The sequence below is a fragment of the Micromonospora sp. Llam0 genome, from assembly GCF_003751085.1.
Taxonomy (GTDB): Bacteria; Actinomycetota; Actinomycetes; order Mycobacteriales; family Micromonosporaceae; genus Micromonospora_E.
The window spans coordinates 2,047,487-2,104,710 of sequence record NZ_RJJY01000002.1 but is presented as its reverse complement, the minus strand read 5'-3'; the positions used below and the strand labels follow the sequence as shown (position 1 = coordinate 2,104,710).

General features: G+C 71.7%; 54 protein-coding genes (2 of these 54 running past the window's edge). 25 read left to right on the top strand and 29 right to left on the bottom strand.

Features of this window, described 5'->3' with window-relative positions; translation table 11 throughout:
- On the top strand, positions 1-1,497 hold the 3' portion of the coding sequence (locus EDC02_RS36840; protein WP_123606706.1) for a class I adenylate-forming enzyme family protein. Its footprint begins 54 nt before the window's first position; the window shows 1,497 of its 1,551 coding nt (coding positions 55-1,551); the start codon falls outside the window, past its left edge; the stop codon is at positions 1,495-1,497.
- Positions 1,498-1,547: 50 nt separating this feature from the next.
- On the opposite strand, the gene EDC02_RS36835 is transcribed toward EDC02_RS36840, so the two are convergent.
- Genes EDC02_RS36835 through EDC02_RS36780 form a run of 12 tightly spaced genes read right to left on the bottom strand, consistent with a single transcriptional unit; the run spans position 1,548 to position 10,988 of the window.
- Positions 1,548-2,732 (bottom strand): LysM peptidoglycan-binding domain-containing protein, encoded by a 1,185-nt coding sequence (locus tag EDC02_RS36835; RefSeq protein WP_123606705.1) that lies wholly within the window; start codon positions 2,730-2,732, stop codon positions 1,548-1,550.
- Between the two features lie 30 nt (positions 2,733-2,762).
- Entirely contained in the window at positions 2,763-3,233 is a 471-nt protein-coding gene (locus tag EDC02_RS36830; RefSeq protein ID WP_123606704.1) for a pilus assembly protein TadG-related protein, read from the bottom strand.
- Positions 3,230-3,703 carry a TadE/TadG family type IV pilus assembly protein gene (locus EDC02_RS36825; RefSeq protein ID WP_123606703.1) on the bottom strand — a complete coding sequence of 158 codons (474 nt, stop codon included), beginning with the start codon at positions 3,701-3,703 and terminating at the stop codon, positions 3,230-3,232. Before EDC02_RS36825 ends, EDC02_RS36830 begins: the two co-directional genes overlap by 4 nt.
- A 2-nt stretch (positions 3,704-3,705) precedes the next feature.
- Positions 3,706-4,191 carry a TadE/TadG family type IV pilus assembly protein gene (locus tag EDC02_RS36820; protein ID WP_123606702.1) on the bottom strand — a complete coding sequence of 162 codons (486 nt, stop codon included), beginning with the start codon at positions 4,189-4,191 and terminating at the stop codon, positions 3,706-3,708.
- 8 nt (positions 4,192-4,199) lie between these two features.
- Complete coding sequence (locus EDC02_RS36815; protein ID WP_123606701.1) at positions 4,200-4,442, bottom strand: hypothetical protein; 243 nt, start codon at positions 4,440-4,442, stop codon at positions 4,200-4,202.
- Between the two features lie 57 nt (positions 4,443-4,499).
- Positions 4,500-5,366 carry a type II secretion system F family protein gene (locus tag EDC02_RS36810; RefSeq protein WP_123607442.1) on the bottom strand — a complete coding sequence of 289 codons (867 nt, stop codon included), beginning with the start codon at positions 5,364-5,366 and terminating at the stop codon, positions 4,500-4,502.
- The gene (locus tag EDC02_RS36805) at positions 5,366-6,268 is read right to left on the bottom strand and encodes a type II secretion system F family protein (RefSeq protein ID WP_370461629.1); all 903 of its coding nucleotides are present in this window, start codon (positions 6,266-6,268) and stop codon (positions 5,366-5,368) included. The genes EDC02_RS36810 and EDC02_RS36805 overlap by 1 nt, the downstream gene beginning before the upstream one ends.
- Before the next feature lie 2 nt (positions 6,269-6,270).
- Positions 6,271-8,088 carry a CpaF family protein gene (locus EDC02_RS36800; protein ID WP_233606626.1) on the bottom strand — a complete coding sequence of 606 codons (1,818 nt, stop codon included), beginning with the start codon at positions 8,086-8,088 and terminating at the stop codon, positions 6,271-6,273.
- Entirely contained in the window at positions 8,078-8,878 is an 801-nt protein-coding gene (locus tag EDC02_RS36795) for a ParA family protein (protein WP_123606699.1), read from the bottom strand. Before EDC02_RS36795 ends, EDC02_RS36800 begins: the two co-directional genes overlap by 11 nt.
- A 3-nt stretch (positions 8,879-8,881) precedes the next feature.
- Positions 8,882-9,535 carry an SAF domain-containing protein gene (locus EDC02_RS36790; RefSeq protein WP_123606698.1) on the bottom strand — a complete coding sequence of 218 codons (654 nt, stop codon included), beginning with the start codon at positions 9,533-9,535 and terminating at the stop codon, positions 8,882-8,884.
- On the bottom strand, positions 9,532-10,467 hold the full coding sequence (locus EDC02_RS36785; RefSeq protein ID WP_123606697.1) for a hypothetical protein: 936 nt from the start codon (positions 10,465-10,467) through the stop codon (positions 9,532-9,534). The genes EDC02_RS36790 and EDC02_RS36785 overlap by 4 nt, the downstream gene beginning before the upstream one ends.
- The gene (locus EDC02_RS36780; protein WP_123607440.1) at positions 10,461-10,988 is read right to left on the bottom strand and encodes a hypothetical protein; all 528 of its coding nucleotides are present in this window, start codon (positions 10,986-10,988) and stop codon (positions 10,461-10,463) included. Before EDC02_RS36780 ends, EDC02_RS36785 begins: the two co-directional genes overlap by 7 nt.
- A 619-nt stretch (positions 10,989-11,607) precedes the next feature.
- On the opposite strand from EDC02_RS36780, the gene EDC02_RS36775 reads away from it, so the two are divergent.
- Positions 11,608-12,432, top strand: a complete 825-nt coding sequence (locus EDC02_RS36775; RefSeq protein ID WP_123606696.1) for an A24 family peptidase — start codon at positions 11,608-11,610, stop codon at positions 12,430-12,432.
- Positions 12,433-12,450: 18 nt separating this feature from the next.
- Here the strand turns inward: EDC02_RS36775 and EDC02_RS36770 are convergent, their stop codons facing one another.
- From EDC02_RS36770 to EDC02_RS36755, 4 genes are all read right to left on the bottom strand, one after another.
- Positions 12,451-12,819 carry a hypothetical protein gene (locus tag EDC02_RS36770; RefSeq protein ID WP_123606695.1) on the bottom strand — a complete coding sequence of 123 codons (369 nt, stop codon included), beginning with the start codon at positions 12,817-12,819 and terminating at the stop codon, positions 12,451-12,453.
- Positions 12,820-12,864: 45 nt separating this feature from the next.
- Entirely contained in the window at positions 12,865-14,172 is a 1,308-nt protein-coding gene (locus EDC02_RS36765) for a helix-turn-helix transcriptional regulator (protein ID WP_123606694.1), read from the bottom strand.
- Between the two features lie 129 nt (positions 14,173-14,301).
- Complete coding sequence (locus EDC02_RS36760; protein WP_199758053.1) at positions 14,302-14,607, bottom strand: type II toxin-antitoxin system VapC family toxin; 306 nt, start codon at positions 14,605-14,607, stop codon at positions 14,302-14,304.
- A gap of 82 nt (positions 14,608-14,689) precedes the next feature.
- Entirely contained in the window at positions 14,690-14,872 is a 183-nt protein-coding gene (locus tag EDC02_RS36755) for a hypothetical protein (protein ID WP_199758052.1), read from the bottom strand.
- Positions 14,873-15,050: 178 nt separating this feature from the next.
- Between EDC02_RS36755 and fdhD the strand changes: the two genes are divergently transcribed.
- The gene (gene fdhD, locus EDC02_RS36750) at positions 15,051-15,905 is read left to right on the top strand and encodes a formate dehydrogenase accessory sulfurtransferase FdhD (protein ID WP_123606693.1); all 855 of its coding nucleotides are present in this window, start codon (positions 15,051-15,053) and stop codon (positions 15,903-15,905) included.
- Positions 15,906-16,571: 666 nt separating this feature from the next.
- Complete coding sequence (locus tag EDC02_RS36745) at positions 16,572-17,090, top strand: hypothetical protein (RefSeq protein WP_123606692.1); 519 nt, start codon at positions 16,572-16,574, stop codon at positions 17,088-17,090.
- Between the two features lie 159 nt (positions 17,091-17,249).
- Here EDC02_RS36745 and EDC02_RS36740 read toward each other — a convergent pair whose 3' ends face one another.
- The gene (locus EDC02_RS36740) at positions 17,250-18,416 is read right to left on the bottom strand and encodes a DUF4192 domain-containing protein (protein ID WP_123606691.1); all 1,167 of its coding nucleotides are present in this window, start codon (positions 18,414-18,416) and stop codon (positions 17,250-17,252) included.
- Between the two features lie 202 nt (positions 18,417-18,618).
- On the opposite strand from EDC02_RS36740, the gene EDC02_RS36735 reads away from it, so the two are divergent.
- The 11 genes from EDC02_RS36735 (at position 18,619) to EDC02_RS36680 (ending at position 32,823) form a co-directional block, all read left to right on the top strand.
- Positions 18,619-19,512 (top strand): fructosamine kinase family protein, encoded by an 894-nt coding sequence (locus tag EDC02_RS36735; RefSeq protein ID WP_123607439.1) that lies wholly within the window; start codon positions 18,619-18,621, stop codon positions 19,510-19,512.
- A gap of 55 nt (positions 19,513-19,567) precedes the next feature.
- Positions 19,568-20,602 (top strand): GTP 3',8-cyclase MoaA, encoded by a 1,035-nt coding sequence (moaA, locus tag EDC02_RS36730; protein WP_123606690.1) that lies wholly within the window; start codon positions 19,568-19,570, stop codon positions 20,600-20,602.
- A gap of 80 nt (positions 20,603-20,682) precedes the next feature.
- Positions 20,683-20,922 carry a MoaD/ThiS family protein gene (locus EDC02_RS36725; RefSeq protein WP_233606734.1) on the top strand — a complete coding sequence of 80 codons (240 nt, stop codon included), beginning with the start codon at positions 20,683-20,685 and terminating at the stop codon, positions 20,920-20,922.
- Between the two features lie 15 nt (positions 20,923-20,937).
- Entirely contained in the window at positions 20,938-22,221 is a 1,284-nt protein-coding gene (locus EDC02_RS36720) for a metallophosphoesterase (protein ID WP_123606688.1), read from the top strand.
- 94 nt (positions 22,222-22,315) lie between these two features.
- Positions 22,316-25,618 carry a UvrD-helicase domain-containing protein gene (locus EDC02_RS36715; RefSeq protein WP_123606687.1) on the top strand — a complete coding sequence of 1,101 codons (3,303 nt, stop codon included), beginning with the start codon at positions 22,316-22,318 and terminating at the stop codon, positions 25,616-25,618.
- A 199-nt stretch (positions 25,619-25,817) separates the two neighbouring features.
- Entirely contained in the window at positions 25,818-26,870 is a 1,053-nt protein-coding gene (locus EDC02_RS36710) for a hypothetical protein (protein WP_148083778.1), read from the top strand.
- A gap of 156 nt (positions 26,871-27,026) precedes the next feature.
- On the top strand, positions 27,027-27,962 hold the full coding sequence (locus EDC02_RS42155; protein WP_233606625.1) for a hypothetical protein: 936 nt from the start codon (positions 27,027-27,029) through the stop codon (positions 27,960-27,962).
- 145 nt (positions 27,963-28,107) lie between these two features.
- Positions 28,108-28,893: a hypothetical protein gene (locus EDC02_RS41140; protein WP_199758051.1), complete on the top strand. Its 786-nt coding sequence runs from the start codon at positions 28,108-28,110 to the stop codon at positions 28,891-28,893.
- 190 nt (positions 28,894-29,083) lie between these two features.
- The gene (locus tag EDC02_RS36690; protein ID WP_123606685.1) at positions 29,084-30,388 is read left to right on the top strand and encodes an ATP-binding protein; all 1,305 of its coding nucleotides are present in this window, start codon (positions 29,084-29,086) and stop codon (positions 30,386-30,388) included.
- A gap of 92 nt (positions 30,389-30,480) precedes the next feature.
- On the top strand, positions 30,481-31,047 hold the full coding sequence (locus EDC02_RS36685) for a DoxX family membrane protein (protein WP_123606684.1): 567 nt from the start codon (positions 30,481-30,483) through the stop codon (positions 31,045-31,047).
- A 234-nt stretch (positions 31,048-31,281) separates the two neighbouring features.
- On the top strand, positions 31,282-32,823 hold the full coding sequence (locus tag EDC02_RS36680) for a glycosyltransferase 87 family protein (RefSeq protein ID WP_123606683.1): 1,542 nt from the start codon (positions 31,282-31,284) through the stop codon (positions 32,821-32,823).
- Here EDC02_RS36680 and EDC02_RS36675 read toward each other — a convergent pair.
- The 4 genes from EDC02_RS36675 to moaC all read right to left on the bottom strand — a co-directional run bounded on the left by EDC02_RS36675 (position 32,810) and on the right by moaC (position 35,554).
- Positions 32,810-33,217, bottom strand: a complete 408-nt coding sequence (locus tag EDC02_RS36675; RefSeq protein ID WP_305036238.1) for a molybdenum cofactor biosynthesis protein MoaE — start codon at positions 33,215-33,217, stop codon at positions 32,810-32,812. The two genes, EDC02_RS36680 and EDC02_RS36675, sit on opposite strands and share 14 nt — an antisense overlap.
- 26 nt (positions 33,218-33,243) lie before the next feature.
- The gene (locus tag EDC02_RS36670) at positions 33,244-34,506 is read right to left on the bottom strand and encodes a molybdopterin molybdotransferase MoeA (protein ID WP_123606681.1); all 1,263 of its coding nucleotides are present in this window, start codon (positions 34,504-34,506) and stop codon (positions 33,244-33,246) included.
- Positions 34,507-34,583: 77 nt separating this feature from the next.
- Positions 34,584-35,090, bottom strand: coding sequence for a molybdenum cofactor biosynthesis protein B (locus EDC02_RS36665; protein WP_123606680.1), 507 nt, complete (start codon positions 35,088-35,090; stop codon positions 34,584-34,586).
- A complete protein-coding gene (gene moaC / locus EDC02_RS36660; protein ID WP_123606679.1) occupies positions 35,063-35,554 on the bottom strand; it encodes a cyclic pyranopterin monophosphate synthase MoaC in 492 nt (163 codons plus the stop codon). Before moaC ends, EDC02_RS36665 begins: the two co-directional genes overlap by 28 nt.
- Positions 35,555-36,040: 486 nt before the next feature.
- Here moaC and EDC02_RS36655 point away from each other — a divergent pair, with 486 nt between their 5' ends.
- The 6 genes from EDC02_RS36655 to EDC02_RS36630 all read left to right on the top strand — a co-directional run bounded on the left by EDC02_RS36655 (position 36,041) and on the right by EDC02_RS36630 (position 41,900).
- Positions 36,041-38,575 carry a bifunctional diguanylate cyclase/phosphodiesterase gene (locus tag EDC02_RS36655; RefSeq protein WP_123606678.1) on the top strand — a complete coding sequence of 845 codons (2,535 nt, stop codon included), beginning with the start codon at positions 36,041-36,043 and terminating at the stop codon, positions 38,573-38,575.
- Positions 38,576-38,693: 118 nt separating this feature from the next.
- On the top strand, positions 38,694-39,977 hold the full coding sequence (locus tag EDC02_RS36650) for a glycosyltransferase 87 family protein (protein WP_233606733.1): 1,284 nt from the start codon (positions 38,694-38,696) through the stop codon (positions 39,975-39,977).
- The gene (locus EDC02_RS36645) at positions 39,977-40,399 is read left to right on the top strand and encodes a CrcB family protein (protein ID WP_123606676.1); all 423 of its coding nucleotides are present in this window, start codon (positions 39,977-39,979) and stop codon (positions 40,397-40,399) included. The genes EDC02_RS36650 and EDC02_RS36645 overlap by 1 nt, the downstream gene beginning before the upstream one ends.
- Before the next feature lie 28 nt (positions 40,400-40,427).
- Positions 40,428-40,799, top strand: coding sequence for a CrcB family protein (locus EDC02_RS36640; RefSeq protein ID WP_123606675.1), 372 nt, complete (start codon positions 40,428-40,430; stop codon positions 40,797-40,799).
- A 71-nt stretch (positions 40,800-40,870) separates the two neighbouring features.
- The gene (locus tag EDC02_RS36635) at positions 40,871-41,503 is read left to right on the top strand and encodes a phosphoribosyltransferase (protein ID WP_123607437.1); all 633 of its coding nucleotides are present in this window, start codon (positions 40,871-40,873) and stop codon (positions 41,501-41,503) included.
- A 25-nt stretch (positions 41,504-41,528) separates the two neighbouring features.
- Positions 41,529-41,900 carry a zf-TFIIB domain-containing protein gene (locus tag EDC02_RS36630; RefSeq protein ID WP_123606674.1) on the top strand — a complete coding sequence of 124 codons (372 nt, stop codon included), beginning with the start codon at positions 41,529-41,531 and terminating at the stop codon, positions 41,898-41,900.
- Positions 41,901-41,984: 84 nt separating this feature from the next.
- Here the strand turns inward: EDC02_RS36630 and dnaB are convergent, their stop codons facing one another.
- On the bottom strand, positions 41,985-44,321 hold the full coding sequence (gene dnaB, locus EDC02_RS36625) for a replicative DNA helicase (protein ID WP_123606673.1): 2,337 nt from the start codon (positions 44,319-44,321) through the stop codon (positions 41,985-41,987).
- Between the two features lie 432 nt (positions 44,322-44,753).
- Here dnaB and EDC02_RS36620 point away from each other — a divergent pair, with 432 nt between their 5' ends.
- The gene (locus EDC02_RS36620; RefSeq protein ID WP_123606672.1) at positions 44,754-46,700 is read left to right on the top strand and encodes a hypothetical protein; all 1,947 of its coding nucleotides are present in this window, start codon (positions 44,754-44,756) and stop codon (positions 46,698-46,700) included.
- Between the two features lie 152 nt (positions 46,701-46,852).
- Positions 46,853-48,043 carry a hypothetical protein gene (locus EDC02_RS36615; protein WP_199758121.1) on the top strand — a complete coding sequence of 397 codons (1,191 nt, stop codon included), beginning with the start codon at positions 46,853-46,855 and terminating at the stop codon, positions 48,041-48,043.
- Positions 48,044-48,113: 70 nt separating this feature from the next.
- Here the strand turns inward: EDC02_RS36615 and rplI are convergent, their stop codons facing one another.
- From rplI to EDC02_RS39950, 5 genes are all read right to left on the bottom strand, one after another.
- Positions 48,114-48,563, bottom strand: a complete 450-nt coding sequence (gene rplI, locus EDC02_RS36610; RefSeq protein WP_123606671.1) for a 50S ribosomal protein L9 — start codon at positions 48,561-48,563, stop codon at positions 48,114-48,116.
- A gap of 14 nt (positions 48,564-48,577) precedes the next feature.
- Entirely contained in the window at positions 48,578-48,817 is a 240-nt protein-coding gene (gene rpsR, locus EDC02_RS36605) for a 30S ribosomal protein S18 (RefSeq protein WP_091551811.1), read from the bottom strand.
- A gap of 43 nt (positions 48,818-48,860) precedes the next feature.
- The gene (locus EDC02_RS36600) at positions 48,861-49,400 is read right to left on the bottom strand and encodes a single-stranded DNA-binding protein (RefSeq protein ID WP_199758049.1); all 540 of its coding nucleotides are present in this window, start codon (positions 49,398-49,400) and stop codon (positions 48,861-48,863) included.
- A gap of 82 nt (positions 49,401-49,482) precedes the next feature.
- A complete protein-coding gene (gene rpsF / locus EDC02_RS36595) occupies positions 49,483-49,773 on the bottom strand; it encodes a 30S ribosomal protein S6 (protein ID WP_123606670.1) in 291 nt (96 codons plus the stop codon).
- Positions 49,774-50,015: 242 nt separating this feature from the next.
- Positions 50,016-50,273, bottom strand: a complete 258-nt coding sequence (locus EDC02_RS39950) for a hypothetical protein (RefSeq protein WP_148083777.1) — start codon at positions 50,271-50,273, stop codon at positions 50,016-50,018.
- Between the two features lie 154 nt (positions 50,274-50,427).
- Between EDC02_RS39950 and EDC02_RS36585 the strand changes: the two genes are divergently transcribed.
- Together EDC02_RS36585 and EDC02_RS36580 are read left to right on the top strand one after the other, a co-directional pair.
- Positions 50,428-51,219, top strand: coding sequence for a deoxyribonuclease IV (locus EDC02_RS36585; protein WP_123606668.1), 792 nt, complete (start codon positions 50,428-50,430; stop codon positions 51,217-51,219).
- Entirely contained in the window at positions 51,216-53,168 is a 1,953-nt protein-coding gene (locus EDC02_RS36580; RefSeq protein WP_123606667.1) for a hypothetical protein, read from the top strand. The genes EDC02_RS36585 and EDC02_RS36580 overlap by 4 nt, the downstream gene beginning before the upstream one ends.
- Here the strand turns inward: EDC02_RS36580 and EDC02_RS36575 are convergent.
- Positions 53,103-54,731, bottom strand: a complete 1,629-nt coding sequence (locus EDC02_RS36575) for a glycosyltransferase family 87 protein (RefSeq protein WP_123606666.1) — start codon at positions 54,729-54,731, stop codon at positions 53,103-53,105. The two genes, EDC02_RS36580 and EDC02_RS36575, sit on opposite strands and share 66 nt — an antisense overlap.
- A 144-nt stretch (positions 54,732-54,875) precedes the next feature.
- A protein-coding gene (locus EDC02_RS36570) for a transglycosylase domain-containing protein (RefSeq protein ID WP_123606665.1) crosses the window boundary here: on the bottom strand, positions 54,876-57,224 show its 3' portion. Its footprint extends 555 nt past the window's final position; the window shows 2,349 of its 2,904 coding nt (coding positions 556-2,904); its start codon lies beyond the right edge, outside the window — the gene reads right to left on this strand; its stop codon occupies positions 54,876-54,878.

The window sequence follows — 57,224 nt, the reverse complement described above, 5'->3', positions numbered from 1 at the left end:
GACCTGCTGGCAGCCGCCGCCGACCGGACGGTGTTCGAGCACGGCGCGCGCGAGGTCACCGGCGCCGAGCTGCTGGACGCCGTCGGGCGGATCAGCACCGGTCTGCGGGCGGCGGGAATCGGGCCGGGCGACGGGGTGGCGATGACGCTCGGCGTCTCGCCGGAGGCATTCGCCGCCATGATCGCCGCCCAGGTGGTCGGCGCCCGGGTCTGCGGGGTGCGCGGCGGTCTGACCCCCAAGCAGTTGCGTCACGTCCTCACCGGTGGCGGTACCGCTACCACGCCGGCCAACCGGGCGGTGGTGGTCGACCGGTCGACGGCGACCGACGAGCTGCGGGGCGCAGCCGACGAACTCGACCTGCTCGCCGTCGGCGACCTGCTCGCCGGGCCGCCGTCGGCGACCGCACTGGACTGCGCCGGTCGTCCGGCGGACGCCGGGCGGATCGTCTACACCAGTGGCAGCACCGGCGACCCGAAAGGCTGCGTCGAGACGTACGCCGGGCTCGGCGCGGGATGGGCGGCGTACCCCGACCGGTGGCCGGCGGCGATCCGCGACCTGGCCACGAAGCTGGACCGCTTCCTGGTCTTCGGATCGCTGAGCAGCCAGGTGATGATGGAGTACACCGTGCTGACCCTGGCCGCCGGTGGTACCGCCGTGATCGCCGAACCCACCGGCGGGCCGGAGCCGTTCCTGCCTTCGGCGATCACCCGGCTGCGGGCGACCGCCAGCGTGGCCGCCGTGCCCCGACTGCACCAGCTGGTCACCGGCCAGCGCACCGACCCGGTCGACCTCGGTTCGTTGCGTGCCCTGCTGGTCTCCGGGTCACCGCTGGAGCCCGGCCGGCTGGCGCAGGCCGAGGCGGTGCTGGGGCCGATCGTCTACAACGGGTACGGCCAGACCGAAGCGGGCCTGATCTCGATTCTGACCCCGGCCGAGACGGCCGGGGCACCGGCCCGGCTGGCCAGCGTCGGCCGGCCCGCCGAGATGGTGCAGACGCAGATCCGGGACGGTTCCGGCAACCCGGTGCCGGACGGAGGTGAGGGCGAGCTGTTCGTCCGTAGCCCCGGCCAGGCCGCCGGCTACTGGGGCGACCCGGCCGAGACGGCGGACGTGTTCATCGACGGCTGGGTACGGACCCGCGATCTCGCCCGCTTCGACGCCGACGGCTACCTGTACCTGCTCGGCCGGATCCGGGACGTGATCATCGTGCACGCCGACGTCCGGTACGCCGGCCCGATCGAGCGGGTCCTGGCCAGCCATCCCGGCGTGGCCGAGGCGTACGTGGTCGGGATGCCCGACGAGCAGAGCGGGGAGGCCGTGCACGCCTTCGTCGTGCCGACCACCGCCGAGCGGCCGGACCCGACCGAGCTGGGTGAGCTGGTGGCCGACCGGCTCGGCCAGGCCAGCCGGCCCCGTACCGTCACCTTCATCGACGTGGTGCCGGTCGGGCCGAGCGGCAAGCCGGACAAGCGGCAGCTCCGGCCGGCCGGCGACTGAGCAAGCCGGGCCGGCCCCGGTCGCGGCGGTACGGCTCGGGTCAGCCCCGGTCAGCCCTGGTCGCGGCGGTGCCGGCCGGTCTCGCCGGACGTTCCGGCGGTACGCCGCTTCAGCCCGAGCATGGTGCCGATCTGCGCGCCGACGATGCTCGCCGCGGTGATCACCGCAGTCACCGCGAGGGGGCGGTTCAGGTTCTGCTCCGGCCCGGGCCGGCCGGCGGAGACGCCGCCGCCGAGGTTGCCGGTGGCGTCGTTGTCCACCTGCCAGGCGGGGCGGTCAGCGTCCGACGGTACGTCGACCGGCGGCGGGGTCTGCGGAGCCGCCGGCTGCTCCGGCGTCGGCTGCGACGGGGTGGGCGTCACCGCCGGGGTGACGACTGTGCCGGTGGCGTGCGGCCGGACGCCGGTGTCCGTCGCCTCGGCAGGCAACCGCAGCAGCTGTCCGGCCCGGATCCGGTCCGGGTCGCCGATCTCGTTGAGGTCGGCCAGCTCCTGGTAGTCACTGAACCCGCCGAGATAGCGGTCGGCGATGTGGCCGAGGTAGTCGCCCTTGGCGACCCGGTACACGGCCGGCTCCGCCGCCTCGTCCGGCTGGTCCGTCGGCGCGGTGCCGTCGGCGCCCGGGCCGGTGGGGGCCGCCGCGAGCGTGTGCAACGCGGCCGGCGAGACCAGCGGGGCAGGGGAGCCCACGGCGGCCGGCGCCGGCGCGGCGGACCGCCCGGTGACACCGACGAGCTGGTTCGGCGTCGAGTGCTGGCCGGCGGGCGCGGCAAGCTCAGGGGCGCTGCCGAACCCGGTGCCCACCACCGCCGCCGAGGTCGCCTCGACCGGCCCCGGTGCGGCGTACGCCGCCGCCGGACCGGCCACCAGGATCAGCGAGATCGATCCGACCAGCGCGGCGGCAACCCGCTGCTGCCGGCCCATGCCGGGCAGTTTCGGTGCCGGCCGCCGCCGCAGTCGGGCCGGCACCTCCACCAGCACCGACAGCAGGAACGTCGCCCAACCCAACCAGCCGGCGACCGCCAACGCCCGGATGAACAGCTGCCCGTCGTCGCGGCTGGTCAGCGCGGTGCCGATCTCGTCGACGCCGGGCAGGTGGTCGGGCAGCGGGTTGCCGGCGAACGCGAGCAGCGCGACCGGCGCGCCGACGAGCAGGATCAACAGGATGATCAGCGCACTCAGGCCGGTGAGGACCTGCCCGAGCCGCCGGACGGGGGAAACGCGGGTCGCGCGCATGTGCCGCTCCTCTCGAGGGGTCAGCTTCCGCTACGGGTCGGTCCGGAGCACGGCGGTGGCCTGCCCGGTCACCGGGATCCCCGACGGGAAACCGAAGAGGCTGAGCATGGTGGTCTCGTAGGTCATGTCGACGGTCACCGTCAGCTGCTGCTGATCCGCAGCGACCTCGACCGTGTACCCGGTCACCCCGGGCAGGTCGTCGAAGTAGTGGTCGACCGCGGCGGTGGCCGCCGGGACGTCGATGAACTGGCCCTCCCCGCTGACCGCCAGACCGATGTCGATCTGCTGCCCGCCGGTACGGGCCGCCTCGGCGGCCAGGTTGTCCGCCCGTTGCTTGGTGCGGTACTTACCGGCGGCGTCCACGGTGATGCCGAGGACGGTGGCCACGGCGAGGAAGGCCACGGCGAGGAAGACGCTGACCCGCCCCGCGTCGCGGTGACCGTACGCGTCGCGGGTTCCACCAGGCTGCTGGCGGTCGACGCCCGGCCGCTGGCGGCTCATTCCCGCCCCCGGTAGCGGTCCAGTGGGGATCGGAAATCGGCGCGGAGCAGCCGGTCCTGCGCCACCCAGGGCAGCCCCAGATCACCGAACTGGACGGTGCAGCTGACCCGTACGTGAATCAGCGCGGTGGTGCTGCCGGGCGCGGTGGCGAACGCCTTGGTCAGGGTGTCCACCCCGTTCGGGGCGAAGTCGGCGGTCGGCTCCCCAGCGCAGGCAATGCCCTCCCAGTCGAGGCGCTGCTGCGCGGCGTACTCGGCGTTGGTCTGCGCCTCGGTTACGGACCGGGAGATGGAGGCGGCGCGGGCGGCGTCGTGCGCCGCCGCGTCCAGGGCGTTGCGGGCCAGCACCGTCCGCCCGGTCACCCAGGCGACGACGACCAGCAGCAGGAACGCCGGGGTGAGGATGGCCACCTCCACCGAGACGGAGCCCCGGTCACGGCCCCGGTCGGAGCCCGCATGGCGTCGCCGCACGATCAGCCTCCCGCGACCTGCTCGAACCGCTCGATCTCGCCGTTCGCGGTCTCGCTGACGGTGAACGTCACGCCCGGCACCAGCGACAGTGCCTTACCGCTGACGGTGTACGACACGTACCGCCCGTCCGGGTCGACCGACGGCTCCGGCAGCGGGTCCGGGTCGAGCCAGTCGCCGGCGTCGGCGAGGAACGCGGCGGCGCGCTGCGCACCCACCCCGGTGTCGGCGTTGCCGCTGCCCAACGCGTCGTAGCCGCGTTCGGCGGTGACCGCCTGCTGGGCGGCGCTCAACGCCACGGTACGGGCCAGGAACAGCGCGGCGACCTGGATCGACGCGAACAGCAGCAGCAGGATCGCCGGCAGCAGGATGGCCAACTCGACCGGGGCCGCGCCCCGGTCCCGGGCATGCTGGACCACCGGGGTGGGGGCGGGCCGGACCACCGGGGTGGGGGTGGTCCGGCCCGCCCGGCCGGCCAGCAGTCGACGCATGTCGCCGATCAATCGCCGCCACCCGGGAAGTTGCCCGAGTCCGGCAGGTCGCTGGTCGGGTCCGGGTTGGCGTTCATGAAGTCGAACGCCAGGTTCGACGCCCAGGCGAGGACGGCGATCGCGACGAGCGCCAGCCCGACGATGATCACTGCTGTGGGGACCGGGCTGTCCCCCCGGTCCCGTTCGTCGGCGGCGCGCAGCTCGGCGAGTCGGCCGGCCACCGCTAGGTAGAGGCGGGTGAATATCTGCATGGTGAGTGTCCTTTCGGGGGTCTGTCCGGCGGTCGCCGGGCGGTCAGATCCGGGCGGTCAGATCCGGGCCAGGAAGGGATAGAGGACGAATCCGATCAGGACAAAGACCAGGAAGGCGCCCGGGATGTCGAGCCGGCCGGTGACCGCCTCCGCCCGGGCCAGGTTGTCGGTCCTGATCTGGTCGCGCAACGAGTCGGCGCGGCTGCGCAACGTCTCGTGCACCTGGGCGCCTTCGGTGCCCGACGACTGCATGATCGACCCGACGTCACCGAGCTCCGGCACGCCGATCTGGTCGGACAGGTCCCGCAACTCGTCCCAGGGCGAATGCATCTGCAGCTGGGCCAGCCGCAGCGCCTCCCGGATCCGTTCGAAGACCCAGCCGTCGCACACCTTCGCCGCCCGTTCCAGCGCCTGCACCGGCCCGTGCGCCGCGGACAGCTGCAACGCGACGAGGTCCAGATAGGTGCAGACCGCCCGGCTGAACTCCCGCCGGGCCTGCCGGGCCTTGCTCAGCACGTCCTGGTGAGCGATCAGCGCGGCCGCCGCCGCCAGCACCAGGCCGGCGGCCACCGGTACGGCGACCGGCAGGTCGATGCCGACCACGCCGAGCGCCATGCCCAGCACCGGCGGCGCGACCAGCCCGATCAACGCCGACAGCAGCAGCGACAGGGCGTACTGCTCCGGGGTCCGCCCGAGCAGGGCGAGCTCCTTGTGCGGTGGCCGCAGCCACCGGACCACACCGGTCATCCAGGCCAGATCGCCGTCGGCGGCGACCACACCCGGCCGGCCCTGGGTGTGGTGCAGTCGGCGCAGCGCCGGCCCGAGCGCCGGCGTGGCCGGGCTGGTCTCCCGCAGCAACAGGAACAACCCGAGCCCGACCAGCGCCCCACTGACCACCGCGACGGTCAACTGCCAGTTCAGGATCATGTCAGCACCTCGTCGGGGTCCGGGGCGGCGAGGAACCGGGCCGGTCGGGGCGGGATGCTCATCTGCCGCACCCAGACGAGCAGCGCGACGAACAGGCCGCCCAGCGAGACCATCACCAGTTGGCCGGTCGGCGTGCCGTACGGCGCCATGTAGTCCGGGTTGACCAGCCCGTACCCGAGGACCAGCAGGGTCATCACGGTCAGGAATCGCACCGCGAACCGGGGCTGGGTGCGTTTGGCCTCCACCTCGCGTCGGGTGGCGACCTCGGCGGCGGCCGCGTTCGCGATCGACCCCAGCACGTCACCGAGCCGCTCACCCCGGTCGGTGAGGTGCAGGATCAGCGCCGCCACCACCTGGTCGCAGACCGGGTCGCCGATCTCGTCGGCGAACGCCAGCAGAGCGGTCCGGCCCAGCCAGCCGGCCTGCAACCGGGTCGCCAGGTCCCGTACCTCCGGGTTGATCTGCTCAGGGGCGGTGCTGACCGTGCCGATGATCGCCTGCTGCAGGCCCTGGCCGGTGCCGGAGACATCCTTGAGTCGGCGGGTCCACTCGCCGACGGCCTCGATCCGGGCGATCGCCCGCCGCTCCGCCTTGCCGACGTTGAACAGCCACGGTGCCCCCGGCACGGCGACGGCGACCAGAACGCCGGCCACCGGCAGGCCGGTGATCAGGAAGGCGAACGCGCCGACCAGCCCGGCGGCGACCAGCAGCGCCTGATGCTGGCGCTGCTCACGGCGGCTGGCGCCGGAGCCCAGCCACAGCCGACGCACCAGCAGCCCGGCGCGCGACGGCGGCCCAGGTGGCCGGCTGGTGCCGATCAGCGCGACGACGGCGAGGACCAGGCCACCGATGCAGGCGGCGCCGGCGACGACCGCGATCACCTCGATGTTGGCGGGCAGGTTCACCGGTGCCCCCGCAGGACGGTGTGCCGCGGCCGTCGCCAGGCGCCGACGCCGGCCTCGATGTAGCGGGACAGCATCCGGGCGTCGTAGCCGACCCGCAGCAACTGCTCCCGGATCCGTTCCGGCAGATGCCGGGGGATCGCCCGGCCGTCCGCGCCCGGGCCGAAGACGGTGGTGGTGGCGATCCGGCCGCCCTCACCGACCCCGATCACCTCCTCGACGTGCGAGACGAACCGGTGCTTACGTCCGCCGATGCCGGTCTCGTCCTCGACGGTGACGTAGACGATCAGATCGAGGGCGTTGCCGGCCATCCGGCGGGCCTGGTCGACGGTCATCTCCCGGCCGTGCGACAGGGCCAGCTCGACGATCCGCTCACCGACCCCGGACGGGGTACGGGCGTGGATGGTGCACATCGAGCCACGGCTGGTGGTCATCGCCTGCAGCATCGGCACGATCTCCCGGGACCGGACCTCACCGACGATGATCCGCAGTACGCCCATCCGCAGCGAGACCGGGATCAGGTCGGCGATGCTCACCTCACCGGCCGGGCGGCCGTCGAAACCGCGTTCGCCGTGGCCCTCGCGGGCTTCGAAGCTCATCACCGCCCGGTGCCGTTCGGTACGCCGGGCCGGCAGCAGCTCGCGGCTCTCCTCCAGCAGCACGTACGGCTCGTCCGGCGGGATCTCGTCCATCAGCGCCCGGATGATGGTGGTCTTGCCGGCCCCGGCCAGCCCGGCGACCATGATGTTCAGCCCGGCCCGCATCGACGCACGCAGGAAGTCGCGGACCAGCACGTCGATCATCTCGTCCAGGTCGGGCCGGCCGCCGGCCACGTCGTCGAGGCTGATGTCCAGGGTGTTGTGCTTGCGGATCACCGCGTACGGGCGGTGGCTGACCAGGTAGACGGCGGCCAGCCGGCTGCCGTCGGGCAGTTGCAGGTCCAGCGTCGGCTTCGAGGTGGACAGCGACCGTTCGGTGGCCCCGGCCCGCCGGGCGGCCGCCTGCAGGATCTCCACCAGCTCGTCGTCGCTGTCGGCGATCGGGTCGTGCCAGTCGACCTGCCCGTTGCGGCGGGTGATCCGCACCTGGTCGCAGCCGAGGATGTGAACTTCTTCGATGGTGTCGTCGACCAGCAGGGTCTGCAGCCGGCCGAGCCCGACGAGTTCGGCGGTGACCTGGTCGAGCAGCACCCGTTCCTCGTACGCGGTGAGCGGGGTGCCGGCCCGGCGGACCTGGTCGGCGTACTCGGCGACGACCGCGACGGCGAGCCGCGCCCGCTCGACGTCCTCCTCGTCGATGGTGAACTCGCGACCCCGCTGCCAGCGGGTGAGCCGGGTGCTGAGCTCCCGGCGCAGCTCGCGGACCAGTGCGAAGTCGGTGCGCGGCCGGGCCAGCGCACCGGTGCCGGTGGTGTCGGGGGTGGCCGGCGGCGTGTTGGCCGGGGCCAGGACGGTCGGCGGCGGGGTCACCGGGGGCAGGGTGGCCGGGACTGCACCGGGCTGGATGCCGGGCCGGGGTGCGCCCGCGGGCCGGGCGGTGGGCGGCGCGGCGGGTGCTGCGCTGACCGGGACGACCAGCGGCCAACTGTGCCGCGCGCTGTGGCCGTGCTGCGCGGGACGCAGTGGCACGCCACTGTGCCGGGTGGCGGCGGGTGGTACGGCGTCGCCCGGGGCGGCTTCGCCCGGGATGCCGTTCGGACCGAGCGGCGGGGTGATCGAGGTGAGCGGGTCGGGCCGGTCCCGGGCCGGCCGCTGCGGCCGGCCGGTGCCGTTTTCGGACTCGTCGCGGGGATCGCTCAGCACTGGCTCAAATCGCATTCGGCACCCCTTCCGGCGTGGCCCACCGCAGCCGGGCCTGGCGCCGCTCGATCAGCGAACGGACCGGGACCTCCAACGCGCCGGCCGCCCGCAGCAGCGGCCGGTTGAGCTTGACGGTGCCGCCGTGGCTGAGCACCTCGGCGGTACGGGGGTCGGCCGGCAACCGGGAGATCACCGGCAACTGCAGGGCCTTGCTGATCTCGGCTCGGCTGTGGCCGTCACCGACCAGCAGCAGCCGCAGTGAGCCGGGCGGCACCCGGTGCTCGGCGAAGTCCCGCTCGATCGTGGTCACCGCTGCGCGGGCGCTGGACAGGTCGGGCAGGTGCGCGGCGGCCACCACCAGGACGATCGTCGCCGCCCGCAGGATCGGCCACGGTGGATTAGCGACGTAGAGACGGCCACAGTCGACGATCACGTCGTACGGTGGTCGGCCGCGTTCGAGGCCGACGAAGAAGTCGGCGAACCGTTGCCACAGCGGAGTGACGCTGCCGATCTGCGTCGGGTCGACCACGCCGGGCAGCAGCAGCCGCTCCCGGTGGGGGGCGTCCAGGTCGACCAGCTGGCTCCAGAAGGCCTCCTCCAGGTTGCCGTCGCGCAACTCGCTGACCGCCAGTTCCCCGATCCCCCGCGGGCCCGACAGGGCGCCGCCGAGGTAGCCGGCCAGCAACGTCCCACCGGCCGGATCGCACTCGGCGAGCACCACCCGGTGGTGCCAGGACAGCGTGCAGGCGAGCGCGCTGGTGGTGACGCCGGGGGAACCCTTGGCGGAGACGAGCGCGACGATGGCCATCCGTCAGGCCGCCGGGGCCAGCACGACCGCGATCCGGTCCTCGGCGGCGAGCACCACCACCGCCGGCACGTCCCGCGAGGCCAGTGCCAGGTAGGCGATGGCCCCGCTGCGGTCGTCGGCGGCCACGTCGATCACGGTCGCGTCGAACCTGGTGACCGCGTTCTCACTGGCGTTACGCGTCGGGGTGCCGACGAGGATCAGTTTGTCGCCGGGGTTCAGCTGCCGGGCCGGCACCTGGTCGGCCCGCAGCCCGATGGCGATCTGCTGCTGGTCCGGCCCGATCATCGGCTCGTTGGTCAGCTGCGCCGGGGTGAGCAGACTGCCGGGCACCAGGGCGACCGCGGCCCGCAACCCGACGACCTGGTCGAGCTGGCTGGCCGGCACCGGCTTGATCGCCTGCCCACCGGCCACCTGCACGGTCACCAGGTCGTCGGCGGACAGCACCGTACCGACCGACACGTCCCGGGCGACCGCCAGGTAGGAGCCGGTGGACCGGACCGAGGTGACCGCGAAGGCGGACCCGAGCCCGCCGAGGGCGATCAGCAGCACCGCCAGCCCGAGCAGGCCGGGCCGGACCCGTCGCTGCCGGACGATCTTCGGCGGGGTGACCGGGGCGTCGACGCCGCCCTGGCCGGTACGAGTCGTCGCCACGGTCATCGCCGTACCACCTGAAGCTCGTCGATCTCGATCTCGATGGGGTCGCTCGTCATCTGCTGGTTCGCAAAGACGCCCTGCTCGACCCCGTTGAAAGTCCAGGAGACCTTCCAGTCGACCGTGGCGACGATCCGGTAGCTGCCCGGCGTCGGGTAGCCGTTGTCGTAGCCGCAGCCGGGGTTCCAGGGGTTGTCGGCCGCCGGGTCGTACGCGTCGAAGACCTCGTCCCGTTCGCAGCTGAAGCTGTCGCCGTTGCCCATGTTGAAGGTGATCTCGTCGACTTCGGCCACGACCCGGACGCTGACGTCGCGGTCCGCCTCGTCCTCATCAAGCGGTCCCCAGACGGCGTTGGACTCCTCGGACCACACCCAGACCGGCAGACCGACCAGGCCGGGCTTGTCCGGGTCGGGCGCGGTGTGGATGACCGGCTTCTCGAATTGGATCCGGGCGTACGCGCGGCGGCGCAGCTCGTACGGGTCCGGCGGCGCCCCATAGCCTGGCGGCGGGTCAGTGAGCCACACCGTGTACCGGTTGACCAGACCGGCGACGCAGCTGCGTTGGTACGCGGTTTGGCCGGGCTCAGCGTCCGGCGGCTGCGGCTCGGCCCGCATGTAGTAGCACCCGTTCTCCCGGTTGAACCAGCCGAGGACGTTGTCGTAGCAGGGCAGCTCGACGCCGTCGCGGTAGCAGGGCTCGGCTCCGCCGTCCCCACCGCCGCCGTCGCCGGGTCCGCCACCGCCGTCGTGACCGGGGCCGCCGGGGTTGCCCGGCCCCTCGACCCAGCCGTCGCATTCGGGTTGGGTGACCGCGCAGCCGCCGCCGGATGACTGGGCGGCAGCCGGCCCAGCGGCGGTCAGCCCGGCAGCGGTCAGCAGGGCGACGAAGACCAGCCCGGCGAACCGGCGACGGTTGGTGGCAGCGACCCCGGTCAGCATGGCTGGTCCCGATGCGAGAAGCCGCCGCTGATCAGCCAGCGACCGTCGTCGTAGCGGGTCGCGGTGGCGGTGGCCAGGTAACGACTCACCTCGGTGCCGGGAACGACCGTGTCGGTGTCATCGGCGTAGACCATCCGGTAATTCGTGGCGTCCAGGCAGTCCTGGATCACCACGGTGACGGGGACCGAATCCAGATTCACCTCGGTCACCGTCGGTTCGGAGATTAGCGAGCCGGTCCGCATCGCGCCATGCTCCTTCGCGTCTCGAATGCTCAGCCGGACCTGCGCCAAGAGCGGATCCGCCAGATACTTCTTCAACTCGGGGTGGTGGGGGTCGGCCGCGTGTTCGGCCTTCTCGGCGGCGGCGAGGTACCCGTTGTACGCGGCGAGGGCGGCTTCGGCGGCTTCGGCGGCCGCCGGGTCGTCGGTCGCCGCCGGTGCGCGCAGTGGCGGCAAGGTTGCGGACTGCTCGCTGGCGCAGCCGGTGAGCACGGCAGCCGCAAGCACCGACACAGCCAGCATCACTGCTGGCCAGGGGCGCTGACTTGGCCTCACGTCCGTCCTCCTCGGTGCCCGCCGGGCCGGCCAGGGTGGCGCAGGGCGACAAGCACTATTACCAACATCGATGTGTTGGGGTGTTGTCGTACCGTCCGCTGGAATGATCCAGTGCTGCCTCCGGCTGGTCCGGCCAGGTGTCGACCGACGCATTTCCGCCGGTCGGTCGGATGTTTCCCGGCAGTAGTGCATCGCTCAAGGGGGGAGCATAGGCTGACGCCCGCGACAGCAACAGGGGCAATTCAGAACAATACTCAGGGTTACGATCTTCGAGTCCGGTACCGGCGAAGGGTGGTGCGATGCTCGGTCATTCCGACCACCGCCGTAAGACGCCTCCGAGTACGTCTGTCAAGTGGGCAGTGGTGATCGAAAACCGACAGTCGTCATCGCGAATTGCCAGCATGGGCCGGATTCTGTCCCATTTGGAAGTCGACGGTCGACCCAGCCATCGTCGACCGGCAGACCGACCACGGTGCGAGCCGGAGTCGGTCGACCGGGTACCACCAGGCCGGCCGACACCAAAAGTAAGCGATCATGAAAACACGGAACGTGATCGGCGTAGCGGGTGCCGGGAGAGGGCGCAGGGATGATCACCGGCAACGAGCGCCCGATCGGGACCGGGTCGACACCGGCCCCTGCCGGGCGACGGCCCGGTCAGGCCGGCAAGCTGCTCCGCGTACTGCTGGTGCTGCCCTTGCTGCGCCGGGCTGCCGCCGTCCACTCGGTGGCACCCGGCGAACCGTGGCGGACCGGCTGTCCACGGTGCGGCACGCCGCTCGGCGCGGCCGGCCCGGCGGGGTCGCTGCCCCCCATGGCGTCGCTGTCCCCACTGGCCAGATGCGGCGGCTGCGGTGCCCGGGTCGGCCCGCCGCCGTTCGCCGTCGAGGTGGTCGCCGTCGCGGCGCTGGCAGCGTTGGTGTCCGCCGGCCATCCCTGGCCGGTCCTCCTGGCACTGATCTGGTGGGCGGCCTGGATGGTGCCGCTGGTCTTCGTCGACCTCGCGGTGCACCGGCTGCCGGACCGGCTCACCTACCCGGCCGCCGCCGGGACCTGGGCGCTGCTCGGTGCGGCGGTGCTGCTGGGTGAGCCGTCCGATGCCTGGCTGCGGGCCGTCATCGCCGGTACGGGCGTCGCGGCGCTGTTCGCCGCCACCACCCTGGTGTTCGGTGCCAGAGGGTTCGGGCTGGGTGACGCCAAACTGGCGCTCAGCGTCGGCGCGGTGCTCGGCTGGTTCGGTTGGCCGATGGTGCTGCTCGGGCTGCTGGTCGCCTTCGTGGGCTCGGGCGGCGTGGCGGTGGTCCTGCTGGTCGCCCGGCGGATCCGGTGGACCCAGCAGTTGCCGTTCGGGCCGTTCCTGGTGCTCGGAGCCGTCGTCGGGGTGCTGCTGGCCGGTCGACTGCCGGCGGGCTGAGTACAGCCTCACCCCGACTCACGCCGAAATGCAGATCCGCTCGACATGCTCGAAGATGTCCGCGTCGGTCTCCTGCTGCCAGGCTGGCAACGCGTCCCAGTCGGCCACGTACGACGGCTTCGGGTCGTCGAAGTGCTTGTAGATCTGGGCGATCCAGCACAACGCCACAAAACGCCCCTTCTGCTCCCGGCTCAGCTTTGCTGTGCAACCGGAACTGACCTGCACGAAGTCGTGAATCTGGCCGAACACGGCCGAAGCGGCCTGTCGCTCCCATTCGGGGGTGGCCTCCCACGGGGCGACGTAACCGGGCTTCGGCTCGCCCGGATAATGCCGGAGCACCCCGGCTGTCCACGCCTCACGGAAGTAGCGACCCGGCTCGTCGGTCATGATCGGCCCTGATTCCTCTCGTCTCGTCATCAGATCATCTCGCCGTCAGGCTGCAGCCGTCAGCAGGCCGGTTATCCGGTCGTTCAGCTGTGCGACCTGAGCATCAGCCAACAGGGCCGGCGTGAGTTGGCGCTGGAAGCCCTGCACCTTCCGGCCCAGGTAACCGACGGAGTGGGTCTGCTCGGCGATGCCGACAGCTTCGCTGCCGTACCGGAGCATCCGATCGATGTCGGTACGTTGAGCGCTCAGCAAAGCAAGATCGGCCAGGATGCCACCCCGACGACGCGGCGACATCGTGCCGTCGCTGGCCGCAAACAGCGCACGCTCGGCCAGATCGACCTGCCCCAATGCAAGGTGACAGGCGCCTCGCTCCTCACGTATCCGGCTTCCATCGAAACGCAGCCAGCCACCAGGACTGACCGGGCCGTTGAGACCGTGCACCTGCTCAGCGGTATCCAAGGCGTGTTCGCAAGCTTCCCGGTCGCCCAGTCCTGCGAACGCCTGAGCCTGCACAGCTGCGACCCAATGGCGGGTGGACAGTTGACTATCGCCACGTTGGGCGATCCGTGCTGCGGCGTCGAGCACGGTCACGGCCCGGCTGTACTGCTGGTCGTACAGGTTGACGAACGCCTGCCGGGTCAAGGCGCAGGCCCAGCGGTCGTAGGAACGCGACTCACGACCCGCCGACGCCGCCAACGAGTAACAATGTGCAGCCTCGGCGTACTGGTCGGCGTCGAAAAAGATCTCGCCCGCCAGTTGGAACAGGTCGCATGCCAGCACGCACAGCCTGCGGTGCTCGGCCCCCGTACGTGCCCGGTCGAGCCGGTCGACCAGTACGGCGGCCTGCTCCTGGACCAATGGGTAGACGAGGCGCTTGGGCCTGGTCAGCCCGAAGACCTGCCACAGGTGGGCGTTGAGTTCTGCGTATTGATCCAGGTCACCGGCCTCATGGGCCAGGGTTGCCGGGAGCAGAGCCGCCCCGTGGTTTCCAGTTGGTAGCGCCGTGAGGGCACCCGCGACGCTTATCAGGCGGAGAAGTTCGCGGCGATGCATGTCGTCGAGTACACCCGTCGGCTCTGACCGGACCGGACCCGGGCCGGCGGCGGTTGGTCGAGGTGTAGGAACAGGAGGGGACATGTCCTCGTCCCCACCCATTAGCCAGTGGTCGAGCTGCTCTGCCGTTACCTCCAGGATCTTGCACAGCTTCAACCGCGTATACGGATAGGGGGTGGTGACGCCGTGTTCGAGTCGGGCGATCGTCGTACGGTCCACGCCGATCTTCTCGGCGAGAGTCTCCTGGCTGAAACCGAGCGCCTTCCGACGCTCGACGAACCGGCGGCGCTTGACTGCCACAGGCACCTCCGCCCTTTTGGGACTCCCGTTCCAGCGTACGGGAGGCTGCGCTTGGCTGAGCCGTCCGTCGCCCCAGATGCGTCACAGATGCCTCGGAAGCACTCGGGCCCCGTGTCGTGCCGACGGGTTTCAGAGGCGGCGGACGACCAGCTCTGGCTTGACGTCCGAGGCAGCCGACAGGTGCGCGATGTCCTCCGGGTCGCTGGTGAAGACGATCGCGCCGCAGGCAAGCGCGATGGTGACCACGCTGGCATCGACCACGTCACGGGTACCAGCCTTCCCGCACAACACCCCGGCTGATTTGGCCAGCTCCAGACCGACTGGCACGATTTCGCAGCTGCTCAGGAACCGTCCGAGCTGGACCTGCCGGCGGGTATCTCGCCAAGCCTGGCCGATCACGACGGAAGGGACGAGCACACGTCGCCCTTCCTCCACGGCCAGATGGTGTATCGCCCAGATCCGTCGGTCATTGCCGTCGATCGCCAGCAGTACCCCGTGTCGTAGACGTAAGGGATGGTCACGCGGCCGCCCGACCGGGCGCGCTGAGTGCCTGGGCGTCGGCGGCAGCCATCTTCGCGCGGGCCGCAGCGATCACTTCTACGGTGAACGCACCGTGCTCGGCCTGCCAGTCGGCGACCAACCGCCGCCCGACCCGCCGCCGGAGCTCGCTTTCCGCAGCGCTCGCCACCAGCCTCGACAAGGGGACGCCATCCTCGCGGACAGCCTCGCCGAGCGCCTCGACCAGTTCCTCGGGGTGGGGTCACAGTCACCTTCTTCGCCGCCATACGCACACCATGCAGCGATATGGCGGCGCCTGAGGCGAGTGCCGCCGCCCTCCCGGCCGGTTCGCCACCTGGGAACCGGGGCAGGATGGGTGCATGGGCAGGACGAACGAGCGACGCACCGTACTGCGCATCGAGGCCGGCGGTGGGTCGACCCGGCGGATCCGCCGGATGGACACCGTCGCCGGGGAGGAGCCGCTGGAGATCCGGGTCGGCCCGGCCGGCGCGGCGCGACGTGCTCCGCTGGCCGTCACCATGCGTACGCCGGGGAACGACATCGACCTCGCGATCGGTTTCCTGCTGACCGAGGGTGTGATCGGGGCCGCCGAGGACGTGGTGACCGCCCAGCTGTGCGCCGGCACCGACACCGACACACCGAACACGTACAACGTGGTCGACGTGACGCTCGCCGGCCACGTCCCTCCGCCGCAGACCGACCCGACCCGCAACTTCTACACCACCAGTTCCTGCGGGGTGTGCGGCAAGGCGAGCATCGATGCCGTACGCACTCGGTCCCGGTTCGACGTGGCCGCCGACCGAGCCACGTTCAGCCCGCAGACCCTGGTCGGCCTGCCGGACCAGCTACGCGCCGCCCAGCAGGGCTTCGACCGCACAGGTGGGCTGCACGCCGCCGGCCTGTTCACCGTCGACGGGCAGCTCCGGGCGGTACGCGAGGACGTCGGCCGGCACAACGCCGTCGACAAGCTGATCGGCTGGGCGGCCCGGGAGGACCTGCTGCCGCTGCGCGGTCATCTGCTGCTGGTCTCCGGGCGGGCCAGCTTCGAGCTCACCCAGAAGGCGTGGATGGCGGGCATCCCGGTGCTCGCGGCGATCTCCGCCCCGAGCAGTCTGGCGGTCGCCCTCGCCGAGGAGGCGGGGATGACCCTGGTCGGGTTCCTGCGCGGATCGACGATGAACATCTACGCGGGCGCCGACCGCCTCACCGACTGAACCCGGGCGGGTCTCAGGTCATCCGGCACGGCTCACACCCTGACCGGCGCACCCCGACACTCACGATGCCGGGATCACCATGATCAGTTGAAGGTGAGATACCTTTCCTGTCGGCTGAAAGGTATCTCACCTTCAACTCGTGGCGTCAGCGATCCGCGAAGCCGGGAGCAGAGGAGAAGCCGGGAGCAGAGGATCTGTGTCGTCGGCTCCGTACACCTCACTGGCGGACGTACCCGATGTCGTCCTCGACGAACTGTCCCGGGCGCGACATGGGGTAATCATGCTGGCCGTTGACGGGTTGTCATATGACGCGGCGCTGGCGGCAGGCTGGCGGAGCGCCGAGCTGGCCGGCACGTTCCCAAGTACGTCGAGGACCGCGTGCCTGACCGCCATGACCTGAGTCGGGCCGGCGCAGCACGGGGTGCCCGGGCCGCCGAGTGCCCCCAGCGGGACAACCCGGGCCGAGAATGACCCGCCGCTGCGAGTTGCCGGGGTTCAGTGTTGGCGAGGTGCTGTGCACAGCCTGAGCAAGGCCGGCTGGGCGTACGGCGACCGTGTGGACAGCGGCGCGGGTTCGTAGCGCGCGCCGGGTTCCCCCACAAGATCCCAGCCCTGTCTATGCTCGGCCCTGAACAGCGCAGACAGCCTCAGATCGGAGACGGGGACATGCAGGTCGCCGAAGTCTTGAACGTGCTCGAAGCACTGTTCCAGACCAGCAGGCACCCGGACATCACCGACGTCCGTCGGTACGGGCAGGACACCGAGCCCGGCGGCAACTCGCCGGCCGGGGTACGGGTCTACTACTCGACGGGGTCAACCGGGATGCTGTGGACGGCCGTCGGCAAACCCGCACCGGCACCGGCGTCGTTGCCGGCCGAGATGCCCGCACCTCGCGAGCGGGCGCGTCGCACGCTCGCGTTCGCCGTACGACTGCTGGACTTCGCCCGACCCGAGGAGTTCACCTCGTGGGAGCCGTGCGCCTCCGCCGGGGTGCACATGTCCCCTTCCGGGTTGAAGATCACCTGCCGGGACGGCAGCGCCGTCTTCCTGCGGGCGACCGCGACCACCGGACCGGGCGGCATCGCCGGCGAACCGCAGGAAGACCCGTACCCGGACTACCAGATTCCGGAAGGAGTCCGTGCATGGCGCCAAGAGGTAGCTGCTCGGTCTGCGGTCAGCAGGTGACCACCGCCCCCGGCCAGCCCGCACCGCTGCACCAGAGCCCGGGAAGCCGGACCAGACCCCCCGGGTCAGGGCAGCCCACGTCCTGACCGGCTGCGCCGCAGGACAGACCCCGGGTTTCGTCCCGGGGTCTGTCCTGCGGCACCGCCCGCTGGGTTGGCGTCACGGGCGGCGTCGGCCGGCGGGGCGGGCCCGGTCGAGCCGCTCGCCGTCGGGTCGACGGCGCGGGCGGGTGTCCGACCGGCCCTTACGCCCGCTGCGGTCCGGCTTGGGCCATGGACCCAGCGCCGCCGGCGGGATGCCGCGAACCAACACGTCGTCCATCAGTTTGGCCATCGAGTAGCCGGGCTCGGCGTCGAGCGCCCGGTCGAGGGCGACCCGGGCCAGGGCCCCGTTGCCGGCCCGCCAGGCGGCGAAGGAGAGCAGGCTGGCCGGCCCGGCGGCCAGCTCCGGCTCGGCCCGGCGGGCGACGTCCTGCCAGAAGGTGACCTGCCACAGCTCGTCGGTGACCCGCTCCCAGGCGTAGTCGCGCACCTCCAGGTCGGTCAGCAGCAGGCTGAGCCAGGCGATGTCGTCGTCGGTCGGGGCGATGCCCCGACCCTGCCGCTCCAGCAGCATCCGTACCGTCTTCTCCCCGGCCCGGCGCAGGGTGCGGGCACCGAGCAGGTCGGCCGGCGGGGCGTGGTCGACCAGCGCGGAGCGGCGGGTCCGGGCACGCTCGGTGGCGGCCCGCATCGCCACCCGGGCCGGGCCGGTGACCGGTTCCACCTGGCGGCGCAGCGCGGCCCGGTCGGGCAGGGCGACCTGCCCGGCGACGGTGGCCGCGACCGCGACCGGGTTGATCTGAGCGTCGAAACGGTGGCCCTCCGGCGGGCAGCAGGTCGGGTCGTCACAGAAGGAGGACCAGTAGCGCCCGTCGGCCACCCGCAGCGCGTCGAGCAGCACGGTGCCCTGCCGGCGCAGCGCCTCGGTGGTGTCCCGCAGGACCGGGTCGACGGTGTCGGCCGGACCGTAGCCGAGCACGACGGCGGCGCTGACCTGCTGGCGATCGACGATAGAGGTCAGCTGGGCGGTCGCCGCCGCCCGGACCTCGGCCGGGACCGTGTCGTCGGGCAGGTCGGCGCGGGCGGCGATGACGACCGTGTGGTCACGCATCCCGACCACCACCACGCTGTCGGCGGGGTGGAAGCCGATCAGGTAGGGCACGGCGGCGATCAGGTCGGCGGGCTCGCGGACGGTGAGCGCGGCGCCCTGGGCCGTCCCGGCAGCCGGGTCAGCAGCCGGGTCGGGAACGGAATCGGGGGTGGGTACCGGTTCGGTAGGTGTCATGCCGGAAACTGTCGCGCCGGACGGTGACCGGTCGTGGCCGTCCCGACCCGACCTGTGGACGACACGCCGGGTTATCCACAGGCACGCAGAGTAGTTTCCCTGGTGGCGGCGTTTCTGCTCACCGGTGGGATACGGCACCCGGGCCGCCCCGGATCGGACGACCCCGCTGGGGGCGGCGGGTGGCGCGGGTTACCGTGCCGCCATGGATCTGGCGTACCTGCGGGCCCACCCGGAGCACCTGCCGACCTTCCTCACCCATCAGCGGATCCGGGAGACGCCGGTCTCCGGCGGGTCGATCTGCGCGGCGAGCCGGCTCACCCTCGACGACGGCAACTCGGTGTTCGCCAAGTCCTGGCCCGAGCGGTCCGCCAGGGCGCTGCCGGACGGCCTGTTCGCCGCCGAGGCGGCCGGGTTGCGTTGGCTGGCCGCCGCCGGCGGGGCGCCGGTGCCGGCGGTGCTGGTGGCACTGCCGCAGCTGCTGGCCCTGGAGTGGGTCGAGCCGGGCGACGCGGACCCGGCCGCCGCCGAGCGGTTCGGCCGGGAGCTGGCGGTCACCCATCGGGCCGGCGCGGCCGGGTTCGGGGCGGACTGGCCGGGGTTCATCGGCGCGCTGCCGCAGGACAACGAACTGGTGATCGACCAGCCCTGGTCGGCCTGGTTCGGGCAGCGCCGGCTGCTGCCGTACCTGCGGATGTCGGTGGACAACGGCGCGCTGACCGCCGCCGAGACCGGCCTGGTCGAGCAGGTGGTCGACAACATCGACGGGTACGGCGGTGACGAGCCGCCCGCCCGCGTGCACGGCGACCTGTGGCCCGGCAACCTGCTCTGGGGCGCGGACGGGCGCTGCCGGCTGGTGGACCCGGCGGCGCACGGCGGGCATCGGGAGACCGACCTGGCGCAGTTGGCGCTGTTCGGCGGCGCCCCGCATCTGGACCGGATCCTCGACGCCTACCAGCAGCAGTGGCCGCTGGCCGACGGGTGGGCGGCCCGGGTGCCGGTGCACCAGCTGCATCTGTTGCTGGTGCACACCGCCCTGTTCGGGGCGGCGTACCGCTCGGCCGTCGCGGACGCGGCCCGCGACGCGCTGCGGAGCTGACACCTGGCCCGCGACGCGCTGTGGTCCTGACGCACCGGCGCGCTACGGTCGGCGCATGGCATCGAGCGCACGGCCCGCCGACGGCCGGCTCACCGACCGCTACGGGCGGGTCGCCACCGACCTGCGGGTGTCCCTGACCGACCGGTGCAACCTGCGCTGCTCCTACTGCATGCCGCCGGAGGGTCTGCCCTGGCTGCCCAGCCCGGACATTCTGACCGACGACGAGGTAATCCGGCTGATCGGCATCGCGGTGCGTCGGCTCGGGGTGACCGAGGTGCGGTTCACCGGTGGCGAGCCGCTGCTGCGACCCGGGCTGACCCGGATCGTCGCCGCAGCGGCGGCGCTGCGGCCCCGGCCGGTGCTGTCGCTGACCACCAACGGGATCGGTCTGGACCGGTTGGCGCCCGGCCTGCGTGCCGCCGGCCTGGACCGGGTGAACGTGTCGTTGGACACCCTCGACCCGCAGCGGTTCGCCCAGTTGGCGCACCGCCGTCGGCTGCCCGACGTGCTCGCCGGGCTGGCCGGCGCGGCGACGGCCGGGCTGACCCCGGTCAAGATCAACGCGGTGCTGCTGCGCGGGGTCAACGACGACGAGGCCCCGGCGCTGCTGCGGTACGCCCTGAGCCACGGCTACGAGCTGCGCTTCATCGAGCAGATGCCGCTGGACGCGCAGCAGTCCTGGGACCGCGACCGGATGGTCACCGCCGCCGAGATTCTTGACGCGCTGCGGGCCGAGTTCACCCTGCTGCCGGATCCCGCCGAGCGGGGTGCCGCACCGGCCGAGACCTGGCTGGTGGCGGGTGCCGAGCGGCCACACGGCGGCCCGGCCCGGGTCGGGGTGATCGGCACGGTGACCCGGCCGTTCTGCGGCGACTGCGACCGGACCCGGCTGACCGCCGACGGGCAGGTACGTGACTGTCTGTTCGCCCGGAAGGAGTCGGACCTGCGTGGCGCGTTGCGTGCCGGGGCCGACGACGACGAGTTGGCCGGTCGGTGGCGGCGGGCGATGGCCGGGAAGCTGGCCGGGCACGGCATAGACGATCCGACCTTCCTGCAGCCGGCACGCCCGATGTCGGCGATCGGCGGCTGACCGTGGGCGACCCGACCCGACACGGGGCCGAGGCCCGGCTCGACGCAGACGCGGCACAGCAGGCACAGCAGGCGCAATCGGTGACGGTGCGTTACTTCGCCGGGGCCCGGGCGGCGGCCGGTCGGACCGTCGAGGCCGTTCCGGCCGGGTTGGACCGGGCCGGGCTGGTGGCCGAGTTGACCGGTCGGCACGGTGACCGGTTGGGTCGGGTGCTGGCGGCGGCGAGTTTCCTGGTCGACGGCATCGTCTGGCATGATCGTCACACACTGTTGCCGGCCGGTGCCACGGTCGACGTGCTGCCACCGTTCGCCGGCGGCTGAGGAAGGGCTGCGGGCGTGCTCGCCGTACTCGGGTTCGTCGCAACGCTGACCCTGATCACCAGCCTGATCCACTTCTACCTGTGGTGGCGGCTGGTCCGCGACACCACCCGGCCGGGGCGGTGGCGGCGGGCCGGCACGCTGCTGGCCGTCGGGTTGGCGGTCCTGGTGCCGGTGACCATGGTGAGCACCCGGTCCGCCGGGATGTCCTGGCTGGCCTGGCCCGGCTACGTCTGGCTGGCGGTGATGTTCTACCTGCTGGTCGTCCTGCTGGTGCTGGAGCCGCCGATGTTGGTGGCCCGGCTTGTCGGCCGGGCCCGCAGCCGCCAGCCGAGCAGGGTGGGCACGGTGCCGGTGACCGTACCGGCCGAGACGTCCGCCCCGCCGCCGGTCGAGCTGCCCGGCAGCCGGCCGGCCGACGACCCGGTGCCGGACCCCGGCCGGCGGCTGCTGCTTGCCCGCAGCGTCGCGATCTTCGCCGGGCTGACCGCGACCGGCGTCACCGGCTACGGCATCCGGACCGCGCTCGGCCCGCCCCGGCTGGACCGGGTGCAGGTGCCGATCGCCCGGCTGCCCCGGGCCATGGACGGCCTGCGCATCGCCACCGTCTCGGACATCCACATCGGCCCGCTGACCGGACCGGGGCACACCGCCCGAATCGTCGAGCTGATCAACAGCCTGGACGCCGACCTGGTCGCGGTCGTCGGCGACCTGGTCGACGGCACCGTCTCCGAGCTCGGCGGCACCGCCGCCCCGCTGGCCGACCTGCGCGCCCGCTACGGCAGCTTCTTCGTCACCGGCAACCACGAGTACTACTCCGGCGTCGAGGAATGGGTCGCCGAGGTGGACCGGCTCGGCCTGCGGGTGCTGGTCAACGAACGCCGGGAGATCGTCACCCCGGGCGGGGTGCTCGATCTGGCCGGGGTCAACGATCCGACCGCGGCGACCGCACGGCCGGCCGGGCAGACCGCCGCCGGGTCGGGGCCGCTGGCCGGCCCGGACTACGACCGGGCGCTCGGCGACCGGGACCCGGACCGCCCGGTGGTGCTGCTCGCCCACCAGCCGGTGCAGGCCCACGAGGCCGCCCGGTACGGCGTCGACCTGCAACTGTCCGGGCACACCCACGGCGGTCAGATCGCCCCGTTCAATCTGGCGGTACGGCTGGTGCAGCCGGTCGTCTCCGGCCTCGCCACGGTCGACGGCACCCAGGTGTACGTCACCAACGGCGCCGGGTTCTGGGGGCCGCCGGTGCGGGTCGGCGCGCCGCCGCAGGTATCCCTGGTCGAGCTGCGCAGCGAGTGAGCAGCAAGTGAGAGGCGGCGAGTGAGAGTCACGTCTCGCGGGTTTCCGCGCGTGGCGACACGCCGGGCGGCCCGGTCACGTGACAGGATGCGGCGTGCCCCCGTACCGCGCCGTGCCCTCTCCCGGCTCCGCCACGGGACCCGGGCCCTTCATCGCCGACCTGCACATCCACTCCCGGTATTCGCGTGCCTGCAGCCGTGACCTGAACATGTCGAACCTGGCCTGGTGGGCCCGGCGCAAGGGCGTCAGCCTGCTCGGCACCGGCGACTTCACCCACCCGGCGTGGTTCGAGCATCTGCGGGAGTCGCTACGCCCGGCCGAGCCGGGCCTGTACCGGCTCAGCCCGGAGGCCGAACGGGACGTCGCCCGCCGGCTGCCGCCCCGGCTGGCCAGCGAGGCCGAGACCGACCCGGTGCGGTACATGCTCAGCGTCGAGATCTCGACGATCTACAAGCGTGGCGACCGGACCCGCAAGGTGCACCACCTGATCTACCTGCCGGATCTGGACGCGGTGGCCCGGTTCAACACGGCGCTGGGCCGGATCGGCAACCTCGGCTCCGACGGCCGGCCGATCCTCGGACTGGACTCCCGCGACCTGCTGGAGATCACCCTGGAGGCGAGCGCGGACGGCTATCTGGTGCCGGCGCACATCTGGACGCCGTGGTTCTCGGCGCTCGGCTCCAAGTCCGGCTTCGACGCGATCGCCGACTGCTACGCCGACCTGGCCGGGCACATCTTCGCCGTCGAGACCGGGCTGTCATCGGATCCGGCGATGAACTGGCGGGTGTCCAGCCTCGACGGCTACCAGCTGGTGTCGAACTCCGACGCGCATTCGCCGCCGGCGCTGGCCCGGGAGGCCACCGTGCTGGACAGCGCGCTGGACTACTACGCGGTACGCGAGGCGCTGCGCACCGGCGACGGGCTGGTCGGCACCATCGAGTTCTTCCCCGAGGAGGGCAAGTACCACGCCGACGGGCACCGCAACTGCGGCGTCAACTGGGCTCCGGAGCAGACCCGACAGGCCGCCGGTCGCTGCCCGCAGTGCGGCAAGCCGCTCACCGTCGGGGTGCTCAGCCGGGTCGAGGATCTCGCCGACCGGCCGGACGGGCACCGGCCGGCCCACGCCAAGCAGGTCACCCACCTGGTGGCGCTGCCGGAGATCGTCGGCGAGATCAACCGGGTCGGTGCCCGGTCGAAGACCGTCGAAGGTCAGGTGGTCAACCTGGTCGCCGCACTTGGCCCCGAACTGGACATCCTGACCAAGGTGCCGGTGGAGGACATCCGGCGGGTCGGCGGCGAACTGCTCGGTGAGGCGATCACCCGGCTGCGTCGCGGCGAGGTCCGTCGGGTGCCGGGCTACGACGGCGAGTACGGGGTGATCACCCTGTTCGCGCCCGGGGAGCTGGCCGCCGGCGGCGGCGCCGGTCAGCCGGAGGCGCTGTTCGACGTACCCGTGCCGGCGCAGCGCCCGGCCGCCGAGTCGGCGGCCGCCGGCGAACCGGCACCGGCCGGTGCCCGGCGCGGCGGACAGTCCAGGGCCGGGACCGGACAGTCCAAGGCTGGGGCCGGCCGGTCCGGCTCCGGTGGGCGGCCGACGCGGGCGGCCCGGTCCGGGCGGGCCGGGCCGGAGCCGGCGGCACCGCCGATCCCGCCGCCGCCGACGCCGTCGCCGCATGAGCCGTTCGAGCCGATGCTGGCCGGCATGGAGGAGGTCGGCACCGGTTTGCTGGACCGGCTCGACGCGATGCAGCGGGTCGCCGCGTCCGCGCCGGGCGGGCCGCTGCTGATCGTCGCCGGGCCCGGCACCGGCAAGACCCGGACGTTGACCCACCGAATCGCGTACCTGTGCGCCGAGCTGAACGTCTTCCCGGAACGCTGCCTGGCGATCACCTTCACCCGCCGGGCCGCCGAGGAGCTACGCCACCGGCTCGACGGACTGCTCGGCCCGGTGGCCGAGGACGTCACCGTGGCCACCTTCCACTCGCTGGGGTTGACGATCCTGCGGGAGAACCCGAAGGCGGCCGGGCTACCGGCGACGTTCCGCATCGCCGACGACACCGAGCGGGAGCGGGCCCGCGCCGAGGCCGGCGAGGACGACGCCACGTACGCCAAGCTGCTGCGCGCGGCCGGCCTGGTCGACCTGGACGAGCTGGTCACCCTGCCGCTGCGGCTGCTGCGCGACGACCAGAAGCTGGTGGCCCGCTACCGGGACCGCTGGCGGTGGATCTTCGTCGACGAGTACCAGGACGTCGACGCCGACCAGTACGAGCTGCTGCGGCTGCTCAGCCCGGCGGACGGCAACCTGTGCGCGATCGGCGACCCGGATCAGGCGATCTACTCGTTCCGTGGCGCCGACGTCCGCTACTTCCTGCGCTTCTCGGAGGATTTCGTCGACGCCCGCCTGGTCCGGTTGGCCCGCAACTACCGGTCGGCGGCGCCGATCCTGGCCGCCGCGGTGCAGGCCATCGCGCCCGGCTCGCTGGTCCGCGGCCGGCGGTTGGAGCCGGCCCGACTCGATCCGCAGGCGCCGCTGATCGGGCTCTACCCGGCCGGTACGGCCGCCGACGAGGCGGCGTTCGTGGTGCGTACGGTCGACGAACTTGTCGGCGGGATCTCGCACCGTTCGTTGGATTCCGGGCGGATCGACGGGCAGATCTCGTCGGTGTCGTTCTCCGACATCGCCGTGCTGTACCGCACCGACGCGCAGTCCGGTCCGATCGTGGACGCGCTGACCCGGGCCGGTGTGCCGGTGCAGAAGCGGTCGCACAACCGGCTGCGGGACCGGCCGGGGGTGACGGCGATCGCCCGCGAGCTGCGGCACGCCGGTGGTGGGCTGGACGGTTCGCTGGCCGCCCGGGTCCGGCTCGCCGGGCAGGTGCTGGCCGACCGGCTCACCATGCCGACGCTGGACGTGCCGGCCGGTCCGCAGCTGTCGCCGGCGGACGTCTGGTCGGCGGTGGAGCTGCTCACTCCGCTGGCCCGCCGCTGCGGCGACGACCTGCCGATGCTGCTGTCCCAGTTGGAGACCGGCGCCGAGGTGGACGCGCTGGATCCACGGGCTGAAGCGGTGACCCTGCTTACCCTGCACGCGGCGAAGGGCCTGGAGTTCCCGGTGGTCTTCCTGGTCGGCTGTGAGGACGGCCTGCTACCGCTGCGCTTCCCCGGTACCACGCCGGCCGATGACGACGTCGCCGAGGAGCGGCGGCTGTTCTTCGTCGGCCTGACCCGGGCCCAGGACCGGCTTTTCCTCTCGCATGCCCGCCGCCGGGCCCGGCACGGCAGCGAGCGGGAGACCCGACCGACGCCGTTCCTGGACGCGATCGACGCGGGGCTGTTCGACCGGCTCGGCGACGAAGGGCCACGCCGGCCCAAGGACCGCCAGCTCCGCCTGCTGTAGTGGATCCACTGTCCTGCTGTAGTGGGTCTGCGGTACGGACAAGGACAGCTGTCACGTGTCCGACACCGCCCCGATCAGACATTGACTCCCGCCATTCGAGTGGCACACGGTGTAGTTACCGTGCGACTCATACAGCGCACTCTCGGTATCCGCGACCTCGTCCGGATCCGGCTCTTCCAGCAACAGCAGGGAATCAGCGATGCGCCGAGTTCAGTCCAGTGTCACCCGAACCCCTCGCCGCCGGGCGGTCTCGCTGGCCGCCACCAGCATGTTGATCCTGACCGGCGTGACGATGGCCGGACCGGCGGCCGCGCAGGACCGGGCGACCGGGGCGGCCCACTTCACCCCGGCGGATCGGCCCTACCGCGCCATCGACCTGGGCTTCACCGTCAACTACCGGAGTCTGACCATCAACGATCGTGGTCAGGTCCTCGGATCCGGTACCGGGAACGGTTATCTCTGGCAGGCCGGGCAGGTGACGCGGCTGGACCCGCCGGCCGGCTTCGACCGGTTCACAGCTTCCGAGATCAACGAGGCCGGCACCGTGGTGGGCACGGTGTGGGGCGGCAGCGGCTCACACGCCGCGACCTGGCATCGGGGCGAATTCACGGTGATCGACCGGCTGCACCCTCAGGCCACGGCCTCCTACGGGATCTCGATCAACGACTGGGGGGTGGTGTTCGGCACCGGTGAGTCGACGTCGCCGGACCAGAGCTTCACGTGGCGCCGGGGCACCCTGACCCCGCTGTGGCACAACAACCCGTACTCGGCACAGGTCGGTATCAACAACTGGGGCGACATTGTCGGCGAGTACGAGCCAACCCCTGGCTACCCCTGCAACTGTCGGGGTGCCCGCTGGCACCGGGGTGTGCTGACCGACCTCGGTGACCTGGGCGGCGACGGGTTGTGGCCGAACCAGCCGGCGGACGTCAACAACCGGCGGGAAATCGTCGGTTCCTCGACCACGCACAACGGGGACTCACACGCGTACCTGTGGCGGGACGGGGTGATCCGCGACCTGGGCACCCTGGGCGGCGCACACAGCTTCGCGGTCGCGATCAACGACCGGGGCGTCGTCATCGGGCACGCCGACACCGCGGCTGGGAGCCGGCATCCGTTCCGGTGGCGGGCCGGCACGATGATCGACCTGACGACACTGGGTCTGCGCGCGACCGACGAGATCGTGGAGATCAATTCCTTCGGGCAGATCGTCGGGATCCGGGATGGTCGGGCGACCCTGTTCGTCCGCTGAACCGGGCGTCGGCGCATAGCCGGAATCGGACGGCTCGGCGGCGGTTGGCGCGCTTCGGGGAGGTGAGCAGGTGGGGTGCTCACGCTACGGTGACGCTTGTCATCGCCGACCCGAGCGGACAGCCGGGGCCGGAACCGCCGCGCAGGAGGACAGGACATGTCGCAATACGGACCGCCCGGCGGGCCGTACCCGGGTGAGCAGCCAGACCGGTGGCCCGATCGTCGGGAGCCGTCGGAGCCGTACCGGGAGCCGTCCGATCCCTGGGGCGGGCCGCCCGGCCCCTGGGGTGACGCGCCTACCGAGGCACCGGGCCAGCAGTGGCACGGCGGCGCGCAGCCGGACTGGTCGACCGGGCAGCCTCCGCCCGCCGGTCCCGACTGGCAGGGGTACGGGCAGCACACCTCGGCCGGCGACCAGAACTGGCATTCGCCGGCCCAACCCGCCCAGGGCTGGGCCGGGGCCGACGACCAGACGTGGCAGCAGTCCGGCGGTGACCAGCCGTGGCAGCAGCCGGGCGGCCAGCAGCCGTACTCAGACGGAGGCCAGCAGCAGCCGGGCGCGGCACCAGCGTGGGAGCCGGCGGCGGAACCGCGCCGTTCCGGGCGCGGTGGGCTGAGCGGCGGACTGCTCGCCATGTTGATCGGCCTGACGGTGCTGCTCTGCGGGGGCGGCGCGGCCGGCGTCTACGTTCTGACCCGCGATGAGACGCCGGACGCTGGGGCGGAGTTGACGGCACCGACCTCCGAGCCGGACGACGCGCCGTCCGCGGCCCCGTCGGAGCAGCCCGAGCCGACCGCCGAGGCCGACCAGCCCAGCCCCACTCCGACACCGACCTCGTCGAACGACGCCCGGTTCGTCGACGTCGGGCAGTGCGTCCGCAACGAGGCCGAGGTGGAGGAGGAGACGCCGGTCCTGACGATCACGGATTGTGACTCCGGCGCGTACGAGGTGCTCGCCCGCTTCGATGGCGTCACCGACGGCGAAGAGGACGCGAAAACCAAGTGCGCGGACGTCGAGGGCTACACCAACTGGTATTTCTTCAACAGCCAGCTGGACGCCCTTGATTTCGTGCTCTGTCTCAGGCAGCGGTGAACTGACCGGTGAGGCTGCCGCCGGATGGCAGCCGTTGGTTACCGTTCCGGTAGCACAGTTGATCCGCTGGACCCCTGCCCGGCGGGTGAGATCCGTGCCAGGCGGGCACCGCCCCGCCTGATCCAGCGACGACGCTAGGGAGATCATGTCCAGCTACGGTCCGCCGGGCTACCCCGGTCCGGGACAGCCCGACGACCCCGCCGGTCAGTCCGGTTACCCCCCGCCTGGTTCCGGTTACCCACCTCCGGGCTCCGGTTACCCGCCCCCGGGCTCCGGTGCCCCTGATCCGACAACGCCCTACTCCTCGCCGTACCAGCCCGGCGGCTACCCACCGCCCGATCCGAGTGGCGGCTACCCGCCACCGCCGACCTCAGGTGGCGGCGGCTACCCGCCACCGCCCGGGTCGGGTGGTGGCTTCCCTCCGCCTCCGCCACCGGGTTGGGGCCCGCCGCCGCCCGGGATGCCCGGTGCCCCACCGCCGAAGAAGTCACGCACCGGGCTCATCATCGGGCTGGTGATCGGCGCGCTGGTGTTGCTGTTGTTCTGCGGCTGCGGCGTGATCGGGTTGTTCGCGTTGGCCGACGGCGGCACCTCGACCGCGAGCGAGGAACTGCCGACGGTGGACGTTTCCACCGGTGTGCCCGACGATCAGCAGGGCGAGGACCCCGATTCGGCACCGCTGCCCGGCGGCAGCGACGATCTGATCGTGGTCGGCGACTGTGTGGTCAACGACGGTTCGGACGAGGACGCCGTGCTGCGCAAGGTCGCCTGCGATCCGGGCACCTTCGAGGTGCTGGCCCGCATTCCGCTGACCACCGACACGGAACGCTGCGACGATCCGATCTTCGGCCACCCGGACACCGACACCACCTACACGCACGACACCGGTGAGCAGGTCCTCAACTACGTGCTCTGCATGAAGGAGCTCTGACCGGGGCGTTCTCGACCAATGACTAGGGCTCTCTAGCTGTCACGCTAGAGAGCCCTAGTCATTGGTCGACCGTCGGGCAGAGGGCCGGGCGGGCCGACCGGCCGAGGTGCCGGCAGGACGTGGGCCGACACGATCGGGACCTATACCCGGTTCTAGCGCAGACGCTAGACGGCCCGATACGGTGCCAGACATGGATCCGATCCGGAATCCGTACGCCCCCGGCGCCGGCCAACGTCCGCCCGAACTCGCCGGCCGTGGCCGCGAACTGGACGTCTTCGACGTGGTCCTGGAACGCGTCGCCCGAGGCCGCCCGGAGCGCAGCCTGATGCTCACCGGCCTGCGCGGAGTGGGCAAGACCGTCCTGCTCAACGCACTCCGGTCCCAGGCCATCGCCCGACTCTGGGGCACCGGCAAGATCGAGGCCCGGCCGGACCAGTCGCTGCGCCGCCCGGTCGCCGCCGCACTGCACATGGCGGTACGCGAGCTCGCGCCCCGGCACCGGGCACCTGAACGGATCGACGACTTTCTCGGCGTACTGAAGGCCTTCGCGCTGCGCGCGAACCCGCCGGCCGCCGGCGGACGCGGCAACGCCCAACCTCGGCTGCGCGACCGCTGGCAGCCGGGCATCGACGTGCCGGCGGCGACCGGGCGGGCCGACTCCGGCGACATCGAGATCGACCTGGTGGAGCTGTTCACCGACGCCGCCGCGGTGGCCACCGACGTCGGCACCGGGATCGCGCTGTTCATCGACGAGATGCAGGACGTCGACGCGACCGACGTCTCCGCGCTCTGCGCGGCCTGTCACGAGCTGTCGCAGCTCGGCGGGCCGCTGATCGTCGTCGGAGCCGGGCTGCCGCACCTGCCGGCGGTGCTCTCCGCCGCCAAGTCCTACTCTGAGCGGCTGTTCCGTTACCAGCGGATCGACCGACTGGACCGGGTCGCCGCCGACCAGGCACTCACCGCGCCGGCCGCCCGCGAGCAGGTCGAGTACGAGGCGAAGGCCCTCGACCTGCTCTACGACAAGTCCGGCGGATACCCGTACTTCGTGCAGGCCTACGGCAAGGCGACCTGGGACCATGCCCCGCGCTCGCCGATCACCGCCGCCGACGTGCGGGTCGCCGCGCCGGAGGCCGAAGCGGAACTCGCGGTCGGGTTCTTCGGCTCCCGGTTCGAACGGGCCACCCCGGCGGAGCGTGAGTACATGCGGGCGATGGCCGTGCTCGCCTCCGGGAGCCCGGTGGACGGTCCCGCACCGGGCATCGAGGGTGCCGACGCCGCAACGGGCGATGTGCCGCCCGATCCGGCGACGACGACGGACATCGACCCGGCGGTGCCGACCGCCGAGATCGCGCGGTCCCTCGGCCGGAAACCGGCCAGCTTGTCGCCGGCCCGGGACGCCCTGATCAAGAAGGGGTTGATCTACTCGGGCGAGCGCGGCACGGTCGCGTTCACCGTGCCGCACTTCGGCCGGTACCTGCGCACCCAGCCCGGTTGACCACGCCCGGTGCGGCCCGGCAACCCCGCCGCTACCCGACAGCTCACCGGTTTGCCGGGTAACAGACCGCCCAACCGGGTATGACAAGGAGCATGAGACCCGTACGCACCACTGCCCGCGCTCTGCTCAGCGGCATCTTCATCGTCAGCGGCGCCCGCGCGGTGGCCAGCCCTGCGCAGTACGCCGAACGAGCGAAGACGGTCACCGACCGGGTCGCTCCGATAATCGAACGGGCCGCACCCCGGCTGCCGACCGATACCGAGAGTCTGGTCCGGCTGCACGGTGCCACCCAGCTCGCCGGTGGTCTGCTGCTGGCGACCGGTCGGCTGACCCGGCCGGCCGCAGCGGTGCTGGCGGCTTCGCTGGTGCCCACCACGGTGGCTGGTCATCCGTTCTGGTCGGCGACGGACCCGACCGAACGACAACTCCATCAGGTGCACTTTCTCAAGAATCTGGGCCTTCTGGGCGGGCTGCTGCTCGCTGCCGCGGATACTGAGGGTCGGCCGGGTCTACGCTGGCGAACCAGCCGGGCCGTCCGGCAGGGCCGACGGTCGATGCGGCAGAGCCGACGGTCGGTGCGGCGGGCGGTGCACTCGGCACGCCGGGACGCCCGGATCGCGGTCCGGTCCGCCGCCACCGCCCGGCGACTGCCCGGTTGACCTGTAGATCTAGCGGAACGGTGGGCGGTAAATATCGGACTTCAGTGCGTAGTTGGGCATCGAGAACCACGAAACAGATAGAACACAACACACAGCGTTAACGCGGTGGAAATATCGCGAACTAGTGTGGGATCGGACACGGTAGGGTAACGCGCCCGCCGCCGGACGCCGCTGCGTTCTAGGCTCGGACGGGCACTGGGCAGACTGCGATCAACGACCGGGGGTGGGTAGATCATGGTGACGGACGTCCGTTCCCGGGTCCGTCGTCTCGCCCCACTGGGTCGGCGTCGTCTCGCACCGCTGCGCCGTCTCGCACCGCTGCGCCGCCTGGTTCGCGACGTCGAGCGCGGCACCCTCGTGCGACTCGGCCTCGTCGCGCTGACCTGCTACGCCGCCTGGTACGCGATCGGCATGTTCGGCCGGCCGTACAACTTCTTCGACATGCGCATCTACCACGGCGCGATCATGTGGTGGGCCAACGGCGGCGACCTGTACGCATTCATCGCACCGGAAACCACCCTGGGCTTCACCTATCCACCATTCGCCGGCCTCACCATGCTGCCGATGGCGCTGGTTCCGATGATCACCGCCGGCTGGCTGAACGTCGCATTCGGTATCGCCGCCCTCACCGTCGTGCTGGCGGTGCTGCTCGGCCCGATCGCGGACCGCTGCGGCTGGCCGCGCTGGTTCACCGTCGGTCTCGCGGTGCCCCTCGCGGTGGCCATCGAACCGTCCCGGGAAACCCTCGGGTACGGGCAGGTCAACCTGCTGCTGTTCGCTCTGATCATCGCCGACCTGGTCGCGTTGCGCTGGCGCGCCGCGCCCACGCCGCACCGGCTGGCCACCGGCGGCCCACTGCGCCGGATCTTCTTCAGCGGCATCTGGGCCGGCGCCGGCATCGGCCTGGCCAGCTCGATCAAGCTGACTCCCGCCCTGTTCATCGTCTACCTGCTGATCACCAAGCAGTGGCGGGCGGCCACCACCGCGATCGGCACCGCCGCTGCGGTCACCGTCGGCGCGATGATCGTCGCGGCCAACGAGTCGGCCACCTACTTCACCTCGGTGCTGTGGGACACCGGCCGGGTCGGGGTGTCGGACATGACCCCGAACCAGTCGCTGGCCGGCCTGCTGGCCCGGCTCTACGACTCGATGGAGACCCCCGGCCTGCTCTGGATCTCGTTCGCCCTGCTGCTGCTGGCGCTCGGGCTGTCCCGGGCCGCCCACGCCCACGCCGACGGCGACGAGTTGACCGCGTTCACCCTGATCGGCCTCACCGCCAACGTGATCAGCCCGATCAGCTGGTCGCACCACCTGGTCTTCGTGATCCCGGCGATCATCGTGCTGGCCGACGCGGCGCTGCGGCGACGCAGCGCCAGCAAGGGGCTGATCTCGCGGCGCACCTACCCGCCCACCGGCGCCGGCATCAGCGGCGTGGCCGGGCTACGGACCCCGATCTGGTTCCCCGCCCTGACCGGGATGCGGCACGCCACCGCCGCGATCGCGCTCTACCTGCTCTTCCTGGTGTCGCCGATCTGGCCGTACGAGCACCAGTTGCCCCAGGTCTCGCACTACCACGACGGCTTGTTCGGCGTACTGATGGAAAACTCGCTCGCCCTGGCGCTGATCGCGCTCGTCGCGGCACTGCCCTGGCGCCCCGGAGCCGAACCGGCGTTCTACACCGACCCGCGACCGCAGATCCGGCACCGCCAGCCGGCCGGTCCGACCGGCGCCGGGCTTACTGATGCCCGGACCTCCGGTCAGGTCAGGGGCAGTTGACCCACTCCTCGGTGCCGTCGGCGAAGATCTGCCGCTTCCAGATCGGCAGCCGGGCCTTCGCCTCGTCGACGAGCCGGGCGCAGGCGGCAAAGGCCGCCGCCCGGTGCGCGGTGCTGACCGCCGCCACCAGGGCCACCTCGCCGATGGTAAGCGGCCCCAGCCGGTGCGAAACGGCGACGGCGTGCACCGCCGGATCGGCGGCCACCTCGTCGGCGACCTCCCGCAGCACGTCCTCGGCGCTGGGATGGCCCTCGTACTCCAGGCTGAGCACCGACCGGCCGTGATCGTGGTCGCGGACCACGCCCTGAAAGGACACCACCGCGCCGGCCCGTGGGTCGGCGACCGCCGCCTCGTGGGCGGCCAGGTCGAGCGGTTGCGAGGTCACCGACACCAAGACGACAGGTCGGGTGGTCGGAACGGTCACGGCAGACGCTCCCCGGGCAGCAGTGGCAACGGTACGACGGACACCTCGTCGTCGGTGCGGCCGGTGCCGCCCGGCGGGATCACCGCGAAGCCGGCGGCGGCGGCCAGCCCGCGCAGCATCGCCGACCCGACATGCCGCAACGGGTACGCGGTACCGGTCACCGGATCGACCCGTACCAGGGCAAGGTGGGTGAAGTCACCGCGACCCGGCACGGCCGCCCCCAGCCGGTGCCGGGGCAGGGTCGGCAGCTGCCTGCCCTGCAACCCGGCGAGCAGCGGCGCGACCAGGGACACCAGGGCGACGATCGCCGACTGCGGGTTGCCGGGCAGGCCGGCGACGAACCGGTCCCGGCCGTCGGCACCGGCCACCCGGGCGACCAGCATCGGGAACCCGGGTCGGACCGCGACCGTGTTGACCACGTACTCGGCCCCGAGCTCGGCCAGCGCCGGATGCAGGTGGTCCACCGGGCCGTGCATGGTGCCGCCCGTGGTGCAGACCAGATCGGCGCCGGCCAGCGCCGACCGCAGCCCGTCGACGTGCGCGGCGAGGGTGTCGGCGACCGGCCCGGTCACCGCCTCGGCGGGCAGGTCGCAGCCGTACCGGCGCAGCCATCCGGGCACCGCCGGGCCGAGCGCGTCGCGCACCCGACCGGCGCCGGGCGGCCCGGTGGTCAGCAGTTCGTCGCCGAAGACCAGCAGGCCGGCCCGGATCCGCTGATACACCGGCAGGTCGTCGTAGCCGCAGGAGGCGGCGAGGCCGATCACCCCGGGGTCGACCGGCGTACCGGCCGCCAGCAGCTCCTCGCCGGCCGACGCCTCTTCGCCGGGCGAGCGCCACTCCGGCTGTGGCCGTGGCTCGCCGCGTACCAGTCCGGTGTCGTCCAGCGTCGACTCCTCGACCCGCAGCACACTGGTGGCCCCGGCGGGGACCATCGCGCCGGTGGCGATCTGCACCGCGGTGCCGTCGTCGGACAGCTCCGGCGGCACTCCACCGGCCAGCACCCGGCCGACCACCCGCCACGGGGCGCCGCCGCGCACCGCCCAGCCGTCGACGCTGGCGGTGCGGAAGGCCGGCAGGTCGGTCAGGGTGGTCAGCGGCGCGGCGAGGATGGTCCCGTCGGCCTGCGGCAACGGCAACCGGACCGGCGGGCGGCGGGCGGCCCGGCCGGCGGCGTGTACCAGGGCGCGGGCCTGCCCCCAGTCGGCGGGTGGGTGCCCGGCGGCCGGGGCGGCCGGGGCGGTCGTCGGTTCGGCGCTCACCGGCCGAGCCTATCCGCCGGCCGGATGCTGCCGGGCGCTGCTGGGTGGTGGCGTCAGCCGCGCCGGGGGCGGTGGCGTCAGCCGCGTGGGTGGTCGCCGCCGGCCAACTGGTCGAGCGCGTGGCGCAGGATCGGCCCGAGCACGGCCAGGCCGTCGCGGGCACCGCCGGTGGAGCCGGGCAGGTTGACGATCAACGTACGACCGGCCACCCCGGCGATGCCCCGGGACAGCGCGGCGGTCGGCACCGCCGACCGGCTGACCGCCCGGATCGCCTCGGCGATCCCCGGGATCTCGTAGTCGAGCACCGCCCTGGTCGCCTCCGGGGTGCGGTCGGTAGGGGTGATCCCGGTGCCGCCGCTGGTGACGACCAGCCGGACCCCGTCGGCGACCGCCCGCCGCAGCGCCTGCGTGACCGGTTCGCCGTCGGCGACGACCAACGGTTCGTCGACCTGGCAGCCGAGGTCACGCAGGCCGGACACCAGCAGCGGACCGCTGGTGTCGGAGTAGACGCCGGCGGCGGCGCGGTTGGAGGCGACCACCACCCGGGCGTACGGGCTCACGATCGGTCCGCCGGGCGGTGCCAGTCGCCGGTCTTGCCGCCTTCCTTGGACAGCACCCGGATGTCGTCCAGCACCGCGGCCGGGTCGACCGCCTTGATCATGTCGATCAGGGTCAGCCCGGCGGTGGCGACCGCGGTGAGCGCCTCCATCTCGACCCCGGTCCGGTCAGCGGTCCGTACCGTGGCGGTGATCTCGATGGAGTCCGCGGTCAGCGCCAGGTCGACGACCACGCCGTGCAGCGCGATCGGATGGCACAGCGGGATCAGGTCGGGGGTGCGCTTGGCCCCCATGATGCCGGCGATCCGGGCGACGGCCAGCGCGTCGCCCTTGGGCAGGCCGTCGCGGCGCAGCAGTTCGACAACCTCGCCGGTGGTACGTAGTCGTCCCGCTGCCACGGCACGGCGGACGCTCGGCGGCTTGGCGGTGACGTCCACCATCCGCGCGGCGCCGGTCTCATCGACATGGGTCAGGTTCGGTGCCTCGGTCACCTGAACGAGCCTATCGAGCAGACCAGTCGGCCCTGGCTCGACCGCCACGGTTGGCGGCAGAGTTGGCATCGGGCCGGTCGTACCGGCGACCCTGCCGGCCCGGATGTCACCTCCCACTTCTCCCACCGAACCCCACTTCCCGGATTACCTTCGCGGAAACCTACTACAGCCCGCAAATCGTGCATGCCTAAGGAATCCATAAGGTTATGAGCGAACCTGTTCGAGTGCATTCCGTCGGCGATCAATAACCAACGGTGACAAACCGCCGCCATCTTCACTAATCATGCACATATGGACATTTATCCGTATGCAAGTGGCATATCGCAACTCTATGGTTCTCCTGTCAGCAAGAAGCCGGCAGCACCAACTGCCCAATCGAGTGGAGGGGAAGACCATGCGCAGCAACGAATGGTACTGATACTGTCGTCTACCGATGACGAGCAGTAGTTCTGCGGGCCACGCAGCGCAACAAGATCAGGAACGGGTGTGACCCGCACGGTTCGACGCGACAACGAGACCGATCGGCAGCTGGTGCTGCTCGTCGGTCTCGTCGCCGTTTGTGCGGTAGCCGTCGGTGTCGCGTCGCTCTACCTCGTCGCCGGGTCGCTGGTCACCACCCCCGACGAATTGGCGCTCGTCGCCGCCTTGGTCTTCCTCGCCGCAGTCGGGGTCACCGTCAAATGGCGCGTCCGGATCCGATCGACAGCCCACGCCATCGCTTGGAGCGAAGTCGCCATCCTGGTCGGACTCGCGGTGGCACCCGCCACCCTGGTGGTGCTCTGCACCGGCCTAGGTGTCGGCCTCGCGATGATCGTGCAACGGATCGCCCGGATAAAGGCGACCTTCGCCATCGCGAAGAACATGCTCGTCGCCTCCGCCGCTGGCGCCGTCCTGCACACGCTGAACTGGGATCCCGAGCTGGCGATCTACAGCGTGGCGTTCTTCGGGCCACTCGTCACCGCCTATGTCGTGGCGGTCGTGCTCGACGAGGTGCTCACCATCCCGGTCATCGCCCGCGACACCGGAACCGGGCTCTGTGCCATCTTCCGGCACAACCTCGGACTCAGGATCTCCAGCGCGGTGATCCGGTTCCCGCTGATCGTCGCCATCCTGCTGATCCTCAAGGCGGACCAGTGGCTGCTGGTGACGATCCCACCGGTGGTGCTCTGCATCCACCTGGCCTACGCCGGACATGCCAGGGCCCGCGACGACCAGCAGGCCTGGCAGCGGCTCGCCCGGGCCACCGACGCGCTCAACGTCGTCGATCTCGACGCCGTGCTGTCCATCGCGGTGGTACAGGCCGCCGACCTGTTCTCCACCGACCGGGTCGAGGTCGAACTCAACGAACCCGCCCGGCTGGTCCAGGGCAACAGCGACGGCGTGCAGTACGACGGCCCCACCGGCAGCGCACCCACCCCGCACATGCGGACCGTGATCGCCGTGCCGCTCGCCGGTCCGGGCAGCACCCTCAGCGTCGGCACCCTGCGGCTCTGCCTGACCGGCCCGGTCAAATTCTCCGACCGGGAGCACTACACGCTGCGTACCTTCGCGTCCGCACTGTGCACGGCGGTCCGCAACGCCTCGCTCTACCGGCAGCTGAACCAGGTCGCCGAACGGCACGCCCGGGAGGCCGCGCAGGACGAACTCACCGGGCTGGCGAACCGACGCCGGCTGATGGAGCACGGCTCCGAACTGCTCGGCCGACGGCGCACCAGCGGGATCACCGCGCTGCTCCTCGTCGACCTCAACCACTTCAAGGAGATCAACGACACACTCGGCCACGGCGCCGGCGACAAGGTGCTGATCCAGGTCGCCCGGCGACTGTCCGTGAACGTGCAGCCCGGTGGCCTGGTGGCCCGGCTCGGCGGCGACGAGTTCGCCGTACTGCTGACCACGCTGCCGGCTCCCGCGATCGCCGCGCACCGCGCGGACGCGCTACTCGCCGCGATCTGCGAACCGATGGAACTCGACGGCATGCGGATAAACGTCGAGGCCAGCGGCGGCATCGCCGTCGCACCGGGCAGCGGCGGAATGGCCGAACTGCTGCGCCGCGCCGACGTGGCGATGTACCAGGCGAAGCGATCCGGCGGCCGGACCGCCGTCTACGCCCGCAGCCGGGACACCGCCGACGTCGGCCGGCTGGCGCTCGGCGGGGACCTGCGTCGGGCGGTCGCCCAGCACGAGTTCAACGTCGACTTCCAACCGATCGTCGATCTCGGCACCGGGGAGGTGATCGCCGCCGAGGCGCTCGCCCGCTGGCAGCACCCCGACCGGGGACGTCTCGACCCGAAGCGCTTCCTGGAGACCGTCGAACGCTCCGGTCTGCTCCCCGCGTTCGCCGACGCGGTCCTGGAACAGTCCCTGATCGCCGCCGCCACCTGGCACGAAGCCGGCTTCGCGCTGCCGGTCGCGGTCAACCTGTCCCCGCGCAGCCTGCTCGACCGGCGGTTCCCCGGTGCCGTACTGGCCCGGTTGCAGGCCCACGACGTCCCGCCCGACCGGCTCATCCTGGAGCTGACCGAGACCCTCACCCTCAGCCAGCTCGAAGTGGTCGACCAGGTGCTCGGCCAACTCCGCGACGCCGGGGTACGGCTCGCCCTGGACGAGTTCGGCACCGGCTACTCGTCGCTGTCCATGCTGTCCCGGGTCCCGGTGCACGAGCTCAAGATCGCGCGGTCGTTCGTGATGAGCATGGAGGCCTCCTCCGAGGCGGTCGCCGTCATCCGGTCGACCGTCGACCTCGGCCGCAGCCTCGGCCTGTCCGTCGTCGCCGAGGGCGTGGAGAGCGAGCCACAGCGCCGCACGCTGTGGACGATCGGCTGCACCGCCGGTCAGGGACACCTGTTCGCCCGGCCGATGCCGGCCCACCGGCTGCTCACCGCGCTGCAGTGCGGATCCGGCGGCCGCCCCGGCAGCCTGGCCAGTCCACTGCACGACGAAGGCGCCGTGGTCCGGATCGACCAGACCCGCCGGGCCGGCCAACGGCACCGGAACGAGAAGGTACCGCACCTGCCAGCCTGACCGTTCTGTCAGACTTGCCGGCGTGACCGTCACGGCGGCCGGACCCGCAGCACACCAGCGCCGCCCGGCTGACCCGGCCCGGCGGTGGCGGGCCGTCGCCGCCCGCCGCTGGGCACAACTGGACCGGGGCGCCGACGGCCTCGTCGGCGACCTGACCCTCTATCTGCTCTCCGCAGTCTTCGCGGCGGCCACCGCGGTCGCCTCCACGCTCGCCCCGCACCGAGCCTGGGGAGCCGTCGCGGTCGTCGGGTACGCGGCCGCCGCCCTCGTCGTGGTCGGCCAACTCGTCGTCCGGCGCACCACGGCCCACCAGCGGCTGACCGGCGGCACCGCCCGCGCGTGGCTGACCGGAGTCACCTGGGCGGCGGTGGTCGCGGTGCCTCTGGTCCGGCAGGCCGAGCAGCGGGCCGATGGGCGCACCGACCGGGCCCAGGAAGAGGTAGTCGTGGTTGACGACGGCGGTGCCTCCCGGCTACTCGCCGACGGCAGCCCGTACCTGTCCGAACAACAGATCGCGGCGCTACCGGCGGACGAACGGCTGCTCGGCTACCTGCCGTACCAGCCCGGGATGGCGATCTTCGGGCTGCCCCGGGCGCTGGCCGGCACCGGTTGGTGGACCGACGCCCGGGTCTGGTTCGCCGTCGCCACCCTCGCCGCCCTGGCCGCTGCCCTCACCCTGGCGCGGCGCCGGGCCGGCCCAGCCGGCGATCGGGTACTCGTGCGCGCCGCTCAGCTCAGCACCGTACTGCCGATCGCCGCGCTGGCCATGAGCACCGGCGGCGACGACCTGCCGGTGTTGGCCCTCGCCCTGCTCGCCCTGGTGCTCTGCGCCGGCGGCCGGTACGCGGCCGCCGGGACGGCCATCGGCGCGGCCGCCGCGCTCAAGCTGTTCGCCTGGCCGATCCTGCTGGTGCTGCTCTGCCACGCCGCCACCCGTGGTCGACGGGCCGCGGGTCGGGTCGCGGCCGGCGGGATCACCCTGCCGCTGCTCGCCCTGCTGCCGGTGGCGGTGGTCGACCACGCCGCGCTGATCCACAACGTGCTGGGCTTCCCACTCGGTGCCGGCATGGTGGCCAGCCCGGCCGCCTCGCCGCTGCCCGGCATGCTGATCGCCACCTGGATGCCCGGCGGGCGGATCGTCGCTGGCGGGTTGCTGCTGCTCGCCGGGTTCGCCATCGCGGTACGGCTGGTCCGCCGGCCGCCACGGACCGCCGCCACGGCGGCGCTGATCTGCGGCCTCGGCCTGCTGGCCGCGACGCTGCTGCTGCCGTCGACCCGGTTCGGCTACCTGCTCTACCCGGTCGCCCTGTTCAGCTGGGTCCCCGTGCTCCGGGTCACCGAGGCGCAGGCGGTCGCGCCGGACCGCGACGAGCCAGTGCCGGTGTACCGGCCCGACCGGTGATGCCCCGAGGGTCGGCGGCACCGGCGGTCCTCGCCGTGGTAGCTGTCGGCGGCGCGGCCGGGGCGGCCGCCCGCTACGGCATCGCCGCCGGCTGGCCGGGCCCGGCCGAAGGTGGACTGCCCTGGCCGACCCTGGTCACCAACCTCGTCGGATGCGCGTTGATCGGTGTCCTGATGCGGTTGGTCACCGCCGTGCCACGGCCGAACCGGCTGCTCCGGCCGTTCCTCGGTGCCGGCGTACTCGGCGGCTTCACCACCTTCTCGGTCCAGACCCTGGAGGTCGCCGACCTGCTCGCCGCCGGACGGCCCGGGCTGGCCGCAGGCTACGCGCTCGGCACCCTGGCGGGCGCGCTGGTCGCGGTCTGGCTCGGCGGCGCGGCGGCCCGGCCGCTCGCCGACCGGATCGCGCGGCGGGTCCGGTGACCCGCCCCGACCATCCGGGAGGTACGGGATGAGTCTGCTCCTGGTGATGTGCGGCGGGGCGGTCGGCGCGCTGGTTCGCTACCTCACCGACCGGGTCGTGGTGGGGCTCGGTCGGCCCAGCTTCTGGGGCACCTTCCTGGTCAACCTGGCCGGGGCCGCGCTGATCGGCCTGCTCGCCGGTGCCGGACTGGCCGGTGCCGGCTGGCTGGCCCGGCTGCTCGCCACCGGCCTCTGCGGCGCGCTGACCACGTACTCGACGTTCGCCTACGAGGTGGTCCAGTTGGCCGGCGGCTCCACACGCGATCGCTGGACGGCCGCCGGCTACGCCACCGGCACCTTGCTGGCCGGATTCGCCGCGCTGCTGGTCGGCCGCCTGGCCGGCGACGTCCTGGCAGGGTGACCGCGACCGTCGGTGTGGAATCCGCCCGACCGCGCGGCGGACGGACGGGAAACGGCGTACACCTTGAGGACATGGAGATGGGATACCGGGACCGCCACGACGCCGGGGAGCAGTTGGCCGGGCAGTTGGCGCAGCTGCGGGGGCGACCGGACGTCGTCGTCCTCGGACTGTTGCGGGGCGGGGCGCCGGTTGCGGCGGTGGTCGCCGACCAGCTCGACGTGGCGTACGACGTGCTGGTCATCCGCAAACTCGGCCTGCCGTCGGCGTCCGAGGTCGCCTTCGGCGCGATCGGGCCGGGCGGAGTGCGGGTGCTGAACCGGGAGATCGCCGACCAGCTCGACCCGGGACAGATCACCCAGATCACCACCGAGGAGACCACCGAGTTGCGCCGCCGCGAGCGGCTGTTCCGGGGCGACCGGCCGCCGCTGGACCTACGCGGCCGGACCGCCGTCCTGGTCGACGACGGGCTGGCCACCGGTGCGTCGGCCCGGGCGGCGGTCGCGGTGAGTCGAAGCCTCGGTGCGGACCGAGTGGTGCTGGCGGTGCCGGTCGGCTCGGCCGAGGCGATCGCCACGCTCCAAGACGTGGTCGACGAGGTCGTCTGCCCGCTGCGGCCAGCGGACTTCCGCGCCGTCGGCCGTTACTACCAGGATTTCCACCAGGTGTCCGACGACGAGGTCGCCGCGTTGCCAGTCGGCAGGTGAGGATCGGAGCCGGTACCGTCGAGTCATGCAGATGAACTGTCCCAAGTGTCACGGCGCCATGCGGCAGTACGAGCGCAGTGGGATCACCGTCGACCAGTGCACCGAGTGTCGCGGCATTTTCCTGGACCGGGGCGAGCTGGAGCGACTGCTGGACGCTGAGGCAGCCTGGAACGGTGGTGCCGGCGGCCAGCAGCCGGGTCAACCGCCCCGCCCGGCACCAAGTCCGGCCGGCGGATATCCGCCGCCTCCGCCGCCCCAGCCGACGCACCACCAGCCCGGCTACCCGCCGCCGGCCCCGGCGGCCTACCCGCCGGCTCCCGCCTACGGGCACCACGGCTACCACGGGCACTACCGGCACAAGCGGCAGAAGAGCTTCCTCAACCAGCTCTTCGACTGAGCCTGTTCCCCCGGCGGTCCGGAACTCTGCGCTGGTCCGGGCCGCCACCATGCCGGGAGCGGGGGGCCGTCCCGGCATGGTGGCTCAGATCGCCATGTCGACGAACCGGGAGAGGTGCAGCTGCGCGGCGACGGTCACCGTGTCGGTCGGCCCGTTACGGTGCTTGGCGACGATGAAGTCCGCCTCGCCCGCCCGAGGCGACTCCTTGTCGTAGTAGTCATCTCGGTGCAACAGGATCACCACGTCCGCGTCCTGTTCGATTGACCCCGATTCGCGCAAATCGGACAGTTGTGGCCGCTTGTCGGTACGCTGCTCAGGGCCACGGTTCAGCTGGCTGACCGCGATCACCGGGCACTCGACCTCCTTGGCCAGCAGCTTGAGCCCACGGGACAGGTCCGCGACCTCCTGCTGACGGCTCTCGGTGCGTTTCGGTGAGGTCATCAGCTGCAGGTAGTCGACGACGATCATTTTCAGGTCGTGCCGCTGCCGAAGCCGCCGCGCCTTGGCCCTGATCTCCATCAGGTTCATGTTGGGCGTGTCGTCGACGAAGAGCGGCGCCTCACTGATCTCGCCCATCCGCCGGGCCAGCTTCGTCCAGTCGTCGTCGGAGAGCTGGCCGGAGCGCAGGACATGCAACGGCACCTTCGCCTCGGCGGAGAGCAGCCGCATGACGATCTCCACCTTGCTCATCTCCAGCGAAAAGATCGCGCTGGCGTGGCCGGCCCGGATCGCCGCGTTGCGGGCGAAGTCCATCGACGCGGTCGAGTTGTGCGTCGGGATCATCGTCCGGCCGGCGAGATAAAGATGGTCAGGGTTGTCCACGGTGACGCAGCGCACCGGCACGCTTCGGACCGGTCGGACCGAGGTAACCCGTCGCCGCTGGTCGTCGTGGGTGTGGATGGTCACCGTATAGACGGTGGATGGCGAGGTCATCCGGCCCTGCACGGTGGCCGCCGACACCGTGCAGTGCAGACCGAGGCTGGCCACCAACTCGCGTACCGTCTCGACCATCAGACGCGAAGTGGTCCGGTACTCGTCCAGCCCGCCCGGGTTGCGGGTGCCGGCGGTGTCCAACAGACCGGTCAGCAGCGCCCGCCGCTGCCGCTCGGAACTCCGCAGGTACGCGTCCGGGATCCGCCGGTCGATTTGGCGGTGGTCGGCGGCCGGGTCACCACCGGCAAGATCGACCCCCAACTGGTACGGCGGCACCGGCAGGTCGTCGCGGTCGGGCAGCGCCAAGGCACGGCAGTTCGTGACGGTGACGTCGGGGTGCTCCGCCGGTGACCGGTCGAGCAGGTCCAGAATCTCTTCGGTGGTCAGTACCTGGGTGGACCGTGCAAATGCGGACTGGGCCGGTCGTGGCCCGGACCGGCCGGCCGGTGCCGGGGCGGCCGAGACCGGTGCCGGGGCGACAGCGGCAAGCGCTGCAGCGGCCGGTACCGGCACGGCAGGCCGGTGCGTCACCTGCCAGAGGTGGTCGCCGTCGGCGACAATGGCCGAGCCGTCGGAGAACTCGACCTGGTAGGACCGTCCGCCGAGCAGGACCGCAGAGGTGCCGACGACCGTGGTGGGTCGACCGGCGGCGTCGAGTAGTCGGTCACCGACCGCGACCTCACCCATGGTGGTCCAGCCGGTCGGGGTGGGCAGCGGGGTGTCCAGCGCCAGCGCCTTGCCGAGGCCGGGCCGGCCGGCGACGATGATCAACTGCCCGGGGTGCAGCCCGTTGAGCAACCGGTCCAGGTCGGTGAACCCGGTGGGCACCCCGGTCATCATGCCGGCCTGGGCACCGACCGCCTCGATCTCGTCGAGGGTCGGCTGCAGCATGTCGGCCAGGATCGCGAAGTCCTCGCTGACCCGCCGTTCCGTGACGTCGTAGACCGCCTGCTGAGCGAGGTCGACGACGTCGTCGATGTCCCGGCCGCCACCGGCGGCCGAGCCGTACCCGAGCTGCACGATCTTGGTGCCGGCCTCGACGATGCGGCGCAGCACCGCGCGCTCGGCGACGATCCTGGCGTAGTAGGAGGCATTGGCCGCGGTGGGCACGCTCGCGATCAGGGTGTGCAGGTACGGCGCGCCGCCGATCCGGCCGAGGTCACCCGAGTTGGCGAGCGCAGCGGAGACGGTGATCGCGTCCGCCGGCTCGCCTCGCCCGTACAGGTCCAGCACCGCGTCGAAGACCGTGGCGTGGATCGGGCGGTAGAAGTCGTGCGGCTTGAGGATCTCCACGACGTCGGCGATGGCGTCCTTGGAGAGCAGCATTCCGCCGAGGACGCACTGTTCGGCGGCGACGTCCTGGGGGGGCGTACGGTCGAAGGGCTCACCGCCGGTGGGTGGACCGGGTGGCTTGGCCGGCGGGCCGGGCGGGCCGGACGGGCGGGCCGGTGGCCGGGGCTCGGTCTGCAGGTCGTCCGTGATGGACATCCGGGCGCCCCCCCTTCACTACATCACTGCCGCGAGTCAACTGCGCGGGTACGACATCGTCTGCTCGTGCGTCGTCGACGACCTGCGGTCGGGCCCACCAGGGACCGGGCGACCGGGGGGCGTCGCATCGGCGTGGGAGGGCTCCGGGAAACGATACGGACTTGCGGCGGCAGGCCCAAACACGGCGGTGGATGAACCTCTGGACAAGCTGTGGACAGGATGGCGCAGGCTGTGCACAACCTTGTGCACAGCCTGTGGAAAACTCGCCGTAAACCCGGAGAGACACCTGCTGAGCTGGGACTATGCAATCCACAGCCGGTGGACAAAAATCTTCACCGGGCTGCCCACCGGGCTACCGGCTACTATCGGGCGGGAACTGATTCGCCGGCCCAGCCGATCACGGCTCGATAGCGAAGGGGCGAGGCTCCGGCGGTGGACTACCGGGACTGGGAGTACGGCGACCGCCCTCCACGCGAGCGGCGGTCGGCTGCCCGGTGGCCCGACGACACCGATGCCGACCCGGCACCACGCTCTCGTCGTTCGAGGCACTACGACCCCGCCGAGGATGACGAGGCGCCACGCGGCCGGCGCCGCTACGAGGACCAACGCGTCCGCTACGAGGACCAACGCGACGGTGCGCGGCACCAGGCCGACCGGAGCAGCCCGGCGACGGACCGGTGGGCGCTGCCCGCCGGCCCGACCCCGCCGGCAGGTGAGCCGGTGCACCGGGATCCGCCAGCTGGCCGGGCCGGGCGGCACCGCGACGAATCGTGGCAGATTCCCGAGCAGCCGGTACGGAGCCGCCGGTCCCGTGGCCGTCCGGCACTACCAGCGGCCGGTCCCGGGATGGACGCCCCCGACTGGGACCGGCCCCGGCGGACACCGGGCCGGCGCCGCGCGGCCGAGGACCCGATCTCCGGCAGCCCGATCTCCGGGAACCCGATCTCCGGCAGCCCGGTATCCGGTGATCCGACGGGCTGGCGGCGCGAACCGCCCGATAGCCGTTCCGGGCCGGTGTCGGGCGCCGGGCCGCTCGACCCGGACGGTCCAGCCACTGCGCCACCCGCGACCTGGTCGACCGCGCCGGCCCGGTGGTCGGCGCCGCCCGATGATCCAGCTGACCCCGGTGACCTGGAGGGGTACGGCGGCCGCAGTCGTCGGTCGTCCCGTCGTACCGGCCAGCCGTCCGACGCTGACCGTCCCGGTCGCCGACGGCGCGGCCGCGCCGACATCCGGCGTCGCCTCGACGACGATCACGCGGCGCAGTGGCTACGCGACGACGAGCCCGCCAGCGGGTGGTCCGGTGGATCGGACCACACCGGCGAGTGGTCGAGGCGTTCCGACCCCACCAGCGGATGGTCCAGCGCGACGGACCACACCAGCGAATGGTCCCGGGGGGCCGACTACACCAGCGAATGGTCCCGGGGCACCGAACGCGCCGGCGGGTGGCCACGGGAGGCGGACCAGGCCGGGCGATGGGACCGGCCGGCCCGTCGCGAGATCGAACCGCCCCGGCGGGAGTTCACCGACGAGACCGGCACCTGGCCGCGTACCGCGTCCTCGCCGCGGGCGATCGGCGCGGGCCCGGCACAGCCGCCCACCCGCCGGGCTGAGGAGCTGAGCCGCGGGGCGTACCGCCCGGAGCCGGTCGACAGCTGGCGCGAAATCGGCGACCAGACCGATCAGTGGCACCGGGGCGACGGCCCGGAGAGTTGGCCGGCCGGTAGCCGCACCGGGGCGCGCAAGAGACGCGCGGCCGAGGTCGGCGACGTCGACGACGTCCTTCCGCCGGTCGATCCGTGGCCGCAGGTCGAGCCGGGCCGGGAAGGCACCTTCTGGTCGGGGACCCGGCTGGCCGCAGACGACCCCAGGTGGGTGGAGACGCCGGCTTCGGCACCCCGGTCACCGATCGCCCTGCCGAGCGCGCCCCGCTCCCGGGTGCTGCCCGAGCAACGACCACGGCCGAGGTACGAGCCGCCGTCGCAGCGTCGGCTGACGTACCGGATCGACGATGAGCTGATCGACGCTGATCAGGGCGGCTATTTGTCCTCACTGCTGTACACGGCTGCCTGGTACGCCCTGCCGGTGGTGGCGTTTCTGATCTGGAGCCTCACCCTGGACGGCACCCCGGCGACCACCGACTGCGTGCTCGGGGTGGACGGCGACTGCCTCTCCGCTCGGGCGCAGGCGATCAACTCGCTGCTGGCCGCCGCGCCGGATTTCGCGTACGCGCTGATGATCTCGCTGGTCCTGGCGGTGTCGATCAGGTGGGTCAGCGGCACGTGGCGCGCATCGAGTGTCGGCCTGGCGTCGGCGGTGATCGGCGGCGGCATGTCGACCGTGCTCGCCAGCGCGATCACCGGCCAGCCGATCGGCTGACACCGGATCTACCGGGCGGGCCCCGGATCCCCGACTGTTCGCGCTGTTCGTCGCGGGTGCCGTGCTCCTAGGATCGACCGGTGTTCAGCCGCATCCGGAGGATCAACCTGACCGTTACCGGGCCGCCGCTCGCCGTACTGGTGACCGTACTGGTGACCGGTTGCGGCGCGGCCGGCGACGGCTCTGCGGTCGGCGACGGTCCGCCTGCCAGCGGGGCACAGCCCGGGACGTCGTCCGCTACCACCGCGCCGGCCACTGTCCCGCCGGATGGCACACCACCACCGTCCGGCGCGGCCGGGCTGGGCGCGGCCCCGGTGCCGTCGGAGGCTCCCGAGCGGACAACGGCGGCCGGACCGGCCGCCGGCAACCCCGACGGGCGAGCTCAGGTGCCGGCGCGGGCCCGCGCGGTGGACACCAGCCGGCCGACCCGCACGATCGGCGACGGTACGCCGACCAGTTGCACCTCCCAGGCGGTCGTCGCGGCGGTCGCGGCCGGCGGGATCATCACCTTCGCCTGCGGGCCGGAACCGGTGGTGATCACGATGGACCGGACAGCGAAGGTCCGCAACGCCGCCAGTCGGCAGGTGGTGCTGGACGGCGGCGGGCTGGTCACCCTCAGCGGCGGCGGGCAACGACGAATCCTGTACATGAACACCTGCGACGAGGCGCAGGGCTGGACGACCTCGCACTGCAACGATCAGGACCATCCGGAACTGGTCGTGCAGAACGTGACCTTCGCCGACGGCGATTCCACCGGTGAGCAGGTCGACGGTGGTGGCGGTGGCGCGATCTTCGTCCGGGGCGGCCAGTTCCGGGTGGTCAACTCCCGGTTCGTCGGCAACCGGTGCGAACCGACCGGCCCGGACCTCGGCGGCGCGGCGATCCGGGTGCTGGACCAGTGGCAGGACCAGCCGGTGTACGTGGTGCAGAGCACCTTCGGCGGGGCGCCCGGCGACGGCGGGGTGTGCGCCAACGGCGGGGCGTTGAGCAGCATCGGTGTCTCGTGGATCGTGCTGAACAGCGTACTGACGCACAACTCGGCGACCGGCAACGGTGCGAATCCGGCCAAGCCCGGCACCCCGGGCGGCGGTAGTGGCGGAGCGATCTACGCCGACGGCAATCGGTTCACCGTCTCGATCGCCGGCACCGTCATCGCCGACAATGAGGCGCGGGAAGGTGGCGGGGCCATCTTCTTCGTCAGCAACGACCGGTCCGGCACGCTCGAACTGACCGATTCGGTGCTGCACCGCAACACTAGTCACGGTTTCGCCACCGCCGGCTACCCGGGCATCTTCTACCTCGGGTCCGGGGATCCGGTCGTCGTCTCCAGCACCCTACGCTGACATGGTTCAGGGGCCACATCAGATGGTGTGGCCCCTGAACCGGATGTCTCGCTCGCTGTGCCGGCCGGAGCTACCTGGCCTGCAGCACGCTGAGGTCGAACTTGGCGGTGACGTCCGGGTGCAGCTTGATCTTCACCGGGTAGGTGCCGACCGACTTGATGTGGCCGGGCAGCTCCAGCCGCCGCCGGTCCAGCGCCGGACCACCGGCGGTACGGACGGCGTCGACGACCTCGGCCGGGGTGACCGAGCCGAACAGTCGACCGCCGTCGCCAGCCCGGGCGGTCAGGGTGACCTTCAGGCTCTCCAGCTGACCCTTGACCTCGTTGGCGTGCCCGAGGTCGCGGATCTCCCGGGCGGAGCGGGCCCGCTTGATCGAGGTGACCTGCTTCTCGGCGCCCTTGGTCCAGGAGATCGCGAACCCTTGGGGCAGCAGGTAGTTCCGGCCGTAGCCGTCCTTCACCTCGACGATGTCCCCGGGGGAACCGAGCCCAGACACCTCCTGCGTGAGGATGATCTTCATATCGGTGCCTCCGCTCAGCGGGCCGTGGTGGTGTACGGCAGGAGCGCCATCTCACGGGCGTTCTTGACCGCACGGGCGATCTGCCGCTGCTGCTGGGAGGTCACCCCGGTCACCCGGCGGGCGCGGATCTTGCCCCGGTCGGAGATGAACTTGCGCAGCAGCGCGGTGTCCTTGTAGTCGATGTAGGTGATCCCGTCCTTGTCGAGCGGGTTCACCTTCTTCTTCGGCTTGCGAAGTGCCGCAGCCTTGGCCATTGCTCGTGCTCCTGGTTTGCGATCGCGGGCGTTGGAAGCCATATCAGAATGGAGGTTCCTCGTCGAAGTTCCCGCCGCCCGAACGGGCGGACGAGGCGGCCGGCGCGGCCGGCGCGGCCGTGGCCCATGGGTCGTCGAAGCCGCCGCCCTGGTTGCCACCGCCACCGGAGCCGCCGAAGCCGCCGCCGCCGGAGCCGGATCGGGACATCTTCTGCACCTTCGCCGTGGCGTACCGCAGCGACGGGCCGATCTCGTCGACCTCCAACTCGATGACAGTCCGCTTCTCGCCCTCACGGGTCTCGTACGACCGCTGCCGTAGCCGACCCGAGACGATCACCCGGGCACCCCGCTGGAGCGACTCGGCGACGTGCTCCGCCGCCTGGCGCCACACCGTGCAGGACAGGAAGAGCGGCTCGCCGTCCTTCCACTCGCCGGAGGCTCGGTCCATGAACCGGGGGGTCGAGGCCACCCGGAACTTGGCAACCGCTGCTCCCGACGGGGTAAAGCGCAACTCAGGGTCATCGGTCAGGTTGCCGATGACCGTGATGGTGGTATCTCCTGCCATGACCATCTCCTCGCGCACTCGGTCGATGTCCTCGTCACCAGGCTGCCAGAGCCGTGTGACAGGACCGACGTGTGCTGTCGGGCGGACCGGTGGGACGCGGTCAGCGCGTCTCCGGCCGAATGACCTTGGTACGCAGCACCGACTCGTTGAGTCGCAGCTGGCGGTCCAGCTCGGCGACAGCATCCGGGGTGGCCTGCAGATCGATGACCGCGTAGATGCCTTCCGCCTTCTTGTTGATCTCGAAGGAGAGGCGACGGCGGCCCCAGACGTCGAGCTTTTCGACCGAGCCTCCGGCAGTGCGGATCACGTTGAGGTACGTGTCGAGCGAGGGCGCGACCGTGCGCTCCTCAAGGCTGGAGTCGAGGATGACCATGATCTCGTAATGACGCAAGACGTACTCACCTCCTGTGGGCTGACGGCCACGGTCCTTCCGTGGCAGGAGGTCCAGCGTCGTGACGCCGACGACCAGTCAGGCAACTGACGTCGGCGCAACCGGTCAAGAATAGCCGGCTGGGCGCATGAGCCGCGGGGCGCCCCCTGTCCGCATTCTTTGGGTGGGACCTGGGGAGGAACGACCACACCGACGAGGTTGGACGTGGGGCGCCCCGCGGAGCCTGTGCAGTTGTGCGCTGGTCAGGGCAGGTGTTTGAACTTCTGCCCGTGTTGCACAACTATAACCCTTATTGCCGCTACAGACACGCCAATCACGGCAATTAGTGCAAGGAGCGCTAATAGTCCGATTGGATGATCTTGTCCGGTCAGACCGGCGAGCCAGGAGGCCGCCACGCCGTCCGCGAGCGACAGTTCTATCGGCACGTCCTCTCCCAGCACGAACGGTGGCGCCGGTCCCAGCACGAAGACGTCGGTGCCGGCGCCGACCGGCGGAGACACCGGGCCGGTTCTCTACCCGGAGCAACGACCGCGGTCGGCGGCGGTGACGCGACCGGCTCGCCGGACGGCCGGCCCTCGCCGACAGGTACGGACCGGCTGTCGGTACGAACCGCCGGTGCCCGGATCGTCGGGCTTGCCACGTAGGCTCGGCCCCATGCGTATCGGAGCCCACGTCGACCCCAGCGACCCGCTCGCCGCAGCCGCCGACCGCCGGGCAGACGCGGTCCAGTTCTTTCTGTCCGACCCGCAGGGCTGGCAGGCCCCGCAGCCGCGCCCCGACGCGGATCGGCTGGCCAACTCGGACGTCGACCGGTATGTGCACGCTCCGTACGTGATCAACGTCGCCACCTCGAACAATCGGATCCGGATCCCGAGTCGCAAGCTCCTACTGAGCCACGCCACCGGCGCCCGTCAGGTGGGGGCGAAGGGTCTGATCGTGCACGGCGGCCACGTCAGCCGGGGCGACGACGCGGCGGTGGGTTTCGACAACTGGCGCAAGACCTTCGCCTATGCGCGGGACCAGGGCGGTTTTCCGGTGCCGGTGCTGATCGAGAACACCGCAGGCGGCGAGAACGCCTGCGCTCGACGGTTCGACGCGCTGGCCCGACTATGGGACACGATCGGCGAGTTCGGGCCGGGTTTCTGCCTCGACACCTGCCACGCCCACGCTGCAGGTGAGGACCTGCTTGGCATCGTCGACCGAGTCAAGGCGATCACCGGCCGGATCGACCTGATCCACGCCAACGGGTCCAAGGACGCCTTCGACAGCAGCCGGGACCGCCACGAGAACCTCCAGGCCGGCATGATCGACCCGGAACTGATCGTCGCCGTGATCCGATCCGCCGACGCGCCGGTCATCGTCGAGACTCCGGGTGGCACCGACGGCCAGGCGGCGGACATCGCCTTCCTGCGAGATCGGCTGGGGCAGCAGGATCGGGCCCGATGACCGGCAAGCGGGCAGCCGCCGACGGCGACCGGGCCAGCACGGCCGACCCGGTCCGCCCCGACCCGGCATCGATCAACGGCACCGAACAACAGCTCGACGAGACGACGGTGGGCCGGCCGGCGGCCGAGCCGGTCGCGACCGACGACCCGGCAGAGACCAAAACCGAGCCGACCGACGACCCGTTTACCGCGTTCGGTCCCGCGCCGAAAGGCCGGCCGGGTCGGCTGGTACGGGCCCGCCGGGCCGTCGTCCGGGTGCTGATCCACGAATGGAGCCTGGCCACCGTCGTGGCGCTCGTCGTCGCGGTGGCGATGACCTGGCCCACGCTGCGCTACCCGCTCTACACGATCCCGCAGGACACCTGGGATCCGACCTTGCAGGCCTGGCAGATGGCCTGGTCCGGGCACATCCTGCTGACCGACCCCACCCAGCTGTGGCAGGCGAACACCTTCTACCCGCAGTCGTGGAGCTTCGCCTTCTCCGACACCCTGCTCGGCTACGCGCCCGCCGGCATGATCGGCGACGGACCGGTGGCGGCGGTCCTGCGCTACAACATCATTTTCGTGCTGGCCCACGCGCTGGCTGCGCTCGGCGCGTACGCGCTGATCCGACAGCTCGGCACCGGGCGGACCGCGGCGGCCGTCGGTGCGGCCGGCTACGCGTACGCGCCGTGGTTACTGTCCCAGGCCGGGCACCTGCACATCGTCTCCAACGGCGGTATCCCGTTGGCGCTGGCCATGCTGGCCCGGGGGCACGGCTGGTCACTGCGGTACGGCTACCGACCGCAGCGGCGCAGTGTCACCTGGGCGTTGGCCGGCTGGCTGACCGCGGCATGGCAGGTCAGCCTCGGATTCGGTATCGGTCTGCCGTTCATCTATATCCTGGCGGTCATCTGCCTGGTCTCGCTGGCCATGTACCTGGTCCGGCGCACCTGGTTCTGGCCGCAGCGAAAGCCGTTCGGAGCCGTACTGCTGCTCACCGACCTGGCCGGCGGCGCGCTGTTCACCGCCGTCGGGGTGCTGCTGGCGATCCCGTACTTCCGGGTCGCCGAACTGCATCCGAACGCCGCCCGGACCATGGACGACCTGGCCGCGTACTCGCCGCCGCTGTCCGGGTTCTTCACCGCGCCGGCGGAGTCGCTGATCTGGGGCGACCGGCACGCCGACGCCCGCGCGGCACTGCCCTGGCATCCGGAGATGACCCTGCTGCCCGGCTTCGTGCTGTACGCGCTGGCGCTCGCCGGGCTGGTGCTGTCCATCTGGACGTGGCGGCAACGGTTGTTGCTGCTCGCCGGGGTACTGCTCACCGGGATCCTGGCGATGGGCAGCAGCTTCTTCGACGGCACCTACAGCTACGGTCTGCTCTTCGAGTACGTACCCGGCTGGGACGGGATCCGCACACCGGGCCGGATGATGCTGTGGACCACGCTGCTGCTGGCGATCCTCGCCGCCGGCGCGGTGGCGGCGTTCGTCCGCCGGGTGGACGACATCGCCCGGCAGCGGGTCACCGAACGGCCCGGTGCGCTGCTGCGGCTGGCCACCCTGCTGCCCCTGCTGCTGGTCCTGGTGGAGGGGTTGAACGTCACCCCGCATCCGGAGGTGCCCGAGCAGCCGCAGATCATGCGGGTCGACGACGGCCCGATCCTGGTGCTGCCCAGCAGCCAGAATCTCGACCAGCACGTGATGCTCTGGTCGACGACCCGGTTCCAGCCGGTGGTGAACGGCGGCAGCGGCTTCACCCCGGACCAGTTGGCCGAGGTACGGGAGATCACCCGGACGTTCCCCGACCAGTCCAGCATCGGGTACCTGCGGGAGCTGGGCGTACGCACCGTGGTGCTCCGGCGTGACCAGGTGCCCGGTACGCCGTGGCAGACCACCGTCGACCTACCGGTTGACGGGCTCGGCATCGACCGGGTCGACATCGGCGACACCGTCGTCTACCGACTGTGATCCTCCGGCTGCCGGCCGGGGTTCGCGTTCGTCGTTGAACCAGCGGCGGACCTCGGACACCCAGCCGGCGTCCGGCGCGCCGTCGAAGACGCCGCCGTCCGGGTCGTCGGAGTAGTTGCGGCGCACCACGTCCCGCTCCGGGTGGAGGATGTCGCGGATCACGAACACGCACAGCGCCACCACCGTGCCGAGCCGCAGCGTGGCGGCCAGCACGAAGACCCCTTCCGGAATGACCTGGCTGCCGGTCGCGGTGCCGAGCAACTGCCCGTAGAAGGCGAGGAAGTAGCCGACCTCGGCGGCCTGCCAGGCGAGGAAGGCACCCCAGCGCGGCCGGGCCAGCACGATCAGCGGCAACAGCCACAAGGTGAACTGCTGTGACCAGACCTTGCTGAAGATGAGGAACGCCGCGACCACCAGGAAGGCCAACGCGGCCAGCCGGGGCCGGCGCGGCGCGAGCACTCCCAACGCGCCGATGCCGAGGCAGGCAAGACCGAACAGGACGTACGACAGGGTGTTCAACGTCGGGATGTGGTCGCTGAGCCACTGGAACGGGCCCTGGTCGCCGGGCGTACCACCGGCCCACTTGCCGTCCAGGTAACGCCCGATGTACCAGAGCGTTCCCCAGTCGATCGGCCGTTCGGAGTTGAGTTCGAAGAACCGCCGCCACCCGTCGTGGGCGAAGAGGTAGACCGGCAGGTTGACCGCGACCAGGGTGCCGACCGCCGCGACGATCGCGGTGGCGGTGGCCCGGATCCGGGCCGACCGCAGGCCGAGGACGAGGATCGGTCCGAGCAGGAACAGCGGCCACATCTTGGCGGCGCCGCCGATGCCGAGCAGTACGCCGGCGAGCAGTGGGCGTTGCCGCACCCAGGCGAACAGGCCGAACATCGCGAACCCGATCGGCAGCATGTCCCAGTTGACGGTGGCGGTCAGCACCAGCGCGGGGGCGAGGGCGAACATCGCGGCGTCCCACGGCCGGCGGCGGCGCAGGGCGAGGATCGCCGCCACGGCGGCCACCCCCAGCGCGCAGAGCACCAGGGCGTTGGCGTTGTAGAACCACATCGCCTGGTTGAGCTCGGGCCGGTCCGCGCCGAGCGCGTGCACCGGCAGCCCGAGTACGCCCATGAAGTAGCCGGTCACCACCGGGTACTCGACGGGGTGGTCGACGTAGGGGACCTTGCCTTCGTTGAGCCCTTCGGCGTAGTAGAGGGCGAGCACGTCGGTGTAGCAGAACCGGGTGTACTGGACGTTGTCCTGCCAGGCACCGTCCATGCAGGGCGACTTCTGCACCCAGTGCGCGGCGAGACTGAGGCAGATCAGGGCGAGCACGATCCGGGCGGCGGTCCAGAACCGGCCGGGCCGACCGGCGGCACGGTCCTGCCCGGCGGCGTGCCGGCCCAGCGGGCCACCGATCGCCTCGGAGAGGCCGCGGACGAACCGGTCAGCGCGCGACGGGTGGTCGACGGGCGGCCGCTCGACCGTCTCGCCCTCGGCTGCGGTGGCCGGTCCAGGTTGCTCGGCCCGCTCAACTCCATCGATACCGTTCGGCGGCTGCACGCTCATGAACAGGCATCCTGCCGTACTCGACCGGCTTCCGTCTGCCCAGCACCGGCATGTCGAGTTCGCCTATGTACCGCGCCGGCCGGTGACCAGGTCAGTTGACCTGGTCACCGGCCGGCGCGGTAGTTGGCGATCTGCGTCCGTCGATCAGCGTGTCGGTGGCGGCAGCGTCGGCGGCACGGTGGTGCCGCCGGCACCACCGCCGAAGTCGAACCCGATACCGCCACCCTGGTCTTCACCGTCGTTGGGGTCGGGATCGTTGCCGGGAGTGCCGGTGGGGTCACCGGCACCGTCGTCCTGGTCGCCGTTGTTGCCACCGTTGTTGCCGTTGTTGTTGCCGTTGTTGTTCCCGCCGCCCGGGCAGAACAGGTCGCCCAGCGGACCGTCACAGATCCCGCCCTGTCCTGGCCGTTGCGGGTCCGGCGGCGGCGGGGCCGGGGACTTGCCGTTGCCGGCGTCGACGCTGCCGATCTCCCGGGCAGCCGGGAACTGTTCGACGTCCATCCCCTTGTGCGCCTCGTTCATGAAGCGCTGCCAGACGATGGCGGGTAGTCCGCTACCACCGATCTTGTTGTTGTTCTTGTCGCGGATCGCCTTGCGGTCTCCGACGTTGCCGACCCAGACAGCGGCGGCGATCTGCGGGGTGTACCCGACCATCCAGGCGTCGCCGTTCTCGCCGCTGGACTCGTTGAGCTCCCAGGTGCCGGTCTTGCCGGCGACCGGGCGCCCGCCGTTGAGGTCCTTGCCGATGTTGTCCGGGATCTGGGTCAGCACGTCGGTCAGGTCCGCCACCACCTCCTGCCGGATCCGCTGCTCCGGCTTGAGCTGCTCGCCACCGGCCGTCACCCATTCACCGCTGACCAGGTTCTTCTTCTCCACGGAGATCACGAAGTGGGCCTTGTTGTAGACCCCGCGGTTGGCCAGCGTCGCCACCCCGTTGGCGTGGTCGAGCACTGTCACCGGGTACTGCCCGTACCCGACCACGTTGAAGAACGGCGACGGAGCGACCTCCTTCGGGTCGGCCGTGGTCAGGTCGTACGGCTTGTTGTCGGCGGTGTTCCACATGGTGCCGACGCCGGCCGCCTTGGCCATGCCGACCACCTTGTCGGCGCCGATCTGCTCGGTGACGTGGTAGAAGGGCACGTTGTAGGACTGGACGGTGGAGAACTCCAGCGAGCACCACTCGCCACAGCTGGCGTTCCGGCCGGCGTTCTGCACCTCGATCTCGGTGCCCTCGACCTTGAACGGCTTGGCCGTCCAGTGCGAGTCGACCGAGATGTCGTTGTCCAGGGCGGCGGCCAACGTGTAGATCTTGAATGTCGAGCCGGGCGAGTGGCCGCCGGTCCACTGGCCGTTCTCGTAGTTGCGGCCGGCGTAGTCGTGCCCGGTGCCGTTGTCGCCGCCGAAGTAGGCGAGCACCCGGCCGGTCTCCGGATCGATCGCGACCATCGCCGCCATCAGGTTCTCCGGCTGGCCCTCCATGGCCGACCCCTTGGCCTTACGCCAGATCGCCTTCTCCGCGGCGTCCTGCATCTTCGGGTCAATCGTCGTGACCACCCGGTAACCGCCCTGCCGCAGCTCCTGCGAGCAGGTGTCCGGCGTGCAGATGCCCATCTGCACCATCTCGTCGCGGACGTAGTTGATGACGTTGCCCTCGGGGGTGTTGATCCCACAGTCGATGATGCAGCTGTTCGGGTCGACCTCCCGGATCTCCGGGTACTCGGTCGGGCGCTCGGCCTCGGGCAGCCAACCCATCTCGACCATGCCACCGATCACGTACTCCCAGCGCACCTTGGCCTCGGCCTCGTTGACCGCCGGGTCGTAGCCCTGGTGCCCGGTGGACGCGTCCGGCTCCGGCTGCTTGATCACCGCCGCGATCACCGCGCCCTCGGCGACCGACAGGTCGGCGACCGACTTGCCGAAGTACTGCTGTGCGGCGGCCTCGATGCCGTAGGCGCCGCGACCGAAGTAGATGGTGTTCAGGTAGAAGCCCATGATCTCGGACTTGTCGTACCGGTCGGTGAGCTTCGAGGCCAGCACCGCCTCGCGGACCTTCCGGGCGTAGGAGACCTCCTGCAGGTCCATCGCGTTACGGGCGTACTGCTGGGTGATCGTCGAGGCACCTTGCCGGGTGCCGCCGGTGAAGTTGTTCCAGGCCGCCCGGGCGATGCCGACGTAGTCGACGCCGGAGTGCTCGTAGAACTTGCGGTCCTCGGCGGAGGCCACCGCTCGCTGCACGTGCTCGGGGATCTGGTCGACGGTGACGAACACCCGGTTGAACTCGCCCAGCTTGGCGATCCGGGTGGTGCCGTCGCTGGCGTACATCGTGCTGGCCAGCGGCAGCGGCAGCTCCTCGGGCAGGGTGACCGTCGTCGAGTAGTAGGTGCCGCCGACGACCGCACCGCCGGTGAGCATGATCAGGACCGCGAACGACGCGATCAGCAGGTTGATCCGGCGACGCTGCTTGGCCCGTTTCGCTGCGGCGGGGTCGCCGCC

Coding starts and splice junctions, on each gene's coding strand:
- EDC02_RS36835 (WP_123606705.1), bottom strand. CDS start 2,732: ATGCGCGCGACCCGCGTTTCCCCCGTCCGGCGGCTCGGGCAGGTCCTC.
- EDC02_RS36830 (WP_123606704.1), bottom strand. CDS start 3,233: ATGAGCCGCCAGCGGCCGGGCGTCGACCGCCAGCAGCCTGGTGGAACC.
- EDC02_RS36820 (WP_123606702.1), bottom strand. CDS start 4,191: ATGCGTCGACTGCTGGCCGGCCGGGCGGGCCGGACCACCCCCACCCCG.
- EDC02_RS36815 (WP_123606701.1), bottom strand. CDS start 4,442: ATGCAGATATTCACCCGCCTCTACCTAGCGGTGGCCGGCCGACTCGCC.
- EDC02_RS36800 (WP_233606626.1), bottom strand. CDS start 8,088: ATGCGATTTGAGCCAGTGCTGAGCGATCCCCGCGACGAGTCCGAAAAC.
- EDC02_RS36795 (WP_123606699.1), bottom strand. CDS start 8,878: ATGGCCATCGTCGCGCTCGTCTCCGCCAAGGGTTCCCCCGGCGTCACC.
- EDC02_RS36790 (WP_123606698.1), bottom strand. CDS start 9,535: ATGACCGTGGCGACGACTCGTACCGGCCAGGGCGGCGTCGACGCCCCG.
- EDC02_RS36785 (WP_123606697.1), bottom strand. CDS start 10,467: ATGCTGACCGGGGTCGCTGCCACCAACCGTCGCCGGTTCGCCGGGCTG.
- EDC02_RS36780 (WP_123607440.1), bottom strand. CDS start 10,988: ATGCTGGCTGTGTCGGTGCTTGCGGCTGCCGTGCTCACCGGCTGCGCC.
- EDC02_RS36775 (WP_123606696.1), top strand. CDS start 11,608: ATGATCACCGGCAACGAGCGCCCGATCGGGACCGGGTCGACACCGGCC.
- EDC02_RS36770 (WP_123606695.1), bottom strand. CDS start 12,819: ATGACCGACGAGCCGGGTCGCTACTTCCGTGAGGCGTGGACAGCCGGG.
- fdhD (WP_123606693.1), top strand. CDS start 15,051: ATGGGCAGGACGAACGAGCGACGCACCGTACTGCGCATCGAGGCCGGC.
- EDC02_RS36745 (WP_123606692.1), top strand. CDS start 16,572: ATGCAGGTCGCCGAAGTCTTGAACGTGCTCGAAGCACTGTTCCAGACC.
- EDC02_RS36740 (WP_123606691.1), bottom strand. CDS start 18,416: ATGACACCTACCGAACCGGTACCCACCCCCGATTCCGTTCCCGACCCG.
- EDC02_RS36735 (WP_123607439.1), top strand. CDS start 18,619: ATGGATCTGGCGTACCTGCGGGCCCACCCGGAGCACCTGCCGACCTTC.
- moaA (WP_123606690.1), top strand. CDS start 19,568: ATGGCATCGAGCGCACGGCCCGCCGACGGCCGGCTCACCGACCGCTAC.
- EDC02_RS36710 (WP_148083778.1), top strand. CDS start 25,818: ATGCGCCGAGTTCAGTCCAGTGTCACCCGAACCCCTCGCCGCCGGGCG.
- EDC02_RS42155 (WP_233606625.1), top strand. CDS start 27,027: ATGTCGCAATACGGACCGCCCGGCGGGCCGTACCCGGGTGAGCAGCCA.
- EDC02_RS41140 (WP_199758051.1), top strand. CDS start 28,108: ATGTCCAGCTACGGTCCGCCGGGCTACCCCGGTCCGGGACAGCCCGAC.
- EDC02_RS36690 (WP_123606685.1), top strand. CDS start 29,084: ATGGATCCGATCCGGAATCCGTACGCCCCCGGCGCCGGCCAACGTCCG.
- EDC02_RS36685 (WP_123606684.1), top strand. CDS start 30,481: ATGAGACCCGTACGCACCACTGCCCGCGCTCTGCTCAGCGGCATCTTC.
- EDC02_RS36680 (WP_123606683.1), top strand. CDS start 31,282: ATGGTGACGGACGTCCGTTCCCGGGTCCGTCGTCTCGCCCCACTGGGT.
- EDC02_RS36645 (WP_123606676.1), top strand. CDS start 39,977: ATGCCCCGAGGGTCGGCGGCACCGGCGGTCCTCGCCGTGGTAGCTGTC.
- EDC02_RS36640 (WP_123606675.1), top strand. CDS start 40,428: ATGAGTCTGCTCCTGGTGATGTGCGGCGGGGCGGTCGGCGCGCTGGTT.
- EDC02_RS36635 (WP_123607437.1), top strand. CDS start 40,871: ATGGAGATGGGATACCGGGACCGCCACGACGCCGGGGAGCAGTTGGCC.
- EDC02_RS36630 (WP_123606674.1), top strand. CDS start 41,529: ATGCAGATGAACTGTCCCAAGTGTCACGGCGCCATGCGGCAGTACGAG.
- dnaB (WP_123606673.1), bottom strand. CDS start 44,321: ATGTCCATCACGGACGACCTGCAGACCGAGCCCCGGCCACCGGCCCGC.
- rplI (WP_123606671.1), bottom strand. CDS start 48,563: ATGAAGATCATCCTCACGCAGGAGGTGTCTGGGCTCGGTTCCCCCGGG.
- rpsR (WP_091551811.1), bottom strand. CDS start 48,817: ATGGCCAAGGCTGCGGCACTTCGCAAGCCGAAGAAGAAGGTGAACCCG.
- EDC02_RS36585 (WP_123606668.1), top strand. CDS start 50,428: ATGCGTATCGGAGCCCACGTCGACCCCAGCGACCCGCTCGCCGCAGCC.
- EDC02_RS36580 (WP_123606667.1), top strand. CDS start 51,216: ATGACCGGCAAGCGGGCAGCCGCCGACGGCGACCGGGCCAGCACGGCC.
- EDC02_RS36575 (WP_123606666.1), bottom strand. CDS start 54,731: ATGAGCGTGCAGCCGCCGAACGGTATCGATGGAGTTGAGCGGGCCGAG.